Below are 56,218 nucleotides of genomic sequence, written 5' to 3' on the forward strand. Positions count from 1 at the left end.
GACATTATAGATAGCCCTGGTTTGATTTTGACTACCTATCCATTGAAGCTGACATCCCATTTGCCAATTCCATGTGGTTGTCTCACCGATTACTTTGAACTCGTTACCTTTTGTTAGATCAAAGTAGCCAACTTTAGCAACCAGATCCGGCGTTAAGTACGCGTCACGCCATGGGACTTGATTCGCAAGTAATCGACGTCCGTTACTGTTCCAGTTGGACTTGTTGTAGTATCCAAAGAAATAGTGATTTCCGTCCTGACCCATACGGCGAATAGGGGAAGTTGAACTGAGCGTCATGCCGTCTCCCTTTGATTTGATAGATCAACGATTAGATTCCCGGCCTTGTCGCAAGACGCAGTTGCACCCGGTGGAATGATCAGCGTTGACGATGCGTCCTCGATAATTGCGGGACCGGCGATTTTTTTATTCTCTTTCATTGCCTCACGTGCAAGCGTTGGTGCAGGACGCCTTGCATTTTCTGCACCGATCCAAATCTGACGCACTTGCTTAACATGTTTCCATACTTGTTTTCCGCTGCCCAGGTTCAGAGGACGTTCTTCCCGCTGCTCAATCGCTGCAACACGCAAGTTAATCAGCTCAACATGCTGTACTGGGGGCACTTGTCCGAATACTCGGCTATACGCTTGCGCGAACGATTTTTTGATTTTGGCTGGCGTGTCCTCACCGAACGGGCCATCAGGCAACCGGGTCAACAGCTCAAATCCCTGCCCAACAAAACGGAGGTCAGCACTACGCTCATAGGTAAATTTTGCGTCTGGAATCAAGGTAATTTTCATGACGTCAGCAGCGCTTCGTTCTAGTTTTTGGAACAATGACTCAAGATGCTCGGCAGAGACAGCGTCCAGCTCACGGGCTACAGTCACTGAGCGATCCACCCGCGCGGGTGCAATGAGCAACCCCAGCGCTGATGCCACACCGGCGCCCGGTGGGCAGATGACTCGCTTAATCCCTAGTCGACGAGCCACATCACATCCGTGCAAAGGGCCGCCGCCACCCGTAGCCAACAGGGCGAAATTATTAGCGTCAAAGCCGCGTTCTGCCACGTGCACGCGTGCCGCCGCTGCCATATTCTCATTGACGATAGCGAGTACACCATCGGACGTTTGTTCTGGGCTGATATCTACCACCTCACCGACCAAACGTATGGCGGTTTCGGCTGCTGCTGTGTTGAGCTTCATGGTGCCGCCGGCGAATGTCTCGGGATCCAGATGACCTACCAGGAGGTTGGCATCGGTCACGGTGGGCTTGGTGCCTCCACGCTGGTAGCAGGCAGGCCCAGGTTTGGAGCTCGCGCTCGTGGGGCCCACTTTAAGCAGATTCAGGGGATCGAGATGCGCGATACTGCCGCCGCCGGCACCGATCTCAATCAATTCTACAGTTGCAATATTGATAGGCAGGCCACTACCGGTCGCAAAGCGTTTTTCGCGTCCCGCTTCGAACGTATGCGCAAGTAAAGGTTGATTGGCCTCCACGATCGCCAGCTTCGCGGTTGTTCCACCCATGTCAAATGCTAATACATCTTTGATGTTTGAGCGTTTGCTGAAATAAGCCGCTGCAATCGCACCTGCCGCAGGACCGGACTCCAGTAATTGCACTGGAAATCTGCGAGCTTCTCCGACGTGTGTCAAGCCACCGTTGGACAACATCATCAACAAAGGGCAATGAATATCCAACGTTTTGAGTCGCTCTTCCATGCTTTCAAGGTACTTGTCCGCAATTGGCCGAACATAGGCATTCGCTGCGGTAGTGGAAGTCCGCTCATACTCTCGCATTTGAGGCGAGACTTCGCTGGAAATTGAAACATAAACGTTTGGGAAGCGTTTTTCAACAAGAGCACGAGCATGACGCTCATGTGAAGAGTTGGCATGTGCGTGTAGAAACACAATAGCGATAGATTCGACGCCTTTATCAATCAGCTCCTGCGCCGCCTGAACGACACTTTCATCATCCAAAGGCGTATCAACGCTTCCATCAACTCGCACACGTTCACGAGCTTCAAGACGTAGCTCTCGTGAAATAAGTGGACGTGGCATCTCGATAAATATATCGTACAAGTCGTATTTGAATTCACGTCGCATTTCCAGAGTATCGCGGAAACCGCAGGTCGTGATCAGGCCAGTCGGAACCCCACGTCGCTCGATCAAAGCATTGGTAAATAGTGTTGTCGCATGAATTACACGAGCAATTTGCTTTCCTTTGACGTCCTCGCGCCGTAGAAGGGTTTCAATTCCACGAATCGCACCTTCGGTTGGATCGTCAGGAGTTGTGAGTTCCTTATGACTGAACACGCGAGCGTCATCGTGATTGTAGAGAACGACATCGGTGAATGTTCCACCAATATCGATACCGAGGGAGTAATTTTCTTTTGTCATTTCGTATATCCGCGAGTGCGGTCCTGAGTCTGCAGTTCGGAAGAGCGTTTCGCCGGATCGCCATAGCCCCCACCGCCTGGTGTGCGTAGAATCACCTGGGCTCCTTGATTAATGATGTGCTGCGCTTTGGGGTCAACCTTGAGGCCGTCAATAAGAATTTCGCCAGGCGCGCCAGCACCGCCACCGTTCATTCCCGGTGCGGCCGATTCGGGACGAGTGCGCTCGGCCATAAACGAAATCGTCGCGGGATTTTCAGACAGACTTTCTAGCACCAGCTCTTGTCCCACACCCCCTCTATACATGCCATTGACTGAGTCATAATCTCGGTACTGGCGACGCACAACTTTCAAGGGGGACACTTGTTCAATAACTTCTACCGGTGTAGAAGAAATGTTGCTAGGCCAAGACAGCACATTGACGCCATCAGTATGGGCGCTTGCTCCATATCCGCCGTTGAGGAAAAACAGATTAGCAAATCCACGGCCATCGGCGCGCACGCCGGCCATATTCACGCACCATAGTGGTGAACCAACGGTAGCGATCACCTTTTCCGGTACGACTTTGGCCAACGCCTGCATGACCATAGCGGGTAGGAAATGGCCGATCAGCGCCCGAGCTCCGCCCGGAGCGGGCGCCACGGAGTTCAAGATGCTGCCTGGCGGCGCAGTCACGTTCATAGGCACGAGCGTACCGTCGTTATTCGGCACATCAGGACACAATACCGCTTTTAGTCCATACGAAGTGTAGGCAGTTGTGTAGGCAAGACATACGTTGATGGATTTTTGTACTTGCGGATCAGAACCGGCATAGTCAACGGTTACTTCGTCGCCGCAGACTGTCAGCGCCATCTTCAGTCGAATTGGTTTATCGATGCCATCACTGACCGCTTCGGCGTGGTATGTACCGTCGGCAACCTCGCTGATTGCCTTGCGCATGGCCTGCTCACTGCGGCCTCTCAACTCGCCGGATAATTCGTCCAGTGAACCGAGATCGTATTCGTTGATCAATTCACCGACATTACGCTCAATTAACGCCAACCCTGTAAACTGGGCGTACAAGTCGCCCATGACTTGATCAGGCACTCGTACATTCTGACGTAGAATCTGCTCCAAGGTCGGATCCATTTTTCCGGCTCTCATTACCTTCATCACTGGAATTTGCAATCCTTCCTCAAAGACTGAGGTGGCATCCGCAGAGCGTACTCGTCCTCCGATATCCGGCGCATGCGCAACTGAGCCCGCCCACGCAACGATCTTTCCTTTTCGAAAAATAGGTTTGCCAACTGTGATGTCAGGCAAATGACCCGTGCCTAGCCAAGGATCATTAGTAATAATGATATCGCCGTCTTCTAGCCGGTTCTCTGGGAATGTTTCAAGGAAACGCCTGATTGTCCTTGGTGCGGTCCCGATGAAGGAAGGTATTCCATTTGACGCCTGAGCGACGGAATTGCCCTTTGCATCAGTAACTACGCAAGCGAAATCGTTGGACTCCCGGACGATGGACGAAAATGATGTCCTGACCAAAGAGGCTGCGGCTTCATCGACCGTTGAAATCAGCCGGCGCCATAAGAGTTCTAGAGTAATGCTATTGAGCGTTGAGTTTTTCATTGGGCATGTATACCGGCGATTTCAATCACCTTTTTCCATTTAATAGTTTCATCAGACACAAACCTACGTGCGTCAACTTCAGAGCCGCCGATAATGGCAAGCGCTTGTGCTTTCCACGTCTGCTTCATGTCTGCAGCGTGCAAAATTTCATCAATATCTCGATTTAATTGTTGGACAAACTTTTCGGAAACTCCTGATCCCGTGGCGATGGTGAACCACCCGGTGCCATCAAACCCAGGGTATCCCAACTCACTCACGGTAGGCAGATCAGGCAATTGCTGACTTCTTTCCTTGCTTGTCACTGCAAGGGCGCGGATTTTTTTTGACTTAATAATGGATATAGAAGTGGTAGCCAGCTCTGTCATCAGATCAATTTGCCCACCCATAAGGTCGGTCATGGCCATGGAGCTTCCTTTATATGGCACATGAGTAAACTCCACGCCAGTCGCCTGTTGTAGTAGCTCACCCACCATGTGCGTAGACGACCCGGTACCGGCTGATCCGAAATTTAGCTTGCGGGGATTTGCGTGTGCAAAGTCAAGTAGCTCTTTTAATGTTGTGAAAGGTAGGTTCGGATTGACCACGATGGTGCATGGTACCGCTCCAAGAATTGAAATCGGCTGCAAGTCTTTGACCGGGTCATACGGCAGCTTTCCATATACTGAGTAGGCCGAATGAATACCAATAGTCCCCAGTAGCAGTGTTTTCCCATCAGGCCTAGCGGTCGCTACTGCGCGCGCTCCGATATTTCCTCCCATGCCAGGCCTGTTTTCAACCACAAAGGGCTGTCCATATTTTTCCGATAACTTCTTGCCGATTGATCTGGCCAAGACGTCAGCAGTACCCCCCGGAGAAAATGGAGCGACAATAGTCACTGGACTATCGAATAAATCTGCGGCAGCCGCACGTGCGGCTGGTAGCGCGCTTGCAAGTAGCAAGAGCGCTGAGCGTCGTGTCATTTTCAAGGTTGTCTCCTAAATTTTTTTATCGTTTTTAGAGTGTAGAGTTAACCTACTATATGAACAAATTCTATTTCTATAGTTATCTATACGGTTTTGATATAGGCAAACTAACCGGCGGAAAAAATTAGCGCGATGCAGTAAAGACGAAGCTGTTCTAAAGCATTCATGGAACACGTAAACCCCGGCGGCTGTATTTGCCTTCGCCGATTAAGTTGAGAAAGAAACGCTGATTCAATACAATATTGCCTAAAACGCGGGGGTTGCAGCGCAATCAAGATAGTGTTGGAGAGAACGTGAACAAGCTATATGAGGGGATGACTCAAGAAGAGTTGACGGTGGTTATTTTTATGCTTCAGAACTCCAAGCGTTCGCAAAAACCTTAGGCGTTTGCGTAAGTAATCTGAAAAAGAACGAGTTAGAATTGCATATTAAGGCGCGTTTGTTTGGCTATGCTGACAGGCTTCCCATTGCTATTCTAAATAGAAAAAATAACGATATCCGTGACGCGCTCACGCTGGATACTCCGATTGTTAACTATGTTAGCGAAAAAAATAAAACGTTTTTGCAGGCGACTCTATTGAGCAACAGCTTGGCACACTCGCCGACAAATCTGATCAATGGTACTGTTCAATTGCTGGCGTAAGCAGTACATCATTGATGGAAAGACGATTACTTATGGCGATTTGGTCATGCACCTGGCTGAGCTGAAAAAGACGCCGAAGCGGTTGCCTCAAATTTCTTTTGCCAGAATGAATAGTTTCATCAGTGATTACCTTTCTGACAGCAACAACAGGGGTAGCGGAAAGAGCGATGCGTTGAAGGCGTGGTTTACATTCAAAGCCACTTCGTTACCCAAAACCTATCAGGCGTATAAAAATTCCACGTCAAGTATACGAAATAGAGGAGTTGTAAGATGAGAGCTGTCGAATGTTCGGCGGGATATCGATGCTTACGAAAAGTGCTGATGAGATGGATGCGGCAACTGCCACAATTATGCCACTTTGGCAGCAGTTCTATCAGGACATCTATCCAAGCAATTGTCAGGTGGCGTTGTCTATGGTGTTTATTCTAATTACGAATCGGACGCAAGTGGGTAGCTTGACGTCTAATATACCGCCGTCCAGTCGGCATCCAGTCCGGCAACGGCTTTTTACGTCATTTATTTATCTTTACACTTCATAATGAAAAACACCCCAAAGGTTGGTTCGTCGTCCAACTTTTGGGGTGTTTTTCAGTTGCCAACCTGCGATAGGGGCAGGCGGCCACAGGGCCGCAATATCGGCTAATGCTTTGATTACTTCAGTTTTGTTTCTTTGTAATCAACGTGCTTGCGCACAACGGGATCAAATTTTTTGATCAGCATTTTTTCCGGTGTGTTGCGTTTGTTTTTGGTCGTTGTATAGAAGTGACCCGTACCAGCTGTGGATTCCAGCTTGATTTTTTCGCGAATGCCTTTTGCCATGATGGGCTCCTGGAGTTAATCGTTAATAGGAATGAATTAAACGCTTTGGCCGTTGGCGCGCATTTCAGCCAGAATGACATCAATGCCTTTCTTGTCGATTGTGCGCAGTGCGTTTGTAGAAACGCGCAGACGGACCCAGCGGTTTTCACTTTCAACCCAGAAACGACGGCTCTGCAGGTTAGGCAGGAAACGGCGTTTTGTTTTATTGTTTGCGTGTGAAACATTATTACCGGACATTGGGCGTTTGCCGGTGACTTGGCATACTTTTGCCATGATCGTGACCTCGTTAAGTTTGAAGACCTGATTTTTGGCCCAGGCCAGCCTTCTGTAAAGGTTCCTGTTGCAAATGCATTTGCTGCACCAGGAACTGAAAATATTACCCTAAGGACGTACTTATTCAGGGTTAGCCAAAGATTATAAGACGAAAAACGAAATGAATTCAAGCATTTATTGCGAAATCGTTAGATTTGGCCCACGTCTGAGTCATTAACCAGCCCCATCGCTCTGCATACCCGGCCATTCTCCTGTGCAATCCCACAGGAGGTGATATTTGGGCTTTTATTTGTTTAGCCATTTCTTGCTCTGCACTGGGCAATTTTATGCGTTGCCGAAATAACGATCGGCAGGCCGGGCCAACACCTTGCCGCAAAGCAGGGCGAGCACAGTGCAAACCGAGAGGCCGACATAAAGCGGTACCGCAGAATCAGTCAGGCTGCTGCTGACTGCACTGCTGCTGAGCGTACCAAACAGAAACTGCAGGCATCCCATCAAGGCGGAGGCCACACCTAACCGATGTCCCTGGTCTCGGAGCGCCAGTGCGGTTGCATTGGGCAGAATGAATCCCAGGCTTGTGGTAAAACCCAGCAGCGTCAGTGTCAGCAAGGTTAGATTGAGCATCCCGGTCAGAGCAAGCCCCAGGCCGATAAGAATACTGATACAACCGCAGGCCAGGGCTGTGCGCAAAATGCCCAATGGTGAGTGAACGCGCAATAGGCGGGCGCCGATCTGGGAGCCCACAATCAGTCCAAATGCGTTCAGGCCGAAAAACAGGCCGAAATGCTGTTGCTGTACGCCGTACATATTAATGAAAACGGTGGGTGAGACGGATATATAGGCAAACAAACCCGACATGCCGATCCCGCCAGCCAGCGAAAAGCCCATGTAGTTGCGGCTGCGAAGCAGATTGGCATAATTTGATGCGATCGTGCGCATTTGCAATGGGACTGCCTTCTCCGGCGGCATGGTTTCTTTCAAGCGGAATATTGCCAGCACGAACATAATGGCGCTATAGGTGAGCATAATGGCAAACAGTCCGCGCCAGCCGGTCACGGGCGACAAATAGCCACCCATCAGCGGTGCCAGGATGGGAGCAACGCCCATGATCAGCATCATCATGGACATGGCTACGGCCGAGTCGCGCGTATTGAGCTGGTCCCGGATGACCGCGCGCGGGATCACCATGGCTGCAGCAGCGCCACAGGCCTGGATACAGCGGAAAAACAGCAGGGATTCAACACTGGTTGCCATTGCACAGCCGATGGTGGACAGCATATAAATCATCAGGCCGCCAAGTAGCGGTTTCTTACGCCCGTAGCGATCGGCTATCGGTCCGTAAAAGAGTTGCGAAATTGCCAGTCCGAGCAGATAGGTCGATACCGTCAGTTCAACCCGGTTCTGCGGCACTTGCAAATCGGCCGAGATCGCCGGGAAAGAGGGCAGATACATATCGATGGTAAGCGGACCGATCGCGGTCATCATACCTAGCAGCCATAACCAGAGGGGGACTTTTTTATCGATAGACTTCGATGTTGTGTTTTGCACACTATCGTTTTTGGACATTGACAGATTTCCAGTACCAGATGGCAAGTGTGATGGCGCAAAGCAGCATGCTAAAACTGCACATGATCCAGAGAGAGGCGACGCCGGGCGGCGCACCCGGGACGAGGATGGCGGCAAGGCCGTCAAGCATGCGGTAACCAGGACCGAAGCCGAAATACCAGCCGCCCAAAAGGCCAATGCCAAAGAGGGCCCCGGTCTGGATCACAAATGGCATAGTCGCTATTTTGTGCGCCCGCAAAATATAAGAGAGCATACATTGTAACGCATCACTGGTATGCAGCAGCGGAAGTATCGTTAGCAAGGCGTAGGCCATGGCGGCGATAGCAGGATCAGAGGTGTAGATCTGGATGATTTGCGGCCTTGCTGCCATGACAACGGTCAGGCTCAGGGCGACGCCGGCCAGCCCGATGCCGATACCGATACGGGCCAGGCGTTTTGCCTGTTCGGGTTGGAGCGCTCCCAGGGATTGGGCGACCAGCGACGACGTGGCGATACCGATGGCCAGGGGAAACATATACAGCAGCGAGACCAGATTGGCCAGAATTTGGTGGCCTCCCGAGACGAAGGTGCCTTCGCGGGCTGCCAGCAGTGCCATAAAAGTAAAGGAGCTGACTTCAGCCAGGTAAGATCCGCCCATGGGCAGGCCCAGTCGCAGGATTTCTTTCTGCGCCGCCCACGCTGGGCGGCCGAGCCGAAGCAGAAATTGTGCGTAGAAAGGGTCGCGCAAGACGGCGGCGATGCCTGCTGCCAGCGCAATCCAGGACACGATTGCGGTGGCGGTAGCAGCCCCGGCGCTGCCCATTGCGGGAAAGCCCCCATGTCCGAAAATAAGCAGCCAATTGAAGAGCAGTTTTATCAAGACCGAAGCCAGACTCACGTACATGACCAGGCGTGGCCGCTGCACAGCCGTAGCCAAGGCGTGAACGCAGCGGAACATCAGCGCAGCCGGCAATGCGAGGCAACAGATCCGCAGGTAAACGGCCACTTCCTGGCGCACCTGCACTGGCAGATCACCCGAGAATCTGAGCCATACTTCGGGAAAAAGCAGGAGCGAGCCGCCCGCAGCCGATAAAAACAGCGACAACCAGATGCCCTGACCAATATAGCCGCCGATTTCTCCATAACGCCTGGCGCCGAACAATTGCGCGCAGATCGGGACCAGTGCATGAACGACACCCATCAATCCGATATGGATCGTCATGAAAATCGACACGGACAGCGCCATTGCCTGCAGCGAAATTGGATTGGTATGGCCCAACATGGTGCTGTCCAGTACGGCGAAGGCCATGCCGGCCCACTGACTGATCAGCATCGGCCACGCCAGGCGCACGATCTTGCGAACGGGCCCGTGCTCGGCAGTTTGAAGGGGACTGCGTGGCATGATTAATTATTTGGCAGGCAGTTGAATCAGGCGAAACACTTCATGCCGGTCTGGCCGGCGCTTTCCCTGCCAGATCAAGACAGCATTGTCCGGATATGGCTCGGCCTCGTCTTCGATTTTTTCAAATGTCGTTTGGAGCAACACGTAGCGGCATTTGGCATCGAAGGAAAATTGCAGTCCGTCAAATACGTAGAAGGCGGCGCGCTGTCCCAGTCCTACGCCGTGCTGACGTATGCAGTCTGTCGGAATATTGCTTTCCTGGATGACCGTGGCCAGCTCCTCGGAGACGGCTTTATAACTGCGGTTGTAGTTGATTGACGGCAGCCATAGCAGTGCCAGCAGCATCCAGGTCAGCGTCAGACCGGTGGCCGACAGGACAATACCACGCCAGATGACAGCCGGGTTACTGCGCAGGCGCCAGGACACGGTCAAAAACCAGGCGACGCACACGCCGATGGACAAAACCAGCGTAATGATAGAGATCTGCGGCTCAAAGCCGGTCAGCAGTCGTGTGATATTGTGATGAATCTTCGTTGGCCAGCCAAAATTGAGCGCAATCCATCCCAGCCAGGTGGCCACCATCGCCAGCGACATAATCATGATTGAGAACCAGTCCAGCGTATTGACGAAGGAACGCCGTAGCGTGGGCAGGGAAAGCGCGGCAAGAATGGCGCACGGCACGGCAAGCATGGCGTACTCGGACTCGAAAGCATTTTTCTGGAAGACCACGGTGACGATGGCAGCGCCAAGCAATAATGCGGGGATGAAGATATGCGGCGCATCCATCCATTTGCGCCAATTCCACAAGGCGATAATCATGAATGGCCAGGTTGGCCACAGAAACCATGACAGGTTGCGCAGTGTAGATAACGTTTCGGTTGGCGATGGCAGGCTGAACAGAGCGCTGTTCCAGAATACGTAACTATTGATCCAATAGGTGTTGGCGTTGCTTGCGGCGGCCAGCCAGGGCAGGCAGCATGCCGTGGCCAATGCCAGGCTCCACAGCAGCCAGAGCTTCTGTTGCCGGCCGAAATGGCGAAAACACACCAGGGCGAGCAATGCAAGCAGTACCGGGACTCCGCCGATTGCCCCCCGCGTCAGACAGGCGGCGCCAAGTCCGATACCGGCCAGCGTGCTGCCCTGTATCGGATGGTCCAGCATGCGCGCCATGCCGTAAAATGCCACCGCCTGACAGGCCATAATCAACGGAAAATTGGACGTTTCGTGCATGCGAATGACAATACCGATCGTCGCAATAATAAACAGCACCGCCGCATCGGCAATCATCCTGCCGTAGTCCTGCGGATTGGGTTCCCCACCGAACGGCAGGGCTAGCGGCTGGCACTCCTTGCGTCGCGCCAGTAGATAAGTACCGTACCAGGTGGCCCAAATGATAATGAAAAAATAAATAAAGATCGGCAGACGAGCGGCGGTGATCTGAGCTTCCAGCGGAGCCTGGAACAGGCCAAAGATCGGACTGAACAACTGGATGAAAAGTGTTCCAATCCAGGTCAGCAGCGGCCCTTCCTGGGCGTACGCATAATTGCCAATTTGAGGCAGCAGCCAGCCATCCGTCTGCCCGCGGAACGCGGTGAGCATGGTAGCAAGCCCGGTCAGGTCATCGGTTTTCCACGGATCACGATAGAACAATCCGGCAAAAATATACAGAACGCCGACGACCAGCAGGGCTGTGCGGGAAAGTTTGCGGGTCGCGATTTCGGTCAGGCGGGAGGGCGTTGTGCGTTGCATGTATTGGTGTTGGTGTACAACTAAGGGATTTCACGCATTTTAGCTGAAAAAGCATGGCTAAAAACCCTGCTGCGTTATTTGTTTCGCTCCGTGACAATAGAATCCGGTCGTGCTGCGTCGATTTGTTGGTCAGGCCCGGGCAACGGGCGACGGTGCGCGGGAGGCGTGCTTGAATGGTGGCGATAAATCCGGGCAGCAGGCGCATCTGTCAAAGATGGGCGAGCGACGCTCATGGCCAAGTGGAGTTAGGGGGGCGAAAGGGAGTCGGTAGAGGGAACGGGTACTGAAGGAACGGGGGCAGCCGAAGGAAAGGGGAGCTAAGTGAAAGATGCTAGAGGGAAAGGTGCTAGAGGGAAAGGTGCTAGAGGGAAAGGTGCGGGTGGAGAGCAGGTAGAGGGGCGGTCAGTAGAAGGAAAACCGTCAAAGTCCGAATGGGTAAAATCTGAGTCGTTGGCCGCAGGTTATTGGCGAGGTCACTACAGAAGTCCAGAGTACAGAAGCCCGGGGCGCCAAGCACATTCGGCATAAACTGCGCAATAAATACTGTTCAGTTTATGCCGAATATGGGCTGGCTGAGTGCGGTCTGGTTTTATGGCAGTGCAAGTCGGGCAATGATTGATGCGCGGCTTCGGAACACTGACTATGCAGGAACCAATGAAAACCAAATAGCGATCAGGACGCTTTTTTGCGTGTGCCGGCGGTGCTGGCGAAACGAGCGCGGAATTTTTCAACGCGACCAGTTTCAACAATACGCGTTTGCGCGCCAGTGTAAAAAGGATGGGACTCTGCGGTCACATCACATTTGAAAAGCGGATAGGTTTTGCCATCCAGTTCGATGGTTTCGCGTGAGTTCAGCGTAGAGCGGCTGATGATTTTTGAACCGGTCTGCTGGTCCAGAAACACGACTTCGCGGTATTCTGGGTGAATACTATCTTTCATGATTAATCCTGAGGGTTTGACGGGTCGCCAGCCTTTTGCGCTTCAATTTGCATTTCATTCAACTTGCACTTCGGAAATTGAGGAAATGACAGGTGCAAAAAGCAACGTATCCAAAATTTAATCCAGCATTCTAACACAGAAGTCGTTGAATACATAGCGTATTCGGCGAAAAAACGACAGGAAAACGTCAGCGGCAATTGCCTTCTTTGCCTGCAGTCCCGCTTTGATCATCTTGTTCAGTCAGGATTTGACGGTCAGCCCCGGTAAATCGACGGTAATGTTGGCCGAGCCCAGAGCTTGGATACAATGTCGGGCCAGCAATTGGCGCTGGTCCGGGTGGTTCTGTAAAAAATCATGGCCCATGGCGTCGGTAATGCCCAGGATCCGATCAAGGACCAGTACTTTGCCGCTGGGCCGCAGCGGCTCGCATTCGAGCGCTTCCCATTTCTCAACCAGCCATTGCTGTGATTGCGCGGCAAGCGCCGGTGCCGGGTCCAGGTTCAATTGAACCTGCAATGTACGGGTCGGAGTAAAAATGAAATTGACGTCACAGCGCATAAGGCCTCCGGTCGGGTAAACAATACTGCCAGACAGCACTGTAGAAAATATCGGAAAAAAACACTGTCACGATCATGACAATGTCACGCTGGGACCGGTCATGCCTATTTAACCGCTATTATTCGCCATTGGCCGCAGTCAGCCATTCACAGGCATGGCAAGCACGGAACCTGACGCTATACCATTATAGCGACCGTAATATGGCTCTTACCGGACTGGCGTCGGCATTGGTCCATTTGAGTGGCAACGCGATCAGTTCATAGTCGCCCTCGGGCACATCGTCCAGGACCAGATTCTCCAGTACTCGCATATCGTATAGGCGAACACGTTGATGGCTATCGAGTGACTTGCTGTCGGCCGGATCAACGCTGGGGGTGTCGATGCCAATCAGAATAATCCCATGCTGATGCAGCAAATCCATCGTTTCAGGCGCGAAGCTGGCAAAATCCGGCGACCAGATGCCGGTGCGTGCCTGCTGGCAGCTGCGCACCAGCAATCGGGGCGGACAGTCTGCCAGCGCACCTGCAATATCGCCAGGATTGATCAGGCCACTGGCGCGCATTACATGTCGTACGCGGCACGGGCCGATAAAGGGGGTAAGTGATAAATCGCCTGCGGGACTGCCGTGGCTATCATAATGCAGTGGCGCATCGGCATGAGTGCCTATATGCGGGCTTAGCGTGACTTCACTGACGTTAACAGGGCACGCGTCCGACAAAGTCGAGCTCCAGGCCTGTCGATAGGGCGTGTCGCCTGGAAACACCGGCGACTGTGCGTTGACTGGCGCTGAAATGTCCCAAATAGGTTCATGGCTCATGGTGATAGATCCTGCTCGGGTCGACTGGACCGGCAAATTGGGAAACCGTTAAAGTGTGACTGCGGCATAGGCAGTATAGCAGTTGACATTGATTACAGCTTGCCTAGTTCGGCCAGCGATATCGCCGTTCCCCCGGCCACAATAATATGGTCTACCAGCCTGATCTCCAGCAGTGCCAGTCCGCGACGCAGTTGCTGGGTCAATTGGATATCGGCCAGACTGGGTTCGGCCAGACCCGAAGGATGGTTGTGCGCCAGAATCACGCCCCAGGCGTTGTGTCGAAGCGCCGTGGCGGCAATTTCCCGGGGATATACCGCGGTTTGGTTCAGCGTGCCGCGCGACGCTTCTTCGTAGTGAATCAGCTGATGCCGCGTATTGACAAGCAGCAGCAGGCATTTTTCCACCACCTCGTGCGATAGCAGGCTAACGCAGAAATCCCGCACAATCGCCGGGCGGTTAAGTTCCATATGAAATTGCATGGTGTCTTGCATGTGGCGGCGGGCAAACTCGACGGCGGCCAGGAACGAGCAGATTTTGGCGTCTCCCAGGCCTTTTATTTGTTTCAGGGAGTGGTAGTTGCCCAGCAGCAGGTTGCGCGGGCCGCCCGCCTGTTCAAGCACATACCGGGAAAACTGCATGATATTCATGTTGACCGTGCCGGTGCGCAGCAAGATGGCCAGCAGTTCTGTGTTTGAGAGTGCGGCGGCGCCCTGGGTCAATAGTTTTTCCCGAGGCAACAGGCTGCCCTCGGGGGGATGGACAAAGCCGGCAGGCGCGTCCTTGACAGAATTGGGGGAATTGGCGTTGTGCATGTTCAATGTCGGCTAAAATAGAGGTTTACTGAAACGCACTACGGTGACAGATTTTGACCGCGAATTCCCAGCCCATGAATCCAATTGTCCATGCCCAATCCTACCTGACTCTGCACTATCGTATTACGCTGGCGTCAGGACCTGGGGCCGGTTCGGTTTTTATAGACACCTTTTCCGGAAAACCAGGCACGCTGCAGTTGAGTACGGGACAATGGTCTCCTTCCATGGAAGCGCCGCTGCTGGGTCATGCCGAAGGGGAATCATTCAGCTACGGTCTGCCGGCAAACCAGGCTTACGGGGACCGTAACCCGGAACTGCTGCAGCGGGTCACCCGCCAGATGCTGGCCCGCGATGCCGGCGCTGATGCTCAGTTCGAACCGGGCGATATGGTGGAATTTACTGCCCCCAATGGCGGACGCTATTCCGGCATTTTCCGGCAGTGGGATAACGAGACGGCTCTTTTTGATTTCAATCATCCACTGGCAGGCGTCGATTTGCGGATCGACATCAAACTGCTTGGAGTTCTGTAATGGCTCAAAACAGCGAAGTGATTTTGGCGGAACCCCGCGGCTTTTGCGCCGGGGTGGATCGCGCCATCGATATTGTCGAACGCGCCTTGGAGTTACACGGCGCACCGATCTATGTCCGTCATGAAATTGTGCACAACAAGTTTGTGGTCGAAAGTCTGCGAGGCAAAGGCGCCATTTTTATCGATGAGCTGGATCAGGCGCCTGCAGGCGCTATCGTGGTGTTTTCTGCCCATGGTGTTTCGCGGGCGGTGCGCGCCGAGGCGCAATTGCGGGATCTGCGAATTTTTGATGCAACCTGTCCGCTGGTGACCAAGGTGCATATCGAGGTTGCCAAAATGCATGCCGCCGGCCGTGAAATTATCATGATCGGTCACAAGGGTCACCCCGAGGTGGAAGGCACGCTGGGGCAGGCGGTCGGTCGCATGCATCTGGTGGAAACACCTGAAGATGTGGCGGCATTGCAGGTAGACGATCCGGACAATACTGCTTTTGTGACACAAACGACGCTTTCCCTAGATGATGCCAAACGCGTTGCCGACGCGCTTAGGAAAAAGTTCCCGGGCATCGTCGAACCCAAGAAAAGCGACATCTGCTACGCTACCCAGAATCGGCAGGACGCAGTCAAGGTTCTGGCGCCCGATTGCGATCTGTTTTTCGTGGTGGGCAGCGTCAACAGCTCCAATTCGAATCGTTTGCGCGAAGTGGCCGAACGGCTCGACTGCGCGGCATACCTGATTGACAACGCACAAGCCATCCAGCCCGAATGGGTACAGGGCGCCCGCAAAATCGGTATTACCGCGGGCGCTTCGGCACCGGAAGTGCTGGTCCAGGAGGTGGTGGAGCGGTTGAAGGAGCTGGGTGCCATTTCGGTTCGCAGAATGGATGGCGCCAAAGAAAACGTGACGTTCCCATTGCCAAAGGAACTGTCCCGCAAACAACAGGCAGGGAGATGATGCAGATGAAGTTATACGGGTATTTCAGGAGTTCGGCGGCCTATCGGGTCAGAATTGCACTGAATGTCAAGGCGCTGGGGTATGAGTCGGTGCCTGTGCATTTGATTCGTGACGGTGGTCAGCAATTGGCGCAAACCTACCGCGAACTGAACCCGACTGCATTGGTGCCAACTTTCATCGATCAGAACGTGAGCATCGGTCAATCGATTGCCATCATGGAATATCTGGAAGAAGCCTATCCGCAGGTGCCCATTCTGCCGGCTACACAGGCGGGTAGGGCGCGCGTCCGTTCATTGGCGCAATTTATTGCATGTGACATTCATCCGCTGAATAATTTGCGGGTACTCAAATACCTCAAGCGTGAACTGGGCGTCACTGAAGAAGTCAAAAACGAATGGTATTTGCACTGGATTCGCCAGGGTTTTGATTCGCTGGAAAAAATGCTCGCTTCGTCGACAGACACCGGGATTTTCTGCCATGGCGATAGCCCCACAATGGCAGATTTCTGCCTGGTGCCGCAAGTGGCCAATGCGCGGCGCTTTAACCTGGATCTGAACCCATATCCGACTATTGCGCGCATCGACGCCGCCTGCAACAAGGAAGAGGCGTTCATCAACGCCGCGCCGGACAATCAGTCCGACGCTGAATAGGCGCGAGCCAGCAACCGGCAGGTCTCAAATAGCGGCAGTCCCATAACGCCACTGTAACTGCCGCTAATGGATTCCACAAAGGCCGATGCCAGGCCCTGGATACCGTAGGCGCCCGCTTTTCCGATCCCTTCGCCCGATCGAACATACCATTCGATTTCATCCTGGCTTAGCGGTTTCATTATTACATTTGTGATAGAAACGTCTTCGTAAAACCTGTTATTCCAGGCCAGTACGATGGCGGTATGCACTTGATGCGCCTGACCGGCCAGGGCGGCAAGTGCCTTGCGTACGTCATCTCCTGTGCTGGCTTTGCCAAGTATCTGCGAACCCATCATCACCGTCGTATCGGCGGTCAGTATGGGCCGCGGCGGGAGGCTCGATGTGTGCAAGTGCGCGAGCGCCCGCTCGGCCTTGTCTCTGGCTGTGCGCTTGACATAGCTGGCAGGATGCTCGCCCGGCAACAAGGGTTCATCTTCGCCGGGAGTCGCTGGCACATGCAGTACGTCGTGCGCAATTGCCATTTGCTTTAGCAGTTCATGCCTGCGCGGACTGGCCGACGCCAAAAAAATCGCCTGTTCCTGGATCCGCGCCGTCAAGGATGGCGTGGTCCCAGCCAACGGCGTAACGATTGCGGTTTTGCCAAAGATGTTCATAGTTAAAGATAGCGTGCCTGCGGCTGCCGGCTCAGGCACGATGATAGGGATGGTTGGTCAGGATGGCCCAGGCGCGATACAGTTGCTCGGCCAGTACGATACGAACCATGGGATGCGGCAAGGTCAGCGATGACAGGCGTATCAGGCTGGTGCAGTCCTTTTTGAGGCCGGCATCCAGTCCGTCCGGCCCACCGATCAAAAAGGTAACATCCTGTCCATTGCTGCGCCAGCCTTCCAGCTTGCCCGACAAGGCCATGGTGGTCAAATCGCGGCCATGTTCGTCCAGTGCAATAACCAGACTATCTGGGGCCAGTGCCGCCTGAATGCGGCGTGCTTCTGCTTGCATCATTTGTGCCGGCGTTTTTCCCGAGGTCCTCGGTTCCGGCTTGATTTCGCGCAGCTCAATGGTGCAATCGGCCGGCATTCGCTTGGCATAGTCTTTCCACGCGGTTGTGACCCAGTCGGGCATGCGGTTGCCAACGGCAATAACGGTGAGCTTCATAGGACGGCTTATTCTTCCATATTCTCGTCGCCATCGGCATCAGAAAATCCCTGCATGGCCAGGCCCTTGGACTGGTCCAGCAGCCGGACGCGAACCGGCTTGTCGCCCCACACGGCTTCCAGATCGTAGTACTGACGGATGGCCGGTTGCATGCAGTGGATGACAATATCGCCAAGATCGACAAGTACCCATTCTCCGGATTCCTGGCCCTCGAGCGCAATGATTTGTATTTTCTGGGCGCGGGCGGCGTTCACGACGCTGCTTGCGAGGGCACGTGTCTGCCGGTTGGACGTGCCGCTGGCGATAACGACCCGGTCAAACAGACTGGTCAGATGGCTTGTGTTAAACACCCGGATATCCTGGGCTTTGACATCTTCCAGCGCATCAATGACCAGACGTTGCAGTTTTTGTATATTCATAGGTGATAAGGTTTTCCGGTTCGGGGTAATCGGCAGCGTAATAATCGCTATCGGTAAAGGCTGTAAGTCTTAATGTAATCCAGAACGGCCGCCGGAACAAACGCAGAAACATCCTGCTCCTGACCAATGCGCGCCCGAATCTCGGTCGAAGAGATATCCATGGCCTTGAAGGGAAGCGTAATCAGTCCCTTGCCGTCGCGCCGTAACAATGCGTCCAGTTCTTTCGGAATCTGTAAGGGATGGTCGTTACGCCAGGCAACGGTCAGTGTGACGTAGTCGGTAATTTCCTGCCAGTTTTGCCAGCTGCAGAAATTGTTAAGCTGGTCGGTGCCCAGCAGCCAATAGTATTTGGCATCGCGCGGCAGGCTGCGCAGGGTATCTATCGTGTAGGTTGCGCCTTCGCGGTCGATTTCGATGTCATTGACAACGATTCCCGGTTCGCCATCAATGGCCAGGGCCAGCATTTTCAGTCGCTGGGCGCCGCTAACCTGTAGCGGCTCTTTCTGCCACGGGTTGCCGGCCGGAACAAGCTGGACCTCATCCAGCGCCAATGCACGCAGCGCCGTTCTGGCCAGGGCCAGATGCGCCAGGTGGACCGGATTGAAACTGCCGCCTAGCAGTCCGATTTTTTTCATGCCGACTTCAGGGCGCGCCAGCCGATGTCCTTGCGGTACTGGCTGCCGTCAAAGCGGATTTTTTCAATGGCGTTGTACGCGGTATCGCGTGCAGCGGCAAGTGTGTCGCCCAGCGCAGTCACGCACAGGACACGGCCGCCCGAGGTTTGCAATGTCTCTTGCTGCAGGCGGGTGCCGGCGTGAAAGGTAACGCAGTTGGCACTGGCATCGGGAATGTGGGTGATGACATCGCCCGTACGCGGCGTGCCGGGATAGTTGTGCGATGCCATGACAACGCCCACGGCGGTGCGCGGATCCCACTCGATTTGTGCTTGATTCAGCGTGCCAGCTATGGCGTGCTCTACGATCTCGGAAAAGTCGTTGCGGATGCGCATCATGATGGGCTGAGTTTCCGGATCGCCCATGCGGCAGTTGAATTCCAACACCTTGATCGGGCGCGTCGCGTCCGGACCGTCGCCAATCATTACGCCGGCGTACAGAAAGCCGGTATATTCGATTCCGTCGCTGGCCATGCCGTGGATAGTCGGCCAGATGACTTCGTTCATAATGCGGTCATGCAGCACCTGGCTGACAACGGGCGCGGGCGAATAGGCACCCATGCCGCCGGTGTTCGGGCCCTTGTCGCCGTCTAGCTGGCGCTTGTGGTCCTGGCTGCTGGCCATGGGCAGCACGTGCTTGCCGTCGCACATGACGATAAAACTGGCTTCTTCGCCTTCCAGGCACGCTTCGATCACGACGCGTGCGCCGGCGCTGCCCAGCGAGCCATCGCCCAGCATGCTGTCGATGGCGGCATGGGCTTCTTCTTCGGTTTGCGCCACAACAACCCCCTTGCCGGCAGCCAGGCCATCGGCCTTGACCACGATAGGCGCGCCCTGTTCGCGAACGTATTGGTGCGCGGCCTGCGGATCGGTAAAGGTCGCATAGGCAGCCGTGGGTATGCCATGACGCAGCATGAAGGCTTTGGCAAAGTCCTTTGAGCTTTCCAGTTGCGCGGCAGCCTGGGTGGGGCCAAAAACGGGCAGGCCCTTGCTGCGAAACAAATCAACCGCACCGGCGGCCAGCGGCGCTTCGGGCCCGACGACGGTGAGTGCGATTTGTTCGTCCTGCGCAAACTGTGCCAGTTGCGCCAGATCGGAGATGGGCAGGTTAGTCAGGGCCGGATCGGTGTCGGTGCCGCCATTGCCAGTCGCGACAAATACTGTTGAAATACGTGGCGACTGCGCCAGGCGCCAGGCGATAGCATGTTCGCGTCCACCGTTACCAATAACAAGAGCCTTCATGGGGTGTTTCATCCTTCTTCCGTTTCATTGAAGACTGCGGTGGTATACACCTCCTGCACGTCATCGAGACTTTCGAGCTGATCGAGGATTTTCTGCATTTTTTTTGCATCATCGCCGGTCAATTCAGTTTCATTTAGCGGCTTCATGATGACGCCTTCCATTTCGGGCGTCAGGCCAGCCTTTTCAAAAGTGGCACGCACGTCGGAATAGAGTGGGGGTTCACACAGCACTTCGATCAGCCCTTCGTCATCGGTGACCACATCTTCGGCGCCGGCTTCCAGCGCCACTTCAATGATCTGGTCTTCGGAGTAGTCGGGACTGAAAATAAACTGGCCACAATGCTTGAACATGAACGCCACTGAACCGTCCTGGCCCAGATTGCCGCCATGCTTGGTGAGCGCATGGCGTACATCGGACACCGTGCGGGTGCGATTATCTGTCATGCAATCGACGATGACGGCCGCGCCGCTGACGCCATAACCTTCATAGCGTATGGATTCGTAGTTGTCGCCATCAGCCCCGCCCGCGCCGCGCGTAATGGCGCGCTGGATGTTGTCTTTTGGCATATTGGCAGCGGTGGCTTTGTCCCAGGCCAGGCGCAAGGCCGGGTTGGTATCCGGATCGGGGCCACCGGCACGCGCGGCGACCGTGATCTCACGAATGATTTTTGTCCAGATTTTTCCACGCTTGGCATCCTGGCGACCTTTGCGGTGCTGGATATTTGCCCATTTACTGTGACCTGCCATGGTTTGATCGACTCTTGAAGTAGCAAAATAAAGAATTTTACCCTGAACAGTCACAAATTTTTATAGAATACGGCTAGTTTACGTCGTTTTACCGACATTTGGCGAGAAAGGCTGTTCCCCGGGAGCAGCATTGCGCCTGTTATAGGTGCCGGCTCAGGACATCGTCAAATTGCAGTGATCCGCAGTCGGATGGCCTCAAGCGGCCTTAAACAACACACAGCGAAATAAAACGAAATAAAGGAAACTCCATGGCAGATCCTGTACTCATTGCAAAAAGTGGTCAGACAGATGTCCTCATGCTGCCACAAATGGCTAACCGTCACGGTTGTATCACGGGCGCGACCGGCACCGGGAAAACGGTGACGCTCCAGGTGCTGGCACAGGCGTTTTCACGCATGGGAACGCCGGTGTTCATGGCCGATGTCAAGGGAGACCTGACCGGCATCTCCCAGGCGGGCACAGACAGCCCGAAATTGCAGGAACGCTTGCAGAAGTACGGGCTACCGACACCGCAATGGGGCGCGGCCCCGACCGTATTGTGGGATGTGTTTGGTGAGCAGGGACACCCGGTGCGTGCGACGATTTCTGATATGGGGCCCTTGCTGCTGTCCCGGATGCTGGATCTGAACGACACCCAGACCGGCGTGCTCAACCTGGTATTCAGGGTGGCGGACGACGAAGGCCAATTGCTGCTGGACCTTAAGGATTTGCGAGCCATGCTGCAAAACGTGGCGGACCGCGCCTCGGAACTGCGCCAGAACTACGGCAATGTATCGGCGGCGTCGGTGGGTGCCATTCAGCGTGCATTGCTGCAATTGGAATCGCAGGGAGCCGATCATTTTTTCGGCGAGCCCATGCTTCAGATCCATGATCTGATCCGTACCGACGCCAGTGGGCAGGGCGTCGTCAATATTTTGGCAGCCGACCGCTTGATGCAGTCGCCCAAGCTATACGCGGTGTTTCTGCTGTGGCTGCTGGCGGAAATCTACGAAGCTTTGCCGGAAATCGGCGATCCCGACAAACCTCGTCTGGTGTTTTTCTTCGACGAAGCCCATTTGCTTTTCACCGATGCGCCTGCCGCGTTGCTACAGAAAATCGAGCAAATTGTCAGGCTGGTGCGCTCAAAAGGGGTTGGCGTATTTTTTGTGACCCAGAATCCATTGGACATTCCCGACACCGTATTGGGTCAATTGGGTAACCGGGTGCAGCATGCCTTGCGTGCTTTTACGCCGCGAGATCAACGCGCCGTAAAAACGGCGGCTGAAACCATGCGCCCCAATCCGGATCTGGATATCATCCAGGCCATTGCGGAATTGGGTGTGGGTGAAGCCTTGCTATCGTTCCTGGATGCCAAGGGCAGCCCTGGCATTACGCAGCGCGGCTGGGTCATGCCGCCGGCCAGCCGCATCGGCCCGGCCACCGACGCGGAACGCCAGGCGCTGCGCAATCAATCGCAATTTGGCGGCAAGTATGACAAGCCTGTCGATCGGGAATCGGCATTCGAGGTGCTGGCCAAACGGACCGAGGAAAAAAATGCCGGACAGGCCTCGGCCAAGTCGGCAGCCGGCAGCGGCCAGGACGAAGGTCTGCTGGGAATGGTCAAGGACTTTATGGTCGGCTCTACCGGCCCGCGTGGCGGTAAACGCGACGGGGTGGTGCAGCAGGTGGCCAAAAGCTACGTGCGCGGCGTGGCAAGACAAATGATTCGCGGCGTGCTTGGCTCGCTGATCGGTAAAAAACGCTAGCTGAACCAGGGACGCTGGTTTGGTCGATTGCCCGCATCCTGGCGGCCATAATCGATGCCATTTCAACGGCCGGTGACCGATTGTCTGTTTCTCAGAGGGAAGGAGTCCGGTGCCATCCGGCGAGTTATTGGGCGCTAAGGGGTGCACGGGGCCGCAACGTGTCCTAGCGGGGAGCAAGCGGGTTGCAGATGGCTGAAGCCGCCTCAGGCAGAAGGGGGGCTCTTGTTACAGGAGAGTACGCAGCCGCTATCGTCTTCCAGTTCCTTGAGCAGGCGTTCGTAGGTTTCGGTGTTGCCATTTTGCTGCATTCGTTGCAAAAAGCTGATCAGCAGCGTGGTTTCTTCGTTGGTAAAGCCCTTCAGGTGCGCATTGAGTGCGCGCGAGACCGCAGGCATCAGTTTTTCGGTAACGGTGTGACCTTTTTCCGTCAGTTCCAGCTCTACCACGCGACGATCGTGCATTGAGCGCCGCCGTTTCAGGAAGCCCTTTTTTTCCAGACGGTCCAGTGTGCGGGTCATGGCGCCGGTGTCCACTTCGGCAGTGCGCGCGACACTGGCCGGCGTATTGGCTTTTTCCAGGCCGATGATGGCAATCGGGTGCCATTGCGAGGCGGTCAGGCCCAGCGGTTCCATTTCGGCTTCGATCATTTGTGATATCGAATGGAAATTGAGCCGGATCAGGTAACCGATATTCTTGAGCCCCTTGTTGTTTGCCGCATTGGTATAAAAAGGGCCACAAGCTTCGTTGATCGCGCTCGATTCAACAGCGGTATCCTGTGTGGCGGCTTCAGGAGAAAGGGGGAGCGTGCCTTTGTTCATTTGAATTGCTGCCTAAGCAGATTTTGACTGTATCATAGTAATTATTTTAACTGACTCCGTTGATTTAATACAGCGTATCGTCTTAAATACACTAATCTGTTTTTATCCATTGTGGCTTACAGAAAACTCAGGAGGGTAGGGTGGCAATGTCTTCACGAAAAGTAGAAATCAGCGAACACGGCGATATCGGTGTCATGAAAGTGATTACCGAAGACGTCGGCGAGCCGGCCGACAATGAAGTGCAGATAGTGCAAAAGGCAATTGGCCTTAATTTTATCGATATTTATTATCGCACTGGCCTGTATGCGCAGCCACTGCCGCATGGGCTGGGTTTTGAAGCCTCCGGTATTGTCCAGGCGGTGGGCAGTCGCGTCACCCACGTGAAAAAGGGAGATCGCGTTGCATACGGACAAAGCCCGATAGGCGCCTATGCCGAGTTGCGCAATGTCCCTGCAGCCAATGTGCTCAAAATCCCTGACTTTTTGTCGTTCGACGAAGCGGCTGCAGTCATGCTCAAGGGGTTGACCGTGCAGTATCTGTTTCGCCAGACTTATCGCTTGCAGGGCACCGAGACCATTCTGTTTCATGCCGCCGCCGGCGGCGTTGGCCTGATTGCCTGCCAATGGGCCAGAGCCCTCGGTGTCAAGCTGATTGGTACGGTTTCCAGCCCCGAAAAGGCAGATCTGGCCCTGTCGCATGGCGCCTGGGCAACCATCGACTATAGCAAGGAAGATGTGGTAGAGCGCGTGCTGTCGCTGACCAATGGGAAGAAAGTGCCGGTGGTGTACGACGGTGTCGGCAAAGATACCTGGGAACGATCCCTGGACTGCCTGCAACCGCGGGGCCTGATGGTCAGTTTTGGTAACGCATCGGGCGCGGTGACCGGCGTTAATCTGGGTATACTGGCCAGTAAGGGCGCGTTATATGTAACCCGGCCCACGTTGGGTCCGCATGTGGATACCCCTCAGAAACTCAAAGCCGCTTCTGATGAGCTGTTCGATATGATCCGACGAAAGAAAATCAAGGTGCAGATTGATCAACGCTACAGCCTGGAAGACGTCGGAGAGGCGCATCAGGCGCTGGCGTCGCGTAAAACCACGGGCGCTACGGTAATCACGCTGGAGTAGGTCTGGCGCGGTTACTGCGCGAAACTGCGCGAAACGGGCATTCCGGATCAGGCTCATGAACTGTTGGGCTTTCGGGATGCCCGGCCACTGGCCGCGCGGTCCATTGGCGTTACTCACTCAGGCTGCAAGTGGCTGGGCGTCAGTAATGGCCTAAGCCATTGACTGCCACTCACCGACCGCAAGCTTCGGGCCGCAACATATTGCGTATAAGCCCCATGATCCCGCTATCTGTTATTCATCGCCCATCAGCGCCTGGCGTGTTTGCACGCTTTTAAGTTCGTTGAGCCACCATTGCAGGCCCTTGCCGACGGCGCGACCGTGAGATGGGTTGCGCCAGGCATAGTTACTCTGCACGACACGCGGGCAGGCCGCCACTTTCTTGACAATCAGCTCACCGGTTTCCAGATAGGGTTTGGCATGCGAATAGGGCAGGAAACCACAGCCCAGGCCCATGCGATGAGCCAACACCTTAGCATGCAGGTTCGGTACGGTAAAGACACGTTGCATTGCTTGTATGCCATATGAAATACGGCGCGCATATCTGGCCGAATCGGCGGCGGCAACCGATTGGTATTGAGCGATCAGTTGCTCTTGCAGCGGTTCAGGTGCCGTGGCCAGTGGATGCTGCGGAGAAACGACAAATACAAATGAAATTTTATTGAGCGGCATCGAAACGATGTCAGCGCTTTGCAGCGTACTGCTTACGCCTATGGCCAGATCCGAATGACCGGCAACTAGAGTCTCCCAGGTGCCATCCAGGACTTCTTCGCGGATACGCAGTTGCGTGGGCACATTGAGTGCAAAAAATTTCTCGCACAGCTCAAACAGCACCTTACGTGAGACGATCGTGTCTGCGCTGATGGTCAGCAGCGGTTCCCATCCGGTCGCAATCCGTTTGACGCGATGGGCGATCTGCTCAACCGTGTTCAGCAGTTGCCGACCCTCGTCAATCAGCTCCCTGCCGGCGGGTGTTAATGCAGCATATCGGGACTTGCGATCGAACAGCAGGACATCCAGCGCGTCTTCGACTTGCCGCACGCGATAGGTTAATGCGCTGGGCACCACATTCAGCTCGCGGGCAGCAGCAGCGAAACTGCCTTTTTCGGCAATGAGCACCAGCATCTGGATCGTTTCGGGCGTCAGTACCTGGTGAATTTCTCGGGTGTGGGGCGTGCTCATGTCGCATTCAATGAACGATAGATACGCCAATTATAAGTTCAAACGATGAGATTGGACCAAGTCGCATTACAATCGAAAAAGTTCTCTCAATCAGTTCTCTCAATCGTGAAGGATAGTTATGCAGAAAGTGAAGCTGGGGAAAAGTGATATTGAAGTCACCGATATTTGCCTGGGTACGATGACGTTTGGCGAGCAGGTCAGCGAATCAATTGCATTTGAAATATTGGACCTGGCCATTGCTGAAGGCGTCAATTTTCTGGACACGGCAGAAATGTATGCCGTTCCGACACGCGAGCAAACCTTTGGCGCGACCGAGACAATCATCGGCAACTGGTTCAGCCGCCGGCCCCAGGCGCGCCAATCGGTGGTGCTTGCAAGCAAGGTTGCCGGCCCGTCTCGCGGGACGCCCTGGGTTCGTAAAGGCGAAGGCCTGACCGCAGCCGATATTATTTGTTCCTGCGAAGGCAGCCTGAAGCGGCTGCAGACCGATTATATCGACCTGTATCAAATTCACTGGCCGGCCAGGCCCGTGCCGGCTTTTGGCAATCGCTATTTTGATCCGGAAAAAACCAACCCCGACCAAAGCAGTATTGAAGAACAACTGCGGGCCATGGATCAGCTGGTGCGGGATGGAAAGATTCGCTATGTGGGTTTGTCGAACGAAACGCCTTATGGCGTCGGGGAATTTATTCGCATCGCGCAGGCGGAGAATCTGCCCAGGGTGGCAAGCATACAGAATCCGTATTGCCTGCTCAATCGCTCCTATGAAAATGCCCTGGACGAAACCTGTCATCATCTTGGTGTATCGCTGCTGGCCTATTCTCCGCTGGGGTATGGCTTGCTTACCGGCAAATATGATGAGTCGGGCACGACCGGCGAGCAGGCTCCGAAAGAGGCCAGGATCACCCTTTATGAATCGGTCCGCAAGCAGCGCTGGGGCCGCCAGGCGTCGCTCGATGCGGCTCGGGTATATAACGCACTGGCTCGCCGGCATCAGTTGACGCCGGTGCAACTGGCGCTGGGTTTTTGCAATACCAAATGGCAGGTCGCCAGCACGATTATCGGCGTCAGGACGCCGCAGCAGCTTAAAGAAAATCTGGCTGTCAGCGGATTTACGCTGGACAGCCAGATTATGCAGGAGATTGATGCGATCCGCTTAGATCATTTTGATCCGGCGCAATAGTCCTTTACGCGGGCCACTTCGTTCTTGGAGCCAAGCACCACGCCCACGCGCTGGTGTAATTCGGTGGGCTGGATGTCCATGATCCGGTTGACCGAATCGGTGGCCATGCCGCCAGCCTGCTCAATGATAAAGCTCATGGGGTTGGCCTCGTACATCAGGCGCAGCTTGCCGGGTTTTTTGGGATCGCGGGCATCCCACGGATACATGAAAATGCCGCCACGGGTCATGATGCGATGGACATCGGCCACCATGGACGCAATCCAGCGCATATTGTAGTCTTTGCCCAGCGGCCCCGTCGTGCCGGCCAGGCAGTCTTCAATGTACTGGCGCATGGGTGGCGACCAGTGACGCATATTGGACATATTGATGGAGAACTCCTGAGTGTCTTGCGGGACACGCATGTTTTCATGCGTCAACACCCAGCTACCAAGTTCCCGGTCCAGTGTGAAGCCCATGACGCCGTTGCCGATCGTCAATACCAGCATCGTCTGCGGACCATAAACTGCATAGCCGGCCACAACCTGCTGGCTGCCCGGTTGCAGGAAATCTTTCTCAGTGACCTCGCGTCCCGAAATATCGGCAGGCGCCTTCAGGACAGAGAAAATCGTACCGATAGATACGTTGACATCAATATTGGAAGAGCCGTCCAGGGGATCGAACAGCAACAGGTATTCTCCCTTGGGATAGCGGTTCGGAATGTGATGAATCGTCTCCATCTCTTCGGACGCCATGCCAGCCAAATGGCCGCCCCATTCATTGGCTTCAAGCAGAATTTCATTTGACATGACGTCCAGTTTTTTCTGCACTTCGCCTTGAACATTTTCGCTTTCCAGGCTTCCCAGTACGCCGCCCAGCGCACCTTTGCTCACTGCATGGCTGATGGCCTTGCACGCGCGAGAGACAATTTCGACCAGCAGGCGCACTTCTGCCGGTATGGCATTGTTGTTACGCTGCTGTTCAACCAGATACTGGGTTAGGGTTTTTCGTGACATAAGGTCTCCGGAAAATAATTAAATATTCAATGCTTTGGAAACAATCTCGCTCACATTGCTGGACAGATCGCGATGGTCGCGAACCTGTTCAAGCGAAGATTTCATTTGTGATCGCAGTGCTGGAGTATAGCGCGCCCAGTTGTCCATGACACGCGCCAGGCGCGATGCGACCTCAGGATTGATGCCATCCAGTGCCAGCACTGCTTCGGTCCACAAAGCGTAACCCGAGCCGTCTTCGCTATGGAAACCCTCGGCGTTGTTCATGCAAAACTGGAAAATCAGAGAGCGGGCGCGGTTGGGATTGCGCAAAGAGAATGCCGGATGCGCCATCAATCCGCGAATGGTTTCCGTACGGGTGTCTGCGGCCGTTGCCTGCAGGGCGAACCATTTATCGATCACCAGCGGATTGTGCTGCCATTTTTCGTAGAAATCCACAATCGCTTCCTGCCGTTTATCACCATGATGATAATTAACGATGGCGCCCAGTGCACCCATGCAGTCGGTCATGTTCTGTGCCGCCTGGTATTGGACCAGTGCCTGCTGGCATGCAGCCTCGTCGCCGGCTGCCATCAGGAACGTGAGCGCAAGGTTTTTCAGACTGCGACGCCCCGCACTGATTGGATCCGGGCTGTATGGTCCAGGTGTGTCGTTTCCTTGCAAAGTTGCGGACCATTGCGCTGCGGCCACCTTGCCCAGATTTTCACGCGCAGCCTGGCGCGCTTTGGCCAGCCATACCGGTTCTATCGGATCCATTTGCTCTGCGAGGAATTTTTCCGACGGCAATGCCAGTAGGCGTGCACGGTAACCGGCATCCAAGCCCGCATCCTGCAGATTGTTTTTCCACACCTGTACGAAAGTCTCGGACAAGGCGGCCTGCAAGCCCTGTTGTAGTTTGCTGGCCAAGCCAATAATTTCGCGCGTGGCCAGCGCCTGTCCAGCTTCCCATCGGGCAAACGGATTGGGGTCGGCTTTGGCCAGCACCGCCAACTCCTGATCTGTCCATTCGTATTGCACAGTGACCGGCGCCGAAAAATCGCGCAGCAGCGAAGGCACGGGCCGCTCGGCAATATCGGTAAAGGTCCAGGACTGGCTTTGTTCTGTCAGCTCCAGCAGGCGCGTGTGGTCGCCGGTATCACAAGCGCCATTGGACTTGCTCGTGTCGCCAGTCTCACGTAGCGCCAGCGCTTGTCCGTCGGCCGAGAGCAGACCGATGGCAAAGGGAATATGGAAGGGCTTTTTGTTAAAGTCCTTGCGGATTTTTTCCACACCGACCAGCGGTGTGTGCTGCGTCAGCGTCAGTGTTACGGTCTGTTGCTGCTTATCATGGCTCATCTGTACCCGAACCCGCGGCGTGCCTGCCTGGGAATACCAGCGTCGGAAAATAGACAAATCGCGTTGCGGGTGCGATTTGGCATAGACGTATTCCATGGCGTTGACAAAATCGTCGCAGGTGACAGCCTGTCCGTCGTGGCGGCGGAAGTATTCGTCCATCCCATCGCGAAAACCTGCTGCGCCCAGCAAGGTGTGTTGCATGCGGATGACTTCGGCCCCTTTTTCGTATACTGTTGCGGTGTAGAAATTGCCGATAGATTCGTAACTGTCCGGGCGTATTGGATGCGCCATGGGACCGGCATCTTCCGGAAACTGGCCAGCGCGCAGTATACTAACGTCGTCAATGCGTTTGACGGCGCGGGCACTGGCTGCGGCCTGTTCGTCCAGACCCGCGGCCATCATGTCGGCAGTAAATTCCTGATCCCGGAAAACTGTCAGGCCTTCCTTGAGGCTCAGCTGGAACCAGTCGCGACAAGTGACGCGGTTGCCGGTCCAATTGTGGAAGTATTCGTGGCCGATCACGGCCTCCACGGCAGAAAAATTGGCGTCGGTCGCGGTATCGGGATCGGCCAGCACATAGCCGGAATTGAAAATATTCAGTCCCTTGTTTTCCATGGCGCCCATATTGAAGTCGCGCACTGCGACGATCATAAAGCGGTCCAGATCCAGCTCCAGGCCGAACCGTTTTTCGTCCCACACCAGGGAACGCTCCAGCGAGCTCAGCGCCCATTCGGTTTTATCGCGGCTGCCTTTGTCGCTGTATACCTGCAGCAGCACGTCGCGGCCATTGTGGGTCTGAACCGTTTTTTCACGCACGTCGAAATCGCCTGCAACCAGAGCAAACAGATAACTGGGCTTGTGAAACGGGTCGTGCCACACTGCCTGATGGCGGCCATCGGGCAGGTCGGTGGACGACACCAGATTGCCGTTGGACAACAAATACGGATACTTCTGCTTGTCGCCCGAAAGCGTAACGGTATAAACGCTCATGACATCCGGGCGATCGGGGAAGTAGGTAATGCGACGAAAGCCTTCGGCTTCGCATTGGGTGAAAAAACCGCTACCCGACTTATACAGGCCCATGAAGAGGGAATTGGCAGCCGGATCCAGCGTCGTGCTGATGCGCAGTTCGAAGGAACCGGACAGTTGTGCAATGACCAGCGCCTGCTCACTCAGTTCGTAGGCGTCTTGTGCCATAGGCTGGCCATTCAGGTAAATGGCGTCCAGGCTAATATCTTCGGCGTTGAGTACGAGATCGGCAGGACCATCATTTTTGGCAGTAAATTTCAACGTCGATGTCACGACGCTGCGGCTTTCATCCAGTTGGAAATCGAGCGCTACTGCATCTAGGGTAAACGGATAGGGCTGGTAGTCTTTGCGATAGACGGTGGGGCTGGTTTCTTGGATCAATTCTGTAGGCATGGTGGTCACTGGTGGAACTGGTGAGCGGGAAAGGAACGCGCTTGAATCGGCGCCGTCCACTTGAAAAAAAGCGATTCGTATCTATATGTCTTAATTATAGGGGCTTGCCCCGAATTGGAACCTTAAAAGACGTTTTGTGTCAAAATTGGAGTACAGTTCGCGGCGCGCCTTGGGCGGGTCGGCGGGCAACGGAATTGGCGTGTAAATGGCAGGAGAAAGAAGCATGCGACGTCTGCAAGTGCCCCGTATCCCTAAAGTCGTTCTGGCTGGTTTGTTTTTGACGGGTTTAGCCGCCTGCTCGGCAACCAGCGAATTCAGAACACAGGTTACTTCGTTTCAGCAATGGCCCGCAGGCGTGGCAGGGCAGCATTATCGGTTTGTCAATAGCAAGCAGCAGGATCTGGAGCAGGCCGCCTATACCGGTTATATTCGCAGCAATATGTTTCGCACCGGCCTGAACGAGGCGCTGGGTCGCCAGCCAGCACGCTTTGACGTTGGCTTTACCATCGATACCCAGGTGCGACAGCAGATGGTGCAGCGGGAAACCGGCAATTATGATTTGTATCCGACTTTGGGAATGGGCATGGGCTTTCCCTATGGTTATTATGGCAACCCGTTCTACAGCAGCTTCGGCTTTGCCATGACGCCGCGTTACCAGCTGGTTCCGGTTCCGTATCGCCGTTATTCGCTTACCGTCTACATTCGGGACCGTCAGCAAAATGGCAATGAGGTGTTCCGCGCCAGCGCCGTTGCCGATTCGCGTGAGCGCAGCCTGCCACAAGTGATGCCGTACCTGGCCGCATCGGTGTTTGACCAGTTTCCCGGCAATAACGGGCAGGTGCGCACCGTAGAGTTCGAACGCAGCAAGACGGGCGCTGGTGGTACCGCGTCTCCCATTACAGTAAAGAAACCGTAGAACATTAAAGTAAAGAAACCTGAGAAGATACCCCTACATGAAACCTATTGAATCTGATCTTCAGGCAGTCGCAACCGCAAAATCCTTGCTGCTGGACCCCTGGGACCTGAACGAAAACCATATGGCCGCCGCGCTGGCCGAGATTTTTACCCATAAAGTCGATTACGCCGATCTGTACTTCCAGTACACGCGCAGCGAAAGCTGGAGTCTGGAAGAGGGAATCGTCAAGACCGGCAGCTTCTCCATCTCCCAGGGCGTCGGTGTTCGCGCGCTGGCTGGCGAGAAAACGGCTTTTGCCTATTCGGACAAACTTTCGCCTGCGGCCCTGATGGAATCGGCGGCAACAGTCAAGGCAATTGCCCGACAGGGCGAAGGGCGTATGAAGGTCGTGGGCAATGGCAAGAACAAATCACACGCGCTTTACGGGCAGGACGATCCCATTGCCGCCATGCCTGCCACTGAAAAGGTGGCTTTGCTCGGACGAGTCGAAACGATTGCCCGCGCCAAGGATCCTCACGTGATTCAGGTCATGGCGGGGCTGGGTTCGGAATATGACGTTGTGATGATCGTCGGCAGCGACGGCCGGCTGGCTGCCGATATCCGGCCGCTGGTACGCCTGTCTGTCACCGTGATTGTCGAGCGCAATGGTCGACGCGAGATGGGACATGGCGGTGGGGGTGGCCGCCTGGGACTGAACTATTTCTCTGACGCGCTGTTGCACGAGTATGTGGACAAGGCAGTGCACGAGGCGCTTACGAACCTGGAAGCCAGAGACGCACCGGCTGGTGAAATGACGGTTGTACTGGGTGCCGGCTGGCCCGGCATCCTGTTGCACGAAGCCGTGGGCCATGGTCTGGAAGGTGACTTCAACCGCAAGGGTTCCAGTATCTTTTCCGACCGCATCGGTGAGCGCGTCGCCTCCAAGGGTGTGACGGTCATTGACGACGGTACGATAAAAGATCGTCGCGGTTCGCTCAATGTAGACGATGAAGGCAACGCGACACAGCGCAATGTACTTATCGAGGATGGTATTTTGCGTGGCTACATGCAGGATTCGCTCAATGCCCGTCTGATGAAGACCAAAGTGACCGGCAACGGTCGTCGTGAATCCTATGCGCATCTGCCCATGCCTCGCATGACCAATACCTTTATGCTGGGTGGCGATCACAATCCGCAGGATATTGTCGCATCCGTCAAAAAAGGGCTGTATGCTGTCAATTTTGGCGGCGGCCAGGTCGATATCACCAGTGGCAAGTTCGTGTTTTCGGCCAGCGAAGCCTATATGATCGAGAACGGTCGTATTACTTATCCGGTAAAAGGAGCCACGCTGATCGGCAATGGCCCGGACGCCATGAATCGGGTTTCCATGATTGGGGACGATCTGGCGCTGGATTCGGGTGTGGGCACTTGTGGCAAGGAAGGTCAAAGTGTACCGGTAGGGGTCGGAATGCCGACCATTCGCATGGAAGGCCTGACCGTTGGCGGCACCGCCTGACGTTATTAGCACGCCTGTCGCCGCCAATGTGGCCCGATAGGCACAGTTTGCCAAAATTTTTTGTTTTGCGGCCGATTGACACGCCGCAGCCTAAAAAGCTGTGCTAGGATTGCTGTTATGAAACAAGTGAGCAACGTTTTTTTCTTCTTTTATTTTACATTTTCGACGCGATAGGCGGAGAAAAGGACGTTGCGTACTTAGCGAAAGCAGCAAGAAGCTACAAGACACCAAAAGGCCGCCAGAATTTCTGGTGGCCTTTTTCGTTTTATGCGATGCACTGCCGGGCTGAGCAAGCTTATAACCGATTCGACCCATTGTTTAATGATCTATCTGGAGTTTTCTGTGTCCCACAATACTGACGATTTACGTATTCGAGAAATTAAAGAGCTTAGCCCGCCATCGCATCTGATGCGCGAGTTCACCTGCTCTACTCAGGTGTCCGGCCTAGTGCATGATACGCGTGAGGCGATCCATCGGATCCTGCACGCCAAGGACGATCGGCTTGTCGTCATTATCGGCCCGTGTTCGATCCACGACCCGTCCGCTGCGCGCGAATACGTGAAACGACTCAAGGAGCAGCGTGACCGCTTCAGTGAGGACCTGGAGATCGTGATGCGGGTTTATTTCGAAAAACCGCGCACAACGGTTGGCTGGAAGGGGCTGATCAACGATCCGGATCTTGATGGCAGCTTCAATATCAACAAAGGCGTGCGGCTGGCCCGGGAGCTGCTGCTTGAGGTCAATGAAAGCGGCGTACCGGCAGGCTGCGAATTTCTGGATATGATCACGCCGCAGTATATTGCCGATCTGGTTTCCTGGGGCGCCATTGGCGCGCGTACCACCGAGAGCCAGGTGCATCGTGAACTGGCATCTGGCCTGTCATGTCCGGTGGGTTTCAAGAACGGGACCGACGGCAATATCAAGATCGCCATTGACGCGATCAATGCCGCTTCCCAGCCGCATCATTTTCTATCGGTGACAAAGGGCGGACATTCGGCCATTGTGTCCACGGTCGGTAATGACGATTGTCATGTCATTCTGCGCGGGGGCAAGGCGCCCAATTATGATGTGCAAAGCATCAATCTGATGTCCGAGCAGTTGTCCAAGGCAGGTCTGCCCAGCCGAATTATGATTGATGCCAGTCATGCCAACAGTAACAAGAAATATGAGAACCAGCCGCAGGTCATCGAAGACGTCGCGGGACAGATGGAGTCTGGCGACCACCGTATTTGTGGCGTGATGGTAGAGAGTCATCTGGTGGCCGGCCGTCAGGACCTGAAAGAAGGGGTCGAGCTGACTTACGGACAAAGCATAACGGATGGCTGTATCGGATGGGACACGTCGGTGCAGGTACTGGAGCGCCTGGCCCAGGCAGTACGTTCGCGTCGCGAGCAGAAAGCCGACATCAATACCTGAGCGCAAAGCGCATGCATGCGGCGTGCCGTTGCAATCGGGCGGGCCGTGTGAACGGCCTGCTGCAGCGCGCATTATATGCCCCGAAGTCATTTTGCTTTGCCGCAAGAGTGAATAATCATTAGGGTTAATCACGTTTTGGTTGGTGGCCCGGCGGGGTATACTTTGACGTTTACACCAGTTGTTTTAAAAAAGGGTTGTCATGGATGTGAGTGTCGAGCTGCGACATGCACCGCAGGCCGCAGAAAACGAGCCGGATTTTTCCAAGTTGATCGCCGAATTGCATCGCGGTCTTCCCGCGCATTGCGTGCTGTCCCGCCTTGAGGAAAAGAAACCATTTGAGTGCGACGGCCTGACGCTGTTCAAGGAAATACCGGGTGTGGTTGTGCTTCCCGAAAACGAGGCGCAGATCGTTCATGTTTTGAAAACCTGTAAAAAATTCAGCGTACCCGTGGTGCCCCGCGGCGCCGGCACGGGGCTGTCGGGGGGCGCCACGCCGCATTCGCAGGGCGTGTTGCTGGGTGTTTCCAAACTTAATCGCATTCGGCATATTGATCCGCAGGCGGCAACGGCCATTGTTGAGCCTGGCGTGCGCAACCTTGCCGTATCAGAGGCTGCAGCCGCTTACGGGCTGTATTACGCACCGGATCCTTCCAGCCAGATTGCCTGTTCCATCGGCGGCAATATTGCCGAGAATGCCGGCGGCGTCCATTGCCTGAAGTACGGCCTGACCGTTCACAATGTGATTCGCGTGCGTATTGTGACGATTGATGGCGACATTCTGGAACTGGGTACCGATGCCCCCGATGCACCGGGCTTAAATCTTCTGCCGGCCTTTATCGGCTCTGAAGGCATGCTGGGCATTGTCACCGAAGTCAAGGTCAAGCTTATTCCAAAACCGCAGGTCGCGCGCGTCATTATGGCAAGCTTTGCCTCGGTAGAGGCGGCGGGCGAGGCAGTACAAAACATTATCGGATCGGGGATCATTCCAGCCGGACTGGAAATGATGGACAAACGCGCAACCCATATGGTTGAGCCTTTTGTGAATGCCGGCTATGACCTGCAGGCCGAAGCCATTTTGCTATGTGAGTCCGATGGCACCGAGGCTGAAGTGCAGGATGAAATCGCTCGCATGGAAAAAGTATTTTCCGACTGCGGTGCGACGCGTTTGCAAACGTCCCAGTCCGAGCAGGAGCGATTGCGTTTCTGGGCCGGTCGGAAAAATGCGTTTCCCGCGGCCGGGCGTATCTCGCCTGACTACTATTGCATGGATGGAACGATTCCAAAAAACCAGCTGGCCCACGTGCTTAGCGAAATGGTGAAAATGGAAGAGAAGTATCAGTTGGGTTGCGCCAATGTGTTCCATGCTGGCGATGGCAATTTACATCCCCTTATTTTGTTTGATGCAAACGATCCGGATTCGGTTCGGCGGGCGGAAGATTTTGGTGCGGACATTCTTGAATTGTGCATTAAGGTGGGTGGCACCGTTACCGGAGAGCATGGCGTAGGCCTGGAGAAAATCAACCAGATGTGTTCGCAGTTCACCCGTGAAGAACTGGATGCCTTTACTGCCCTGAAAAGAGCCTTTGATCCGGAGATGCTGCTCAACCCAACCAAGCAGATTCCAACACTGAACCGCTGCGCCGAATATGGTCGCATGCACGTGCATGGCGGCCAGATCGCTTTTCCCGATATCGAACGTTTCTAAGTATCCTATGAATTTCATCAAAGAAGATCTGGCAGAACAGGTTGTGGCAGCGGTGGCAGGTCGCAAGCAAATTGTCATTCGCGCAGGGGGCACGAAAGCATTTTACGGCAATGCCATGGTTCACAATGAACAACTGGTCGAGCTGGATGTGGCGCCTTACAACGGAATCAGCAGTTATGAACCGACAGAGCTGGTCATGACTGCCCGCTGTGGGACCTTGTTGCGCGACATCGAAGCGGTACTGGACGAAAACAATCAGCGGCTGGCCTGGGAGCCCCCGCATTTTGGTGAACAGGCGACGATTGGCGGTGCGATTGCAACCGGCCTGGCGGGCCCGGGCCGCATGGCGGTAGGCAGCGCCAGCGACTTCGTTCTGGGAACACAACTGCTCAACGCCGAAGGGCAGATTTTGCGATTTGGCGGCACAGTCATGAAAAATGTGGCCGGCTATGACATGTCACGTCTGCTTACCGGGTCGATGGGCGTGTTTGGTCCGATTCTTGAAGTGTCATTCAAGGTACTGCCGAAACCCATTGCCGAGGTGACGTTGCAGCGTCACTGCAGTCTTAACGAAGCCTTCGATTGTTTTGGTCAGTGGCAGGCCAAATCATTGGGCATAAGCGCCTCGGCCTGGATTCCCCACGACGATTCGCAGGACGGTGTTTTGTACGTTCGCATTTCGGGCGCTGAGCCGGCCGTCAAACAAGCATGCGCCGTCGTGGGGGGCGAGCGTATGGATACGCAATTGGCAAATCAATTGTGGCTCTCGCTCAGGGAGCAGACTCACCCGTTTTTTGGCGATACCGTCTGGCGTGTGTCTGTGCCGCCGCTAGCCGAGACGGTGAACGAATCGGTTCCGTTGCTGGAGTGGGGGGGCGCGCAGCGGTGGCTGCGGCAGGTGGGCGATGTCACCAATATTCGCCATGCTGCCGCCCAACGCGGCGGTCACGCTACGCTGTTCCGTGCAGGCGCGGGCACCAGTCAGCCGGCCGATGGCGTATTTCATCCTGTCAGCGCCGGCATTGCCGCCATTACGCGGCGGCTTAAAAGCAATCTTGACCCGCTGGGTACATTTTATTCGGACCGGTTACTCAGGAATATTTAAGGTATTATGCAGACCAATCTTGCCGACTGGGCAAAAAACAGTAGTTATGGCGAAGAAGTGGACGCGATCCTGCGCAAATGCGTGCATTGCGGATTTTGTTCGGCCACCTGTCCCAGCTACCAGATACTGGGCGACGAGCGCGATAGTCCGCGCGGTCGTATTTATCTGATCAAGGAAATCGTCGAGGGCAAGGAACCTACCAGCATCACTCAGAAGCATCTGGACCAGTGCCTCACTTGCCACAATTGCGAAACGACGTGCCCCTCTGGCGTGCAATACGGGCATCTGGTCGACATCGGGCGCGAATTGGTTGCCGAGCGGGTCACTCGTACGCCGACCGACCGTTTTCGTCGCAGCCTTCTGGCGGCCGGCCTAAATTCCCCGGCCTTTGCACCGGCGGTGAAACTGGGTCGCATGATGCGCTCTTTCATGCCTGCCACCCTGGCAGCCAAACTGCCGCAGGCCCGTCCTGCGGGCAAGCGTCCCGCCGGCAGTCACGCGCGCAAAGTCCTGGTGCCGCGCGGTTGCGTGCAGCCCGCGCTGATGCCCTCGATTGACGCTGCTACCGTACGGGTGCTGGATGCTGCGGGGATTTCATCAGTCGATGTCAGTCGTAATACGTGTTGCGGCGCTGTCAATTTTCATCTGGATAAGGTCAATAACAGCATTGTCCAGATGAAAAGCAATATCGATGCCTGGCTGCCGCTGCTGGAGTCGGGCGAAGTTGAAGCGGTCATCATGAATGCATCCGGTTGCGGGGCGTTTGTCAAAGAGTATCCGTTTTATCTTCGCAATGAGCCGGCCTATGCGCAAAAGGCCCGCGATCTGATCCAGCATGTCAAGGATATTGCAGAAGTCATCGCGCCAGAGGCCGACAAACTGAAAGCGAAATTCAAAAAGCCCTTGCCACCTGCCGCGGCGTTTCATCCGCCCTGTACCCTGCAACACTGGCAGGGCCTGCGCCCGCTGACGGAAACATTGCTGGCCGACTTGGGATTCGGGCTTAAGGCATTTGATGAGGCTAACTTGTGTTGCGGATCTGCGGGAACGTATTCCGTGCTGCAACCAGAGATTGCCACCGGCCTGCGAGATCGCAAGCTCGATGCCATCGGCCAAACCTCCCCTGATGTCATTATCACATCCAACATGGGGTGCATGTCACACTTGCAAACGGGCACCCAGACGCCCGTGCGTCACTGGGTCGAGGTGGTTGATGAGGCGTTAAGCGACTAGAAGGCCTCGATTCCCCCGTTTTACCGGTCCGGGCGGTAAAATATCGTCCATGACTGAACAATCCACTGTAAAACCCCGTGTCGTCGTCGGCATGTCCGGCGGCGTAGACTCATCGGTAAGCGCCTGGCTGCTCAAAGAGCAAGGCTACGAGGTCATCGGGCTTTTCATGAAAAACTGGGAAGACGATGACGATTCGCAATACTGTTCGTCTCGCCAGGACTGGTTGGACGCCGCCAGTGTTGCCGATCTGGTGGGCGTCGATATCGAAGCGGTCAATTTTTCCGCAGACTATAAAGATCGTGTTTTTTCCGAATTTCTGCGCGAATATTCTGCCGGGCGCACGCCTAATCCCGATGTGCTTTGTAATGCCGAGATCAAGTTCAAGGCCTTTCTTGATCACGCACTCACATTAGGCGCCGACTACATTGCCACGGGCCATTACGCCCGCGTTCGCGCTGTGCAGCGGGACGGCGGGACCGAATACGAATTGCTCAAGGGCATGGATGCGAGCAAGGACCAGAGTTATTTTCTGCACCGGCTTAATCAGGCGCAACTGTCCAAGGCCATGTTCCCGCTGGGTGAAATCGACAAAACCGAAGTGCGCAAGATCGCCCACAAGCTGGGCCTGCCTAATGCCGGCAAAAAAGATTCTACCGGCATCTGCTTTATTGGCGAGCGACCATTTCGTGAGTTTCTGAATCGCTACCTTCCCACCAATCCGGGTCCCATTCTTACCGACGATGGGCAGCAGGTGGGGCAACATCATGGCCTGGCTTTTTATACGTTGGGCCAGCGCAAGGGCCTGGGTATTGGGGGGGTAAAGGGTCGCCAGAATGACGACGGCATTGCCGATGCCTGGTATGTTGCGCGCAAGGACTTGCAAAACAATATTCTGTATGTGGTATCTGGTCATGATCATCCGTGGTTGCTCAGGCACGATGTATATGCAGAAGACGTCAGCTGGATTGCCGGCCGCGCGCCTATTGCCGGACCCTATGGGGCCAAGACGCGCTATCGCCAGGCCGATGCGCCCTGTGAACTGGTTGCTGCTAGCGATCCGGGACAATTGCATTTGCAATTTTCCCAACCGCAATGGGCCGTGACACCCGGTCAGTCCAGTGTTCTGTATGACGGCGATATCTGTCTGGGTGGCGGCATTATTTCCTGAAATTGGTCTGGCCGGATAACTTGCTTGTGCCAGTAACTCTCACTTTTATTTTTTCTTTTATTTCATTATGAATATTTCTGATTCGATTACCCCGCTCAATGCGCTTTCTCCGCTGGATGGTCGCTATGCCTCCCGTGGTGCGGCCCTGCGGCCCTTTCTGTCCGAGGCCGGATTCATGGCGCATCGTGTGGAAGTCGAAGTGTCGTGGCTTATCGCGCTATCACAGGCGGGCCTGAGCGAATTGCCGCCGTTTTCTGCTCAAGCCGAAAAAACCTTACGTAGCTGGATCCAGGCCTTCAGCGAATCTGATGCGCAGCGGATCAAGGATATCGAGAAGAAAACCAATCATGACGTCAAGGCGGTGGAGTACTGGCTCAAAGAGAAAGCGGCCGGCAACGATGAGTTGTCCGCCGCAGCTGAATTCATTCACTTTGCCTGCACCTCGGAAGACATTAACAATACCTCGCATGCACTGATGCTCACGCGCGCCCGTGATCAGGTGATTGTGCCCACGCTGCAGAACCTGCTTTCCATTCTGAAGGATTATGCCCGCCAGTTTGCGAGTCAACCCATGCTGGCCCGTACCCACGGCCAGCCGGCCAGCCCCACCACCATGGGTAAGGAATTTGCCAACGTGGCGGCACGTCTTGACACGGCGATTGCTGCCATTTGTGCTGTCCAGCCGCTGGCCAAACTCAATGGCGCAACGGGCAACTACAATGCGCATTATTCTGCGTATCCTGAGTTGGACTGGCCTGCTATCAGTAAGAAAGTGCTGGGCGATTTATCGCTAACGCAAAACCCCTACACGATCCAGATCGAACCGCATGACTGGATGGCAGCGCTGTTTGATGCGATCGCACGCGCCAATACGATTCTGCTGGATCTGAATCGCGACATTTGGGGCTATATTGCGCTCGGTTACTTCAAGCAGCGTTTGCGTGAAGGTGAAGTCGGGTCTTCGACCATGCCGCACAAAGTCAACCCCATTGACTTTGAAAACTCCGAGGGCAATATTGGCCTGGCTAACGCGGTCCTTAAGCACTTATCGGAAAAGCTGCCCGTCTCGCGTTGGCAGCGTGACTTGACTGACTCCACCGTGCTACGCAACCTGGGCGTTGCGCTGGGTTATTGCATGGTTGCCTGGGACTCATGCAGCAAGGGACTGGGCAAGCTTGAGCTCAATCCGCAGGCGATTGATCGCGATATTGATCAGTGCTGGGAAGTGCTGGCCGAGCCGGTGCAAACCGTAATGCGTCGCCATGGCCTGCCTGAACCTTATGAGCAACTGAAGGCCTTGACGCGTGGTCGTGGCATTACCGAGGAAGCACTGCGCGATTTCGTCGAGGGCTTGCAATTGCCACAAGAGGCCAAGCAGCGATTACTGCAGATGACGCCGCGCAGCTATATCGGCCTGGCGGCAGAGCTGGCCGCCAAAATCTGATCGCCGTCATCGGCAGGACATTTCGCAAGGCGATGATGCCGGCCTGAGATTGCCGGATCATCGTCGTGTGCAACTGTGGTACTGAAAGAACAAATTGGCAGTTACCCGCCTGCACCGCAGGTAATTGGATATTCCAGATGTAAAGGAACGTCACAGGGGCTTAAAAATAGTGCCCGCCACACAAACAACCACCCCCCGCCAAAGCGTTCCAAAGACAGATTTCGCCCCTGATGATATTCATTTGTCGCGTTCCAGCGGCTCGTTTTCAGCACAAATTCGCCGCTCCGACTTTACCGTTATTTTGTTATTTGCAGTGTAATTGCGACGGAGTTAGTCTATGATAAGCAAACTATACAATTCAGCTTACAGGTACTCATGTCGCGTTCAATCAAAGTCCTTCTTGTGGTCATTGCAGCGGCCGTGGTGGCCGGGTGCTCCTCTACGAAGACCGGCAAGGACCATTCACTTAGCCATTCGCCGCGCAAGCAAGTGGAACGAATCGCCTACGACGAAAGCGCCTATGCCTTGCCAATAGGGCAGCCGACGATGCTGGTGGGGCGCGCATTTATTTACGACGCTATCAATGGTGGCGAGCGTAGTGGTGGCCATGTCGATGTGGTGCTCAATCCTGTATCGGCCATGAGCGATCAATGGTTCAATGTGGTCTGCCGGCGCGGGCATGTGCTGGCCGGTAAACCGGATCCGCGCTATGCCGCCAGAGCCTACGCGACCAAAACCAACTCCTTCGGACAGTTCGCCTTTACCAACGTACCGGCAGGCGAGTATTACCTTACGACGCGGCTTTACTGGATGGATACCAAGCCGTTCTCGGGTGCTGTCCAATACGGCGGGTTGCTGGCCAAAAAAGTCAGGCTCGCACCGGGGACCAATACGATTAACCTGTCAGACAGTGACAAATGCCGGGGTTACTTTCATTGAGCATGCATTTACTTTTTGATCTGCAGCAAAATTTGTCGCGCCTGTTACATTTGTCTCACCGATTTTCTTCCCCTACAATTCGCACCATTCACATTTTGCAATGAATTTAGCCCGCATAGATGATTAAATTTACGCAGGCAAAAGTTGTGCTTTGTGCTAATGCAACAATTTTCATTTATTAGAAAGGCAAACTATGAAATTGATTACGCTTGTTACTGTCGCTGCCGTTGCGACCGCTCTTGGTGGATGCAGTTTTTTTGAAAAATTGGGCACGTCCAAAACGGCTGCCACAACGCAAGTGCGCCCCGGCATTTCAACAACGCCAGTCAAGACAACCGGCGCTGGAAATCTGCAGGTCTACGTGGGTTCGACAACTGCACCCAAGGCGACCAAGGGCAAATCTTCCAAAACCATTCCGTTGCAGGTTGGAGACCAGACTTATCAAGGAGTCGGACCGATTCTGACAAGTGCCGATATCAAGAATGTGTTTGTGACCAAGGCCGGTGATCGGCCCGCCCTGGGATTGCGTGTTACGCCCGAAGGTGCCCGCAAGCTTAATGCTGAAATTTCCGGTAAGTCGGTAAAGGGAAAAATGGTACTGGCCAGTCTGAATGACTCCATATTTTCCACAACAATTGCCTCGCCTGGCGCGGTCGACGATGGTGTATTGCTCATGCCGATGGCAACGTTGAATAATGCCAAAACAGCAGCAGATATTATTCGCGGTAACCAGTAATATCGTCGCGGGTCTTCGGTTCTGTCGTGCCGTTGCGTTGCGCCCGGGTTTCACTCTGAACATTGTTAACAATTGCACGTTGTTTTTTCTGTGAAACTGTTGTAACGTAAACGGACGACTTTATGCGAAGTTGTTCTCAAATTAGTTTTAATTAGGAAATACTATGAAATTATCCAGAAAAGTTGCGTTGATTGTGCTTCCTCTGGCCGCAGTTCTGGCTGGATGTAACTCAATGAAGACCGGTACCGAGAGCACTCCCGGCACCACTGCACAGACCCCTGCTGCACAAGGTACTGCAGTAGACGTTTTCCTGGCTTCTGACAAAGTCATTAAAAGTTATCGTCCTGTTAAGCTGAGTGAGAAACAGACCATTTATGTCAGCAAAACGCCCATCATCACTCGTGCGAACCTGACTAGCGTTGACCGTGTTCGCGACAGCCAGGGTCGGTCTTTTGTTAAATTGTCTCTGAATCCAGCGGGTGTTGCTGCGCTCAACGCCGCACCCAAGGGACAGGGCTATGCAACCACTGTAGGCGGTCAGCTGGCTTCCCTCACAGGTATCCGCCAGAACGATGATTTCCTCTTCATGGTTCGTGATGATCAGGTTGCCGGATCTGTTGTAGAGGCCATTGCGCCAAAAACTGCAGCGAAGTAATACTTGCTGTCCAAACGGCTGTCATTTACCCGGTTCAATGTCAGCCCAAGCCTCGCCTAGCGGCGGGGCTTTTTTTCGGCTTTTGATATTGTCATGGATAAGTCGTATCCTATGCTCCTCCTCGTCCTATAAAGGTGCACAATGCTGCTGTCATTTCCTGCCCGCTTTCTGGCATTCTTCCTGGTTATTATTGGTGCCGCGTTTTTCTCCGTCCTCGGGATGGTCGGCGGTCACGGGTGGTACGTTGCTGCAGTGGTTTGTCTGTTACTGACATTGGTTGGTATACACGATCTGATCCAGCCGCGCCATTCGGTCAAGCGTAATTATCCGGTCATCGGCAATTTGCGTTTTTTGCTGGAATTTATCCGGCCCGAATTGCGTCAGTATTTTATTGAAAGCGATACCGATACTTTGCCGTTTTCGCGCGCACAGCGCTCTATTGTCTATCAACGGGCCAAGCAGCAAATTGACAAACGGCCCTTTGGCACGATAGAGAATGTCTACCGGGAAGACTACGAATGGGTTAATCATTCCATGGTGCCCAGCCATATTCCAGATCGGAATTTTCGAATTACCATCGGGCAGGAACAATGTAGCCAGCCCTATAGCATGTCGGTATTTAATATTTCTGCAATGAGCTTCGGCGCCTTGTCGGCCAATGCGATTCGCGCGCTCAATCACGGCGCCAAGGCCGGCGGGTTTGCTCATGACACAGGCGAGGGGGGAATCAGCGCGTACCATCTTGAAGGTCAGGGCGATCTGGTTTGGAATATCGGCTCGGGCTACTTCGGCTGTCGGGATGAAAACGGACATTTTTCCGAGAGCGCGTTTGCTCAGAAGGCGAAGCTGCCCAATGTCAAGATGATTGAAATCAAGTTGTCGCAGGGAGCCAAGCCTGGCCACGGCGGTATACTGCCGGGCGCCAAGGTGACGCCCGAGATCGCTCTGGTTCGCGGTATTACGCCAGGCGTCGATTGCGACTCGCCGGCAGCGCATTCGGCCTTCAGTACGCCGGTGGAGCTGCTTCAGTTTGTCAAGCGCCTGCGTGAGCTGTCTGGCGGCAAACCCGTGGGTTTCAAATTATGTATCGGGCACCCGTGGGAATGGTTTGGCATTGTCAAGGCCATGCTCCAGACCGATATCACGCCCGACTTTATTGTCGTGGATGGCGCCGAGGGTGGAACCGGTGCAGCTCCCGTGGAATTTGTTGATCACATGGGCGTGCCGTTGAAGGAGGCGCTCCGGCTGGTGCACAACGCCCTGGTCGGAGTTGGCTTACGTGAGCGCATCAAGATCGGCGCGTCGGGAAAAATCATATCCGCCTTTGATATGCTCAGGACATTGGCGCTGGGTGCAGACTGGTGCAATAGCGCGCGTGGTTTTATGTTTGCGGTCGGGTGTATTCAGGCACAGGCTTGTCATACGGACAAGTGTCCGTCCGGGGTGGCAACGCAGGACCCCTCGCGCCAGCGCGCCATTGTCGTGAGCGATAAGGCGGATCGTGTCATGCATTTTCATCGCAATACGGTCGCAGCCCTGGCCGAATTACTGCAGGCGGCCGGACTGACCCATCCCGACCAATTGCGGGCGCACCATGTGGTGCGCCGCATCTCAAGTGCCGAAGTGAAGGTGCTATCGGCAATATATCCCGAGCTGGAGAAGGGCGATTTGCTCAAGGGCAATTATCGACTGCGTATTTTTGAAATTTGCTGGCCGCTGGCCCAGGCGCACTCATTTGCGCCCGCGCGCTCCGTTGACCTGGTCGCCAGCGAGATAAACATGGGTTACCAGGCCGGTGAAAAGCCGACAGGAAAGGACGCGCCGATTCCTGCGCCTAGAACGGCGCTGTAACGGCGTTATAACGGCGCCGGATGGGATAGGGTCTTGCTGTGAACGAACGCCCTTGTCTCGTTCCGGTCGGCGGATTGGTGAATGTGTCCAAATCCCCGTTCAACATTGTTGGGTTCTGAGTGACGCTGCTTGTCATGTGCTGCGGTGATGCGGTGATGCGGTGATGCGTCCTCATGGCAAGACAACCTGGACTTCAGGTCAATCAATAGCAGATTTCAGCGTGTTGCAGGTTGGGCTGCGGCTGCAGGTGATGGCGAAGGCGATTCGGCCAGTTTCTCGCAATTGGCAGTAAAGTCTTTGATAAAGCGATCCTTTTCGGCGATCTTATCCGGTGAAGTCGACCACAGCAGGTCAACAAACTCAATAAATGAAGAGACACGTTCGTCGGGAATTGCAGCGTTATTACTGACAACCTCGTTGGCTTCGTCCTGCGATTTGCCGTTTACGCGCATATCGTAGAGGTCGGCAATAATTTTGCTGGCATCATCGCAGGTTAGTGTGACGGGTGCGCTGTCATTGCTGGAATCCTCGCCTTGTGCATTCTGATAGGGGTCTTCCGGTTTCGGTGGTGGCGCCGGTGCGGGAGGCGGGGCACGCAGCTCGGATTGTTGTGGGGGCTCGACATCGTCGTCATTAAAAAGAGTTGTCTCAATAATCTTCCACGCGCCAAAGGCAATGGCAGCCGCAACGAGCAGCAAAATGAGCAACTTGATGAACGATTTCATGTATTTCCTTACGCTTGTGATTGGCAGTATAAACCGCCGCTCCTGACTTTGACGAGTCAATATACTATATCTTATTTGCTGCGGTCAGAAATTTCAGTAACCGATAAACATATTTACGAAATCATACTATCGGAAAGCGGTAAAAAGCCGGTAGATGAGTTTGTCATAATTTGCGATTCGCTGATTCGCTGATTCGCTGATTCGCTGATTCGCTGACTCCGCTACGTCGCTACGTCGCTACGTCGCTACGTCGCTACGTCGCTACGTCGCTACGTCGCTACGTCGCTACGTCGCTACACGGCTTTTTGGTCCCCGGCGTCAGTGTATTACTCCATGGGCTCGCTCATCTCCGTGATATACGAATGGTCCGAGCGCATCACCACAAAAACAAATATAGCGTTCGTAATACCCAGGAACAGTACGATCAGCGGTACGGTGCTGAAGGCCAGCAATAGTCCGGTAATGACGGAGCTGGCCACCAGGAAAATGGCATTCATGATATTGTTGGCCGCGATTACGCGCGAAGAGTGCGTTTTTGGCGTTTTCTGCTGGATCAGCACATAAAGCGGAACGCTATACAATCCGGCTGACATGCTCAGCAGGAAGAGTCCCGCAATCAGCAGCCAGTTTGATGGCAGTGTGATAAATTCATGCAGGGCCAGCAGATGCGTGGCGTTCAAATCATCAGCGGTGAAATATAGCGCAACAGAAAATACGGTCATGCCCATCGCGCCAATGGGAACAAGCTTGAGCACGTTCAGGCCCTTTTTCCCAATCCAGCCGCAAAGCACAGAGCCAAATCCCACGCCTACGGAAAACACACCCAGCAGCAGGGTGGCCACCTGCTCATCGCCACGCAGAATCTCCTTGGCGAAAACGGGGAAGATGTTCAGATATACGGCTCCGAAAAACCACATCCAGCTGATCAGTAGAATGCTCTTGAAAACGTGCCGATCATGAAAGGCGTATTTCATATTTTCTATCGTTCCGCCCACCGGGTTCCAGTCCAGTTGCAGCTCGGGCGAAGAGACTGGGGTCGGCGGAACAAGCGCGGAGCACAGGCGGCCCACGACGGCAATCAACAGACAACTGGCAGCGACATAATGGTAACCAACGCCGTCGATACCCGCCATAAATCCGCCGGCCATATTGCCCAGCAAAATGGCGACAAACGTACCCATCTCCACCCATCCGTTGCTGCTGACCAGCGTGGTGCCATGAAAAACCTGTGGCAGGTAAGCGAATTTAACCGGCCCGAAAACCGTCGAGTGGATGCCCATGAGCAGCACGCAAAGAAGCAGGATGTACACCTGCTGGTAAACGAGTGCGAAGCCTGCAAGCGCCATGATGCCGATTTCTACGGTTTTTATCCAGCGCATGAACTGCGCTTTCTCGAATTTGTCCGACATCTGCCCGCTGACGGCCGAGAGCAACAAAAAGGGAACGATGAACATGCCGTTGATAACAACGCCGGCCATTTCGGGCGGCAGCCAGCTGACCGAAACATGATAAGTCAGCATGATCGTGACTGCAAACTTGAACAGGTTGTCATTGGCCGCGCCCGATATCTGTGTCCAGAAATAGGGCGCAAAGCGGCGCTGCAACATGATATGTCTAGCGGCCTGGGAATCTGAACCGTTGTGAGCTGTGTCGTGAGAGGCGGGTTTTGTCATGGAAAATGAATGTTACAGCAGTGCAAGCTGCCGGACAGAAACAACAGTCGCAACATTAAACCAAAATGCAGGATCGCGGTTAAAAAGCCACGCTCATTTACGTAAAATGTATCCTTGAATGAGCGGAGTTTTCGTCATTCTGTCAAGACAATGAGCTACACTTTGAGCACTGAAAACACGTTGGCGAGTGGTGAAATGCAACGCTTTCTGTTGCCATTGATATTTATGATTTGTGGCCCAACCCACGCGATGGGCTGGTCGGCACCTGCATCGGCGCCTGAACCGGAACCGCTGGGCACCGGTCAATCTGTACAAGGCGGACGCGACCGTTGTGAAGTTGTGCTGGATGCCTTCAATAAAGAGGCGCTCGGCGGAAAGATCGATCCGGCCCAACTGGCTGACATTGTGCGCTCACTGGGGTCCACCCAACGGTTGCCTGCCTATTTTGTGACCAAAAAACAGGCACGTGCATTGGGATGGTCTGCCGGGCGTTATTTTTCCGATATTCCTGCGCTGCGCGGCAAATCTATCGGCGGTGACCATTTTGGTAACTACGAGCGCCGTTTGCCACAGGGGCAATGGAAAGAGGCGGATCTGGACTATCGCGGCAAAAAGCGCAATGCCAAACGTCTGATTTTTTCCCCCGCCGGGCCACAGTATGTGACCGTTGATCATTATGAAACATTCCGCAAGGTGCCAGCATGTCGATGAGAACCTCGAAACGCAGGAAAATGCAGGCGGCACGCCGTACAACACCGCCGGTCAAGACTTGCGAGCTAACCCATATCTGCTCTATTGATGACGTATATGACCAGTTGCAAATATGCCTGCATCTGCCGCCGTATTTCGGTCGTAACCTTGACGCTCTTTACGATAGCCTGAGCACCGACGTCAAGGGGCCTTATCGGATTATCTGGCAAGGGCACGCTAGTTGCGCGATCGAACTGGGCGAATTGCATTATGAGGGACTGCTGGATATTTTCAGGGCAGTCGCCAGCGAGCGGGATGATGTCCAGCTTGAGCTGGATTGAACGGCAATGTAACGCATATTGGCCGGGCTCGCCGGACAGTCTTAAAGCCTTTAGCCGGGCAGCAAAAACCGGCTTGCAGGCAGCCCCATAAGGCATACCCATAAACCGGTTTTCTGTTCTTTTTCTGTTTCGGGCACTCATGTGCCCCAGAATTGCTAAGCTGCGCGGTCGCCGATGGCGGCGGCGGGATCTTGCATGGCTTTGTCCGAGGCGGCAGTAAACAGCACATCGGTAGAGGAATTGAGTGCCGTTTCGCTGGAGTCCTGCACCACACTGATGATAAAACCGACGGAGACGACCTGAGCCGCAAGATCATGGCTGATGCCAAACAGGCTGCAGGCCATGGGGATCAGCAACAGCGAGCCGCCTGGCACGCCCGAGGCGCCGCAGGCACCGATGGTTGCCAGCACGCTGAGTAAAAATGCGGTCGGAATATCTACCGGGATATTCAGTGTATGGACTGCCGCCAGTGTCAGGACCGTAATCGTAACGGCAGCGCCGGCCATATTGATGGTGGCTCCCAGAGGAATCGACACCGAGTAAGTATCTTCGTGCAATCCCAGCTTTTTGCACAGTAACAGGTTAACCGGAACGTTGGCGGCCGAACTGCGGGTAAAAAAGGCGGTCACACCACTTTCTGCGAGGCATCGGAATACCAGGGGGTAGGGGTTGCGACGGATTTTAAAAAAAACAATGAGCGGGTTGACCACCAGCGCAACAAACAGCATGCAACCGACCAGAACCATTAGCAGATGCCCGTAAGCCTTGAGTTCGCCCAGGCCGGTCGTGGCTACGGTTACCGCAATCAGGCTAAAAATGCCCAGCGGCGCCAGACGGATCACCCACCGCACCACATTGGTGACGGCTTGCGCCGCATCGTTCAACATGGACTTGGTGCTCTCGCCCACATGACGCAGACCGATGCCCAACAGAATGGCCCAGCTCAGAATGCCGATATAATTGGCTGACAGAAGGGCGTTGACAGGGTTATCGACGATATTGAGCACTAGTGAGCGCAACACTTCGACGATGCCCGTTGGCGCGTTTTGCGTCACCTGACTGGTGACCAGGGCGAGCGTTGTCGGAAAGGCAAAGCTGGCCACCACTGCGACCAGTGCTGCCAGGAATGTCCCCAAAATATAGAGCAGCAGAATGGGCTTGATATAAATTTCTGTGCCGCTGCGATGCTGGGCGATGGCGGCCATAACCAGGACGAATACCAGAATGGGGGCGACTGCCTTCAGGGCACTGGTAAAGAAAGTCCCGATAATTTGGCTGGACTGGGCGGCCTGGGGAAAAAATACCCCAAACAGAATACCAAGTACCAGTCCGATGATAATCTGGCGTACCAGGTTGCCGCGGGCGATGGCGGCCAGTAAATGCTGCAGAGTCATGATGTCATTCCAAAATGCATGTTTTCAAGCGGGAGCGACGGGCAGTAACGTCACGGAGATTCGCACCCGAGGCCGGCGCGCGGCGACAGATGGGCACCTGCAGGAAAACGAAATGGGGTGTTGCACAAGGGCAACGGAAAAATAACATGAGCGATTCAGAAATTTCCCGAAAAGCGCGATGGCCGTCATGTTAGCCGCTTTTTTAGCGATTGTGTTTTGAAATGATGACATCTGGCCCATGTGAGTTATCGCAACAGGCTGGGCCTCAGAGGCTACTGTTCGTTGTCGCTCCATGTCCGTGTGGGTTGTGCCTCTGTGAGCCGGCCGTCTTTCGCAGTAGGATCAGCATCTCTGGTGCCGTTGCGTTTTTCTGTCTCGATGACACTGATTTCGCCGTTGGTTTCCAGGTAAGCGCGTTTGACCTGCACCAGCTCGTCAATGCCGTTTATCCGCAACTGCTCCATCAGTTCGGCGCGCGTGACATACTCGCGGCGCATATTCTTCAGTTGCAAAATCCCGTCCTTGACCAGTAACAGTCTGTCTGGGGCCAAAATACGATTGACTATTGGGAAAAAATAACCCAGGCGGTCCACGAGAAATGACCATAGGACAATCCCGGCCGCGACAATTAGGCCATCGGTGACCGTGTCGGACGATCCGGACAATCCGTTGCCTACCGCCTCGGATACCAATATCACAACGACGATGTCTGCAAAACCAAGGGACCCGATATTGCGTCGCCCGCCGAAGCGAAACAGAAGATAGATGCCCCAATAAACGGCGGTGCTGCGTAAAAAAGCTTCGCCCAGCGTTTGTTGCATTTGGAAAATGTCGCCTAGCATAGTCATGCGGGTATCCTGAGAAAGATCGAAGATGAACTGGCCGGTTCGCGTCATTGCACAAAGTATACCCCGCAGACCATAAAAAAACGCCCCACGCCGATATCGGCGCAGGGCGCAGTGTCAGAGCAAGCCGACAGACCGCCAGGGCGATCAGTCAGCACTCCAGGTTTACTCTTCTTCGACGAAGGTTTCTTCGCGTTTCTTGCGGATGGACGGCAATGCAACCAGCACCACCAGTGCAGCAGCCAGAATCAGCAGCGTCATGGACAATGGGCGGGTGATAAAGGTGCTGAATTCACCGCGCGAGAGCAGCAAGGCGCGCCGGAAGTTCTCTTCCATCATTGGGCCCAGCACCAGTCCGAGCAGCAGCGGGGCACCTTCGCATTTGAGTTTGCTCCACAAATAGCCGATTACACCGAAAATCGCCATGATGTAGATATCAAATACGTTGTAGTTGAGCGAGTACACCCCGATGGTGCAGAACAATACAATCGCCGGGAACAGAACGCGGTAAGGCACTTTCAGCAGCTTCACCCACAGACCGATCAGCGGCAGGTTCAGAATCACCAGCATCAGGTTGCCGATCCACATTGATGCAATCAGGCCCCAGAACAGTTCGGGGTGGCTTGACATCACTTGGGGGCCGGGCTGAATGTTGTGAATGGTCATCGCCCCAACCATCAGCGCCATTACGGCATTACCGGGGATACCCAGTGTCAGCAGCGGAATAAAGGACGTTTGTGCTGCAGCGTTGTTGGCCGATTCAGGGCCAGCCAGTCCGGCGGGGTGACCCTTGCCGAAGCGCTGTGGTTGCCGGGAAATTTTCTTTTCCAGCGTGTACGATGCAAACGAGGACAATACCGCGCCGCCGCCGGGCAGAATGCCCAATGCTGATCCAAGCAGGGTGCCGCGAAGGCATGCCGGCGCCGCTTCACGCAGTTCCTGTCGGTTCGGATACAGGGCACCGATTTTGTCGGTAATATCAACCCGGTTTTCCTTTTGCGCCAGATTATTCATGATTTCGGCCAGGCCGAAAACACCCATTGCGACTACGGCAAAGTCAATCCCGTCCTGCAACTCAGGAATCCCGAAATCGAAACGGGCTACGCCAGAGTTCACGTCAGTGCCCACCATTCCCAGCAACAGACCCAGCAAAATCATGCATATCGCTTTAGGCAGCGAGCCAGAGGCGAGCACGACCGCCCCAACCAGCCCTAGCACCATCAGTGAAAAATACTCCGCGGGACCGAATTTGAAAGCAACTTCAGCCAGTGGTGGCGCGAATGCGGCCAGCAGTAGCGTAGCGAAACAGCCAGCAAAGAACGACCCCATCGCGGCGATAGCCAGCGCGGCACCGGCCCGGCCATTTTTGGCCATCTGGTGGCCGTCCAGCACGGTGACCACTGCCGACGTTTCACCGGGTAGCGCAACCAGAATGGCGGTTGTGGAGCCGCCATATTGCGCACCGTAATAAATACCGGCCAACATGATCAGGCCCGCTGTAGGCGGCAAAATGTAAGTCAGCGGCAGCAGCATGGCAATTGTCGGCACAGGGCCGATGCCGGGTAGCACACCAATCAGCGTGCCCAGAACACATCCAAGCAGGGCATAGGCAAGGTTTTCAGGGGTGAATGCAACCGAAAAACCGAGGGCCAGATGTTGTAATAAATCCATCATGATTATTTTCCTTTAATCCGGCGTACCAGCATGACAACGGCAATCACCATGCCCAGGGGGATGGTGATTTGTGCCAAGGTGCTCCATTCGGCAATGGGTTCAGGCCAAAGCGGAAAGATCAGACCCAGGCCCTTGACGAATGCCAGCCAAGAGAAGAGGGTGAGGAAGACGGCGTTGCCAATGGCGATTGTAAGGCTGAACTCATGACTGGCCAGGCTGCAGAAAATGATCAGCAATGGAGTGGCAATGTACAGGCCAAGGTGATCCAGCATAATGCCGTAAAGAGAAATGCTGCCAATAATCAGAAATAGAATATCCCAGTCAAAACGGGTCACGGCGCCATCCTCTGCTGGCTCACCTCGCAAGGCGCTGACGGCGACGACCGCACCCAGCAATGCCATGCAAATGGCAAGCCAGAACGGAAAATAGCCTGGCCCCATGCGGCTTGGTGTGCCCATGTCATAGCTGTAGGAAAAGATGACGAATCCGAGTCCGATGGCCACAAACATCAGGCCGGACCAGAAGTCCTGTTGGTTTTTTATCTGCATAATTTACCTTTTAAGTCTCCACTAAAATTGCAGGTGTATAGCTAAACGATTGTATAAAGACAAAAGTATTGCCGTGGATGACGAAAACATTACTGTTTTGTCATGATTGCATTTGAATAAAAATGTATATTGGAATTCGGCCTGCGCCGCACGCGTCCCGGCGCGAAATTGTATGATGGTCGGATGGTGGCCGATTGCCGGCAAAAGTAAGGAAACGGGGGAACGCGTATGTGGCGCTGTTTGGTCATTGAAGACGATTATGAGAACGCAAGGTATATTGCCAATGGCCTGAGTGAGTTGCGGCATGATGCCGTGGTGTGCGGAAATGGCGCAGATGGCATGCGCCGCGCCAGCGAGCAGCAGTGGGACATTATCATTCTGGACCGGATGCTGCCGGGCAATGTTGACGGTCTTTCCATTCTGTCCACGTTGCGGGCCTTGGGCAATAAAACGCCGGTACTGGTGCTTAGCGCCTTGTCGGGCGTGGATGAGCGCGTGCGTGGTCTCAAATCGGGCGGCGACGACTATCTGACCAAACCGTTTGCCTTTTCCGAGCTGATCGCGCGTATTGAAGCGCTGATCCGGCGCGCCGGCGCCGATGATACGGTCAAACATATGCGGGTTGGCGATCTGAAACTGGATTTGATCAGCCGTAAGGTGGAGCGCAGCGGCAAAGTGATCAACCTTCAGCCTCGCGAATACCGTCTGCTGGTTCATATGATGCAAAATGCCGGCAATGTCGTCACCCGCACCATGCTGCTCGAATCGGTGTGGGACTATCGCTTTGACCCGCAATCGAATGTGATCGATGTCCAGATCAGCCGGCTGCGACGCAAGATCGACAGCGGTTTTCAGACCCAGTTGATTCACACGGTGTGGGGCGAGGGCTATGTGCTGTCCGATCAGGAAGAGGCCACAGGACAGGATAGCGGGCAGTCATGATTCGGCATTTTGTTCGGTTCCTGGACCGAACCTGGAACTCGATTTCCTTTCGGCTGACGTTCAATTACGGCATGCTGGCCATCTTTTCCATTCTGGTGCTGATGGCATTTATTTACCTGCAGGTGGTGGGTGCGCTGCATTCCCAATTGCAGCGCCAGATCGCCTCCACAACGCACCGATTGGTATCGGACTTTGAAGCGGGGGGCTCGGATCGACTGATCCGCTCGCTGTCCTTTACCCTGTCGGACGATGTTGATCCGGACCGCGGCTTGTACTTGCTGATAAATCAAACCGGAGAAAAGGTCGTTGGAAATCTGGATGCTGCGCCGGTTTCCGATCTGTCCGAGATCGCGCAAGCCAGCGTAAGCAATAATGGTGTTCCTCTTAGCGGCCGGTTCAAGGTGACGCCGCTGGAAGATGGCAGTACGCTGATTGTCGGTGTTGATCTGAGCGAGACTGACAGCACCATTGCGCTGATCGGACAAGCCTGTCTGGTCACGCTTTTTGTGGCACTGATGCTGGTTATTGTTGGCACATTCATTTTCCGGCGTGAACTCGATTATCGGGTAAGTAGCATTCACAAGACCGCCACACAAATCAGTAGCGGGCAGTTGTCGTCGCGAATTCCGTTATCCGAATTACATGACGAGTTTTATCACTTGAGCCACGAAATCAACTCCATGCTGGATCGAATCGAGGCGTTGATGAAAGGGGTTCGCCATGTATCTGATACCATCGCGCATAATCTGCGTACGCCCCTGACCCGCATTATCAGCCGGTTACGCACGGTGCAGCGGCCGGGGCACACGGCACAGGAGGTGCTGCAGGCCACGCATTTTGCGGTCCGGGAAATCGAAAGCCTGAATCAGCTTTTTGAAAAGTTGTTGCAAATTTCCGAGATCGAAGCGGGCGTGCACCGGCAGCGCTTTCGCATTTGTGATTTCTCGGCGATCGCCGACGATATCATTGACTTGTACAGTGCCTACGCGGAAGATCGACATCACCAATTGTCCCTGAATGTCTCTGGGGACTGCCGCATGTATGGTGATGCTGATTTACTGGCCAGTATGCTGGCCAATCTGGTCGACAACGCTTTGAAATACACCCATGAACACGTCCGGGTGAGCCTGACCGCGGGGCAGGGCCATTTGTCCATACGGGTAGAGGATGATGGCCCGGGCATCCCGGCCAAAGAATATGGCAACGTGGGCAAGCATTTTTACCAGTTGGATCCCAATGCTACCGGTTTTGGCCTGGGACTCAAGAGTGTTATGGCAATCGTGGCCATGCACGAAGGAACATTGATGTTCGAGGATCGCAAGCCTGGGCTCAGGGTTGCCATCGAATTTCCGCTTGAACCCGCGTCAATTCCAAGTGATGGCGTGGTGCAGTCGGTTTAATGCCCGATGCGCTTGCGCGCCTCGGGCGCCTGCATCCAATTTGCTTGTTCAAGTAGTCTTGCTCGAATGCCTTCAAGCAAGGGGCCTTTTCGAACAACGGTAACGTCCGCCATGTCGGGGCGGCCTTGCGCCGGTCCAAAATCCGGATTCATCGCAACTTCACGCGCATTTTGAAACATATTGCGGTTGCCGGTATCGACATAAGACTCGGCAGATACGCCTTCGGCCAGGAGAATATCGAACTGATCCAGCTCGATATGGAAGTGCTAAAACGCGTGCAGCTCGAACAATTTCGAGGACATTGTGGTGGGTCCGATCTCATTGCGAACATCAAGCACCAAATATCTATCTGAAAGAATGTTCAAGACTGTCTGGCCGTCATAGTTGCTTTGGTCTATGATTCCAACGCCCTGATTTGTCAGGTCAATATCTACTGTAGCCATGGTCATCTATCCTTTTGAATGATGATGTGTTGGGTGACCCGGCATCATTACCCTGATTTTGCAATAATTTGAAATGTTTTCATGTTTTGATTTAACACAATTTGGATCTGATGGGAAAGTTCGTGATCAAGGCGCGGCGGGTACGGAGCATGGAGAATCGGTTTGCGGCGAGGGCAAGCGGTGATGCAACAACAG

Annotated in this window: 54 protein-coding genes and 1 pseudogene (1 of these 55 cut by a window edge); 24 read left to right on the forward strand and 31 right to left on the reverse strand. The window is 54.5% G+C overall.

What is annotated here, in order from left to right:
- The 4 genes in view from CAP48_RS09890 to CAP48_RS09905 are tightly spaced (each overlapping or abutting the next) and all read right to left on the reverse strand, a layout consistent with a single transcriptional unit that may run on beyond the window.
- Positions 1-297, reverse strand: partial view of a hypothetical protein gene (locus tag CAP48_RS09890; RefSeq protein WP_100696016.1) — the start only. Its footprint begins 975 nt before the window's first position; only the first 297 of its 1,272 coding nucleotides appear in the window; its start codon is at positions 295-297; its stop codon lies beyond the left edge, outside the window.
- Positions 294-2,393 carry a hydantoinase/oxoprolinase family protein gene (locus tag CAP48_RS09895; protein WP_100696018.1) on the reverse strand — a complete coding sequence of 700 codons (2,100 nt, stop codon included), beginning with the start codon at positions 2,391-2,393 and terminating at the stop codon, positions 294-296. The genes CAP48_RS09890 and CAP48_RS09895 overlap by 4 nt, the downstream gene beginning before the upstream one ends.
- A complete protein-coding gene (locus CAP48_RS09900; protein ID WP_100696020.1) occupies positions 2,390-4,000 on the reverse strand; it encodes a hydantoinase B/oxoprolinase family protein in 1,611 nt (536 codons plus the stop codon). Before CAP48_RS09900 ends, CAP48_RS09895 begins: the two co-directional genes overlap by 4 nt.
- Positions 3,997-4,959, reverse strand: coding sequence for a tripartite tricarboxylate transporter substrate binding protein (locus CAP48_RS09905; RefSeq protein WP_100696022.1), 963 nt, complete (start codon positions 4,957-4,959; stop codon positions 3,997-3,999). Before CAP48_RS09905 ends, CAP48_RS09900 begins: the two co-directional genes overlap by 4 nt.
- Positions 4,960-5,383: 424 nt before the next feature.
- Between CAP48_RS09905 and CAP48_RS20345 the strand changes: the two genes are divergently transcribed.
- Positions 5,384-5,605: a hypothetical protein gene (locus CAP48_RS20345; RefSeq protein ID WP_197707251.1), complete on the forward strand. Its 222-nt coding sequence runs from the start codon at positions 5,384-5,386 to the stop codon at positions 5,603-5,605.
- Positions 5,606-6,256: 651 nt separating this feature from the next.
- Here CAP48_RS20345 and rpmG read toward each other — a convergent pair.
- The 9 genes from rpmG to radC form a co-directional block, all read right to left on the reverse strand.
- Positions 6,257-6,424 (reverse strand): 50S ribosomal protein L33, encoded by a 168-nt coding sequence (gene rpmG, locus CAP48_RS09915; protein ID WP_100696024.1) that lies wholly within the window; start codon positions 6,422-6,424, stop codon positions 6,257-6,259.
- Positions 6,425-6,460: 36 nt separating this feature from the next.
- Positions 6,461-6,697: a 50S ribosomal protein L28 gene (gene rpmB, locus CAP48_RS09920; protein WP_014750398.1), complete on the reverse strand. Its 237-nt coding sequence runs from the start codon at positions 6,695-6,697 to the stop codon at positions 6,461-6,463.
- Between the two features lie 324 nt (positions 6,698-7,021).
- A complete protein-coding gene (locus CAP48_RS09925; protein ID WP_100696026.1) occupies positions 7,022-8,263 on the reverse strand; it encodes a multidrug effflux MFS transporter in 1,242 nt (413 codons plus the stop codon).
- A complete protein-coding gene (locus tag CAP48_RS09930; RefSeq protein ID WP_100696028.1) occupies positions 8,247-9,644 on the reverse strand; it encodes an MATE family efflux transporter in 1,398 nt (465 codons plus the stop codon). The genes CAP48_RS09925 and CAP48_RS09930 overlap by 17 nt, the downstream gene beginning before the upstream one ends.
- 6 nt (positions 9,645-9,650) lie before the next feature.
- A complete protein-coding gene (locus CAP48_RS09935; RefSeq protein ID WP_100696030.1) occupies positions 9,651-11,393 on the reverse strand; it encodes a glycosyltransferase family 39 protein in 1,743 nt (580 codons plus the stop codon).
- 672 nt (positions 11,394-12,065) lie between these two features.
- Positions 12,066-12,332, reverse strand: coding sequence for a type B 50S ribosomal protein L31 (locus CAP48_RS09940; RefSeq protein ID WP_100696032.1), 267 nt, complete (start codon positions 12,330-12,332; stop codon positions 12,066-12,068).
- A gap of 240 nt (positions 12,333-12,572) precedes the next feature.
- Positions 12,573-12,890 carry a hypothetical protein gene (locus CAP48_RS09945; protein ID WP_100696034.1) on the reverse strand — a complete coding sequence of 106 codons (318 nt, stop codon included), beginning with the start codon at positions 12,888-12,890 and terminating at the stop codon, positions 12,573-12,575.
- A gap of 184 nt (positions 12,891-13,074) precedes the next feature.
- Positions 13,075-13,707, reverse strand: a complete 633-nt coding sequence (kynB, locus tag CAP48_RS09950; RefSeq protein WP_100696036.1) for an arylformamidase — start codon at positions 13,705-13,707, stop codon at positions 13,075-13,077.
- A gap of 92 nt (positions 13,708-13,799) precedes the next feature.
- A complete protein-coding gene (gene radC, locus CAP48_RS09955; RefSeq protein ID WP_242444379.1) occupies positions 13,800-14,519 on the reverse strand; it encodes a DNA repair protein RadC in 720 nt (239 codons plus the stop codon).
- Positions 14,520-14,593: 74 nt separating this feature from the next.
- Here radC and CAP48_RS09960 point away from each other — a divergent pair, with 74 nt between their 5' ends.
- From CAP48_RS09960 to maiA, 3 genes are read left to right on the forward strand one after another with little or no spacing between them, the layout of a single operon-like run.
- On the forward strand, positions 14,594-15,049 hold the full coding sequence (locus CAP48_RS09960) for a peptidylprolyl isomerase (RefSeq protein ID WP_100696038.1): 456 nt from the start codon (positions 14,594-14,596) through the stop codon (positions 15,047-15,049).
- Complete coding sequence (gene ispH, locus CAP48_RS09965; protein WP_100696040.1) at positions 15,049-16,002, forward strand: 4-hydroxy-3-methylbut-2-enyl diphosphate reductase; 954 nt, start codon at positions 15,049-15,051, stop codon at positions 16,000-16,002. The genes CAP48_RS09960 and ispH overlap by 1 nt, the downstream gene beginning before the upstream one ends.
- Positions 16,003-16,007: 5 nt before the next feature.
- On the forward strand, positions 16,008-16,652 hold the full coding sequence (gene maiA / locus CAP48_RS09970; protein WP_100696770.1) for a maleylacetoacetate isomerase: 645 nt from the start codon (positions 16,008-16,010) through the stop codon (positions 16,650-16,652).
- Here maiA and CAP48_RS09975 read toward each other — a convergent pair.
- From CAP48_RS09975 to CAP48_RS10000, 6 genes are read right to left on the reverse strand one after another with little or no spacing between them, the layout of a single operon-like run.
- The gene (locus tag CAP48_RS09975) at positions 16,634-17,305 is read right to left on the reverse strand and encodes a nucleoside triphosphate pyrophosphatase (RefSeq protein WP_192871306.1); all 672 of its coding nucleotides are present in this window, start codon (positions 17,303-17,305) and stop codon (positions 16,634-16,636) included. The genes maiA and CAP48_RS09975 overlap by 19 nt on opposite strands.
- 31 nt (positions 17,306-17,336) lie before the next feature.
- Positions 17,337-17,807, reverse strand: a complete 471-nt coding sequence (gene rlmH / locus CAP48_RS09980) for a 23S rRNA (pseudouridine(1915)-N(3))-methyltransferase RlmH (RefSeq protein WP_100696042.1) — start codon at positions 17,805-17,807, stop codon at positions 17,337-17,339.
- Between the two features lie 8 nt (positions 17,808-17,815).
- Complete coding sequence (rsfS, locus tag CAP48_RS09985; protein ID WP_100696044.1) at positions 17,816-18,226, reverse strand: ribosome silencing factor; 411 nt, start codon at positions 18,224-18,226, stop codon at positions 17,816-17,818.
- Positions 18,227-18,273: 47 nt separating this feature from the next.
- Positions 18,274-18,861 (reverse strand): nicotinate-nucleotide adenylyltransferase, encoded by a 588-nt coding sequence (gene nadD / locus CAP48_RS09990; protein WP_100696046.1) that lies wholly within the window; start codon positions 18,859-18,861, stop codon positions 18,274-18,276.
- On the reverse strand, positions 18,858-20,141 hold the full coding sequence (gene purD, locus CAP48_RS09995) for a phosphoribosylamine--glycine ligase (RefSeq protein ID WP_100696774.1): 1,284 nt from the start codon (positions 20,139-20,141) through the stop codon (positions 18,858-18,860). Before purD ends, nadD begins: the two co-directional genes overlap by 4 nt.
- 8 nt (positions 20,142-20,149) lie before the next feature.
- Entirely contained in the window at positions 20,150-20,887 is a 738-nt protein-coding gene (locus CAP48_RS10000; RefSeq protein WP_100696048.1) for a YebC/PmpR family DNA-binding transcriptional regulator, read from the reverse strand.
- Positions 20,888-21,135: 248 nt separating this feature from the next.
- On the opposite strand from CAP48_RS10000, the gene CAP48_RS10005 reads away from it, so the two are divergent.
- Positions 21,136-22,632 carry a helicase HerA-like C-terminal domain-containing protein gene (locus CAP48_RS10005; RefSeq protein WP_100696050.1) on the forward strand — a complete coding sequence of 499 codons (1,497 nt, stop codon included), beginning with the start codon at positions 21,136-21,138 and terminating at the stop codon, positions 22,630-22,632.
- Positions 22,633-22,835: 203 nt separating this feature from the next.
- Here the strand turns inward: CAP48_RS10005 and CAP48_RS10010 are convergent, their stop codons facing one another.
- Entirely contained in the window at positions 22,836-23,450 is a 615-nt protein-coding gene (locus CAP48_RS10010) for a MarR family winged helix-turn-helix transcriptional regulator (RefSeq protein ID WP_100696052.1), read from the reverse strand.
- A gap of 146 nt (positions 23,451-23,596) precedes the next feature.
- Between CAP48_RS10010 and CAP48_RS10015 the strand changes: the two genes are divergently transcribed.
- The gene (locus tag CAP48_RS10015) at positions 23,597-24,577 is read left to right on the forward strand and encodes a quinone oxidoreductase (protein ID WP_100696054.1); all 981 of its coding nucleotides are present in this window, start codon (positions 23,597-23,599) and stop codon (positions 24,575-24,577) included.
- Between the two features lie 231 nt (positions 24,578-24,808).
- On the opposite strand, the gene CAP48_RS10020 is transcribed toward CAP48_RS10015, so the two are convergent.
- Positions 24,809-25,756 (reverse strand): LysR family transcriptional regulator, encoded by a 948-nt coding sequence (locus CAP48_RS10020; RefSeq protein WP_100696056.1) that lies wholly within the window; start codon positions 25,754-25,756, stop codon positions 24,809-24,811.
- Positions 25,757-25,874: 118 nt separating this feature from the next.
- On the opposite strand from CAP48_RS10020, the gene CAP48_RS10025 reads away from it, so the two are divergent.
- Positions 25,875-26,939, forward strand: a complete 1,065-nt coding sequence (locus tag CAP48_RS10025; protein ID WP_100696058.1) for an aldo/keto reductase — start codon at positions 25,875-25,877, stop codon at positions 26,937-26,939.
- Here the strand turns inward: CAP48_RS10025 and CAP48_RS10030 are convergent.
- Both CAP48_RS10030 and pepN read right to left on the reverse strand, forming a co-directional pair.
- Positions 26,918-27,931, reverse strand: coding sequence for a class 1 fructose-bisphosphatase (locus CAP48_RS10030; RefSeq protein ID WP_100696060.1), 1,014 nt, complete (start codon positions 27,929-27,931; stop codon positions 26,918-26,920). The two genes, CAP48_RS10025 and CAP48_RS10030, sit on opposite strands and share 22 nt — an antisense overlap.
- A gap of 18 nt (positions 27,932-27,949) precedes the next feature.
- The gene (gene pepN, locus CAP48_RS10035) at positions 27,950-30,673 is read right to left on the reverse strand and encodes an aminopeptidase N (RefSeq protein WP_100696776.1); all 2,724 of its coding nucleotides are present in this window, start codon (positions 30,671-30,673) and stop codon (positions 27,950-27,952) included.
- A gap of 235 nt (positions 30,674-30,908) precedes the next feature.
- Between pepN and CAP48_RS10040 the strand changes: the two genes are divergently transcribed.
- The 13 genes from CAP48_RS10040 (at position 30,909) to CAP48_RS10095 (ending at position 45,348) form a co-directional block, all read left to right on the forward strand.
- Complete coding sequence (locus CAP48_RS10040) at positions 30,909-31,601, forward strand: DUF4136 domain-containing protein (protein WP_161495229.1); 693 nt, start codon at positions 30,909-30,911, stop codon at positions 31,599-31,601.
- A 37-nt stretch (positions 31,602-31,638) separates the two neighbouring features.
- Positions 31,639-33,096 carry a metalloprotease TldD gene (gene tldD, locus CAP48_RS10045; protein WP_100696064.1) on the forward strand — a complete coding sequence of 486 codons (1,458 nt, stop codon included), beginning with the start codon at positions 31,639-31,641 and terminating at the stop codon, positions 33,094-33,096.
- A 321-nt stretch (positions 33,097-33,417) separates the two neighbouring features.
- The gene (gene aroG / locus CAP48_RS10050) at positions 33,418-34,512 is read left to right on the forward strand and encodes a 3-deoxy-7-phosphoheptulonate synthase AroG (protein WP_304529018.1); all 1,095 of its coding nucleotides are present in this window, start codon (positions 33,418-33,420) and stop codon (positions 34,510-34,512) included.
- A gap of 199 nt (positions 34,513-34,711) precedes the next feature.
- Positions 34,712-36,217: an FAD-linked oxidase C-terminal domain-containing protein gene (locus CAP48_RS10055; protein WP_100696066.1), complete on the forward strand. Its 1,506-nt coding sequence runs from the start codon at positions 34,712-34,714 to the stop codon at positions 36,215-36,217.
- A 7-nt stretch (positions 36,218-36,224) separates the two neighbouring features.
- Entirely contained in the window at positions 36,225-37,322 is a 1,098-nt protein-coding gene (glcE, locus tag CAP48_RS10060; RefSeq protein ID WP_100696068.1) for a glycolate oxidase subunit GlcE, read from the forward strand.
- 6 nt (positions 37,323-37,328) lie between these two features.
- A complete protein-coding gene (gene glcF / locus CAP48_RS10065) occupies positions 37,329-38,555 on the forward strand; it encodes a glycolate oxidase subunit GlcF (RefSeq protein WP_100696070.1) in 1,227 nt (408 codons plus the stop codon).
- 49 nt (positions 38,556-38,604) lie between these two features.
- Entirely contained in the window at positions 38,605-39,723 is a 1,119-nt protein-coding gene (gene mnmA / locus CAP48_RS10070; RefSeq protein WP_100696072.1) for a tRNA 2-thiouridine(34) synthase MnmA, read from the forward strand.
- Positions 39,724-39,790: 67 nt separating this feature from the next.
- Positions 39,791-41,167: an adenylosuccinate lyase gene (gene purB, locus CAP48_RS10075; protein WP_100696074.1), complete on the forward strand. Its 1,377-nt coding sequence runs from the start codon at positions 39,791-39,793 to the stop codon at positions 41,165-41,167.
- A gap of 124 nt (positions 41,168-41,291) precedes the next feature.
- Positions 41,292-41,486, forward strand: coding sequence for a hypothetical protein (locus CAP48_RS20050; protein WP_153045677.1), 195 nt, complete (start codon positions 41,292-41,294; stop codon positions 41,484-41,486).
- A gap of 56 nt (positions 41,487-41,542) precedes the next feature.
- Positions 41,543-42,106, forward strand: a complete 564-nt coding sequence (locus CAP48_RS10080) for a carboxypeptidase-like regulatory domain-containing protein (RefSeq protein WP_100696076.1) — start codon at positions 41,543-41,545, stop codon at positions 42,104-42,106.
- Between the two features lie 193 nt (positions 42,107-42,299).
- Positions 42,300-42,842 carry a hypothetical protein gene (locus CAP48_RS10085; RefSeq protein WP_100696078.1) on the forward strand — a complete coding sequence of 181 codons (543 nt, stop codon included), beginning with the start codon at positions 42,300-42,302 and terminating at the stop codon, positions 42,840-42,842.
- Positions 42,843-43,005: 163 nt separating this feature from the next.
- Positions 43,006-43,497, forward strand: coding sequence for a hypothetical protein (locus tag CAP48_RS10090; protein ID WP_100696080.1), 492 nt, complete (start codon positions 43,006-43,008; stop codon positions 43,495-43,497).
- A 141-nt stretch (positions 43,498-43,638) separates the two neighbouring features.
- Positions 43,639-45,348, forward strand: a complete 1,710-nt coding sequence (locus CAP48_RS10095; protein ID WP_100696082.1) for an FMN-binding glutamate synthase family protein — start codon at positions 43,639-43,641, stop codon at positions 45,346-45,348.
- A gap of 215 nt (positions 45,349-45,563) precedes the next feature.
- Here the strand turns inward: CAP48_RS10095 and CAP48_RS10100 are convergent, their stop codons facing one another.
- Entirely contained in the window at positions 45,564-46,073 is a 510-nt protein-coding gene (locus tag CAP48_RS10100) for a hypothetical protein (RefSeq protein ID WP_100696084.1), read from the reverse strand.
- A gap of 326 nt (positions 46,074-46,399) precedes the next feature.
- A complete protein-coding gene (locus tag CAP48_RS10105) occupies positions 46,400-47,746 on the reverse strand; it encodes an MFS transporter (RefSeq protein ID WP_100696086.1) in 1,347 nt (448 codons plus the stop codon).
- A 162-nt stretch (positions 47,747-47,908) separates the two neighbouring features.
- Between CAP48_RS10105 and CAP48_RS10110 the strand changes: the two genes are divergently transcribed.
- Together CAP48_RS10110 and CAP48_RS10115 are read left to right on the forward strand one after the other, a co-directional pair.
- On the forward strand, positions 47,909-48,457 hold the full coding sequence (locus CAP48_RS10110; protein WP_242444380.1) for a ribonuclease domain-containing protein: 549 nt from the start codon (positions 47,909-47,911) through the stop codon (positions 48,455-48,457).
- Positions 48,448-48,777 (forward strand): barstar family protein, encoded by a 330-nt coding sequence (locus CAP48_RS10115; RefSeq protein ID WP_100696088.1) that lies wholly within the window; start codon positions 48,448-48,450, stop codon positions 48,775-48,777. Before CAP48_RS10110 ends, CAP48_RS10115 begins: the two co-directional genes overlap by 10 nt.
- A gap of 155 nt (positions 48,778-48,932) precedes the next feature.
- Here CAP48_RS10115 and sstT read toward each other — a convergent pair whose 3' ends face one another.
- The 4 genes and pseudogenes from sstT to CAP48_RS10135 form a co-directional block, all read right to left on the reverse strand.
- Positions 48,933-50,171, reverse strand: coding sequence for a serine/threonine transporter SstT (gene sstT, locus CAP48_RS10120; protein WP_100696090.1), 1,239 nt, complete (start codon positions 50,169-50,171; stop codon positions 48,933-48,935).
- A 272-nt stretch (positions 50,172-50,443) separates the two neighbouring features.
- The gene (locus CAP48_RS10125; RefSeq protein WP_100696092.1) at positions 50,444-51,019 is read right to left on the reverse strand and encodes a DUF421 domain-containing protein; all 576 of its coding nucleotides are present in this window, start codon (positions 51,017-51,019) and stop codon (positions 50,444-50,446) included.
- Positions 51,020-51,181: 162 nt separating this feature from the next.
- Positions 51,182-52,687, reverse strand: a complete 1,506-nt coding sequence (locus CAP48_RS10130) for a tripartite tricarboxylate transporter permease (RefSeq protein WP_100696782.1) — start codon at positions 52,685-52,687, stop codon at positions 51,182-51,184.
- A gap of 104 nt (positions 52,688-52,791) precedes the next feature.
- Positions 52,792-53,238 (reverse strand): annotated as a pseudogene (locus CAP48_RS10135) (tripartite tricarboxylate transporter TctB family protein); the annotation flags it as partial.
- 228 nt (positions 53,239-53,466) lie between these two features.
- Between CAP48_RS10135 and CAP48_RS10140 the strand changes: the two are divergent.
- Together CAP48_RS10140 and CAP48_RS10145 are read left to right on the forward strand one after the other, a co-directional pair.
- Positions 53,467-54,180: a response regulator transcription factor gene (locus tag CAP48_RS10140; protein WP_100696096.1), complete on the forward strand. Its 714-nt coding sequence runs from the start codon at positions 53,467-53,469 to the stop codon at positions 54,178-54,180.
- A complete protein-coding gene (locus CAP48_RS10145) occupies positions 54,177-55,580 on the forward strand; it encodes a HAMP domain-containing sensor histidine kinase (RefSeq protein ID WP_100696098.1) in 1,404 nt (467 codons plus the stop codon). Before CAP48_RS10140 ends, CAP48_RS10145 begins: the two co-directional genes overlap by 4 nt.
- On the opposite strand, the gene CAP48_RS10150 is transcribed toward CAP48_RS10145, so the two are convergent.
- Complete coding sequence (locus CAP48_RS10150) at positions 55,577-55,759, reverse strand: hypothetical protein (RefSeq protein WP_100696101.1); 183 nt, start codon at positions 55,757-55,759, stop codon at positions 55,577-55,579. The genes CAP48_RS10145 and CAP48_RS10150 overlap by 4 nt on opposite strands.
- 87 nt (positions 55,760-55,846) lie before the next feature.
- Positions 55,847-56,023: a hypothetical protein gene (locus CAP48_RS20200; RefSeq protein WP_161495230.1), complete on the reverse strand. Its 177-nt coding sequence runs from the start codon at positions 56,021-56,023 to the stop codon at positions 55,847-55,849.
- Positions 56,024-56,218: the final 195 nt, after the last annotated feature.

The sequence above is a fragment of the Advenella sp. S44 genome (assembly GCF_002810445.1).
In the GTDB taxonomy this organism is placed as follows: domain Bacteria; phylum Pseudomonadota; class Gammaproteobacteria; order Burkholderiales; family Burkholderiaceae_B; genus Advenella.

What these genes read in the sequence shown, in the direction of transcription:
- CAP48_RS09895 (WP_100696018.1), bottom strand. Translation starts at nt 2,393, where the DNA reads ATGACAAAAGAAAATTACTCCCTCGGTATCGATATTGGTGGAACATTC.
- CAP48_RS09900 (WP_100696020.1), bottom strand. Translation starts at nt 4,000, where the DNA reads ATGAAAAACTCAACGCTCAATAGCATTACTCTAGAACTCTTATGGCGC.
- CAP48_RS09905 (WP_100696022.1), bottom strand. Translation starts at nt 4,959, where the DNA reads ATGACACGACGCTCAGCGCTCTTGCTACTTGCAAGCGCGCTACCAGCC.
- rpmG (WP_100696024.1), bottom strand. Translation starts at nt 6,424, where the DNA reads ATGGCAAAAGGCATTCGCGAAAAAATCAAGCTGGAATCCACAGCTGGT.
- rpmB (WP_014750398.1), bottom strand. Translation starts at nt 6,697, where the DNA reads ATGGCAAAAGTATGCCAAGTCACCGGCAAACGCCCAATGTCCGGTAAT.
- CAP48_RS09925 (WP_100696026.1), bottom strand. Translation starts at nt 8,263, where the DNA reads ATGTCCAAAAACGATAGTGTGCAAAACACAACATCGAAGTCTATCGAT.
- CAP48_RS09930 (WP_100696028.1), bottom strand. Translation starts at nt 9,644, where the DNA reads ATGCCACGCAGTCCCCTTCAAACTGCCGAGCACGGGCCCGTTCGCAAG.
- CAP48_RS09935 (WP_100696030.1), bottom strand. Translation starts at nt 11,393, where the DNA reads ATGCAACGCACAACGCCCTCCCGCCTGACCGAAATCGCGACCCGCAAA.
- CAP48_RS09940 (WP_100696032.1), bottom strand. Translation starts at nt 12,332, where the DNA reads ATGAAAGATAGTATTCACCCAGAATACCGCGAAGTCGTGTTTCTGGAC.
- CAP48_RS09945 (WP_100696034.1), bottom strand. Translation starts at nt 12,890, where the DNA reads ATGCGCTGTGACGTCAATTTCATTTTTACTCCGACCCGTACATTGCAG.
- kynB (WP_100696036.1), bottom strand. Translation starts at nt 13,707, where the DNA reads ATGAGCCATGAACCTATTTGGGACATTTCAGCGCCAGTCAACGCACAG.
- radC (WP_242444379.1), bottom strand. Translation starts at nt 14,519, where the DNA reads ATGCACAACGCCAATTCCCCCAATTCTGTCAAGGACGCGCCTGCCGGC.
- CAP48_RS09960 (WP_100696038.1), top strand. Translation starts at nt 14,594, where the DNA reads ATGAATCCAATTGTCCATGCCCAATCCTACCTGACTCTGCACTATCGT.
- ispH (WP_100696040.1), top strand. Translation starts at nt 15,049, where the DNA reads ATGGCTCAAAACAGCGAAGTGATTTTGGCGGAACCCCGCGGCTTTTGC.
- maiA (WP_100696770.1), top strand. Translation starts at nt 16,008, where the DNA reads ATGAAGTTATACGGGTATTTCAGGAGTTCGGCGGCCTATCGGGTCAGA.
- CAP48_RS09975 (WP_192871306.1), bottom strand. Translation starts at nt 17,305, where the DNA reads ATGAACATCTTTGGCAAAACCGCAATCGTTACGCCGTTGGCTGGGACC.
- rlmH (WP_100696042.1), bottom strand. Translation starts at nt 17,807, where the DNA reads ATGAAGCTCACCGTTATTGCCGTTGGCAACCGCATGCCCGACTGGGTC.
- rsfS (WP_100696044.1), bottom strand. Translation starts at nt 18,226, where the DNA reads ATGAATATACAAAAACTGCAACGTCTGGTCATTGATGCGCTGGAAGAT.
- nadD (WP_100696046.1), bottom strand. Translation starts at nt 18,861, where the DNA reads ATGAAAAAAATCGGACTGCTAGGCGGCAGTTTCAATCCGGTCCACCTG.
- purD (WP_100696774.1), bottom strand. Translation starts at nt 20,141, where the DNA reads ATGAAGGCTCTTGTTATTGGTAACGGTGGACGCGAACATGCTATCGCC.
- CAP48_RS10000 (WP_100696048.1), bottom strand. Translation starts at nt 20,887, where the DNA reads ATGGCAGGTCACAGTAAATGGGCAAATATCCAGCACCGCAAAGGTCGC.
- CAP48_RS10005 (WP_100696050.1), top strand. Translation starts at nt 21,136, where the DNA reads ATGGCAGATCCTGTACTCATTGCAAAAAGTGGTCAGACAGATGTCCTC.
- CAP48_RS10010 (WP_100696052.1), bottom strand. Translation starts at nt 23,450, where the DNA reads ATGAACAAAGGCACGCTCCCCCTTTCTCCTGAAGCCGCCACACAGGAT.
- CAP48_RS10015 (WP_100696054.1), top strand. Translation starts at nt 23,597, where the DNA reads ATGTCTTCACGAAAAGTAGAAATCAGCGAACACGGCGATATCGGTGTC.
- CAP48_RS10020 (WP_100696056.1), bottom strand. Translation starts at nt 25,756, where the DNA reads ATGAGCACGCCCCACACCCGAGAAATTCACCAGGTACTGACGCCCGAA.
- CAP48_RS10025 (WP_100696058.1), top strand. Translation starts at nt 25,875, where the DNA reads ATGCAGAAAGTGAAGCTGGGGAAAAGTGATATTGAAGTCACCGATATT.
- CAP48_RS10030 (WP_100696060.1), bottom strand. Translation starts at nt 27,931, where the DNA reads ATGTCACGAAAAACCCTAACCCAGTATCTGGTTGAACAGCAGCGTAAC.
- CAP48_RS10040 (WP_161495229.1), top strand. Translation starts at nt 30,909, where the DNA reads ATGCGACGTCTGCAAGTGCCCCGTATCCCTAAAGTCGTTCTGGCTGGT.
- tldD (WP_100696064.1), top strand. Translation starts at nt 31,639, where the DNA reads ATGAAACCTATTGAATCTGATCTTCAGGCAGTCGCAACCGCAAAATCC.
- aroG (WP_304529018.1), top strand. Translation starts at nt 33,418, where the DNA reads ATGATCTATCTGGAGTTTTCTGTGTCCCACAATACTGACGATTTACGT.
- CAP48_RS10055 (WP_100696066.1), top strand. Translation starts at nt 34,712, where the DNA reads ATGGATGTGAGTGTCGAGCTGCGACATGCACCGCAGGCCGCAGAAAAC.
- glcE (WP_100696068.1), top strand. Translation starts at nt 36,225, where the DNA reads ATGAATTTCATCAAAGAAGATCTGGCAGAACAGGTTGTGGCAGCGGTG.
- glcF (WP_100696070.1), top strand. Translation starts at nt 37,329, where the DNA reads ATGCAGACCAATCTTGCCGACTGGGCAAAAAACAGTAGTTATGGCGAA.
- mnmA (WP_100696072.1), top strand. Translation starts at nt 38,605, where the DNA reads ATGACTGAACAATCCACTGTAAAACCCCGTGTCGTCGTCGGCATGTCC.
- purB (WP_100696074.1), top strand. Translation starts at nt 39,791, where the DNA reads ATGAATATTTCTGATTCGATTACCCCGCTCAATGCGCTTTCTCCGCTG.
- CAP48_RS10080 (WP_100696076.1), top strand. Translation starts at nt 41,543, where the DNA reads ATGTCGCGTTCAATCAAAGTCCTTCTTGTGGTCATTGCAGCGGCCGTG.
- CAP48_RS10085 (WP_100696078.1), top strand. Translation starts at nt 42,300, where the DNA reads ATGAAATTGATTACGCTTGTTACTGTCGCTGCCGTTGCGACCGCTCTT.
- CAP48_RS10090 (WP_100696080.1), top strand. Translation starts at nt 43,006, where the DNA reads ATGAAATTATCCAGAAAAGTTGCGTTGATTGTGCTTCCTCTGGCCGCA.
- CAP48_RS10095 (WP_100696082.1), top strand. Translation starts at nt 43,639, where the DNA reads ATGCTGCTGTCATTTCCTGCCCGCTTTCTGGCATTCTTCCTGGTTATT.
- CAP48_RS10100 (WP_100696084.1), bottom strand. Translation starts at nt 46,073, where the DNA reads ATGAAATCGTTCATCAAGTTGCTCATTTTGCTGCTCGTTGCGGCTGCC.
- CAP48_RS10105 (WP_100696086.1), bottom strand. Translation starts at nt 47,746, where the DNA reads ATGACAAAACCCGCCTCTCACGACACAGCTCACAACGGTTCAGATTCC.
- CAP48_RS10115 (WP_100696088.1), top strand. Translation starts at nt 48,448, where the DNA reads ATGTCGATGAGAACCTCGAAACGCAGGAAAATGCAGGCGGCACGCCGT.
- sstT (WP_100696090.1), bottom strand. Translation starts at nt 50,171, where the DNA reads ATGACTCTGCAGCATTTACTGGCCGCCATCGCCCGCGGCAACCTGGTA.
- CAP48_RS10125 (WP_100696092.1), bottom strand. Translation starts at nt 51,019, where the DNA reads ATGACTATGCTAGGCGACATTTTCCAAATGCAACAAACGCTGGGCGAA.
- CAP48_RS10130 (WP_100696782.1), bottom strand. Translation starts at nt 52,687, where the DNA reads ATGGATTTATTACAACATCTGGCCCTCGGTTTTTCGGTTGCATTCACC.
- CAP48_RS10140 (WP_100696096.1), top strand. Translation starts at nt 53,467, where the DNA reads ATGTGGCGCTGTTTGGTCATTGAAGACGATTATGAGAACGCAAGGTAT.
- CAP48_RS10145 (WP_100696098.1), top strand. Translation starts at nt 54,177, where the DNA reads ATGATTCGGCATTTTGTTCGGTTCCTGGACCGAACCTGGAACTCGATT.
- CAP48_RS10150 (WP_100696101.1), bottom strand. Translation starts at nt 55,759, where the DNA reads ATGTTTCAAAATGCGCGTGAAGTTGCGATGAATCCGGATTTTGGACCG.
- CAP48_RS20200 (WP_161495230.1), bottom strand. Translation starts at nt 56,023, where the DNA reads ATGGCTACAGTAGATATTGACCTGACAAATCAGGGCGTTGGAATCATA.